This is a genomic window from Pseudomonas kielensis, from assembly GCF_030505375.1.
GTDB lineage: Bacteria > Pseudomonadota > Gammaproteobacteria > Pseudomonadales > Pseudomonadaceae > Aquipseudomonas > Aquipseudomonas kielensis.
This window is the reverse complement of the sequence record NZ_CP130043.1, coordinates 1,123,194-1,178,252: the sequence shown is the minus strand read 5'-3', so window position 1 is coordinate 1,178,252 and position 55,059 is coordinate 1,123,194. Positions and strand designations below refer to the sequence as shown.

Genomic DNA, 55,059 nt, shown 5'->3' with positions numbered 1-55,059 from the left:
CGCCCATGGTCACGTCCATGGCGAAGGTGGTCATCACCACTGATTTCTGCGCTAAGCTCAGGTATCTGGAGAGGCGCCTTTGGGCGCCTTTTTAGTCGGCGCCGGTTAAAGGGCGCCGGGCGAGAGTGCGGTTGAAGGGCGTTTCGAGAAAAACACGGGATATCTGGAGTTCATCATGAGTGCTTTTCACGACCTTACTTTAAAAGCGTTGGACGGCCAGGCGCTTCCGCTGGCGCCTTTCAAAGGGCGTGTCGTACTGGTGGTCAACGTGGCCTCCAAGTGTGGTTTGACCCCACAGTATGCCGCCCTGGAAAACCTCTACCAGCAGTACAAAGACCAGGGCTTCAGCGTGCTGGGGTTGCCTTGCAACCAGTTTGCTGGCCAGGAGCCGGGCACTGCCGACGAGATCAAGGCATTTTGCAGCCTCAACTACGGCGTGAGCTTTCCGTTGTCCAGCAAGCTGGAAGTCAACGGCCATGAGCGTCATCAGTTGTACCGTCTGTTGGCGGGCGAGGGTGCGGAGTTTCCTGGCGACATCACCTGGAACTTCGAAAAATTCCTGCTGGGCAAGGACGGTCGTGTGCTGGCGCGTTTCTCGCCGCGTACGGCACCGGATGATCCTGCGGTCGTCCAGGCTATCGAAAAAGCGCTGAGCTGATATCTCCCCCCTGTAGGAGCGAGTGCCCGCTTGCGGCTTGCTCGCGATGGTCGTCAACGATAACGCTGCGAGCCTGATACGGCGCGGCGTTCTCCAGTCCATCGCGAGCGAGCTCGCTCCTACAATATTTCCTATCTTTTGGTGCTTAATCACTGCAATCAATAGTGCTGTTCAACACGATGCTCACTCCATATTATCCCCGTCATAAACCTCGCATCCCTGTGGAGTGCCGCATGCCTGTACAAGCCTTGTTCAAACCGTTCCAGCTCGGCACCCTTGAACTGCCGACCCGCGTGGTCATGGCCCCAATGACCCGTTCGTTTTCCCCAGGCGGTGTGCCTAACTCCAAAGTCATCGAGTACTACCGCCGTCGCGCGGCGGCGGGCGTGGGCCTGATCATCACCGAGGGCACCACGGTAGGCCACAAGGCGGCCAACGGTTACCCGAACGTTCCGCAGTTCTATGGTGAAGCGGCCTTGGCCGGTTGGAAAAAGGTCGTGGACGCGGTGCATGCCGAAGGCGGCAAGATCGTTCCGCAGTTGTGGCACGTGGGTAGCGTGCGGCGCATCGGCACCGAGCCGGACGTCAGTGTTCCGGGCTATGGTCCATCGGAAAAACTCAAGGACGGCCAGGTCGTGGTGCACGGCATGACCGAGCAGGATATCCAGGAAGTGATCGCCGCCTTCGCCCAGGCCGCCAAGGACGCGCAGAGCATTGGCATGGACGGCGTGGAAATCCACGGCGCCCACGGCTACCTGGTGGACCAGTTCTTCTGGGAGACCAGCAACCAGCGTACCGATCAGTACGGCGGTAGCCTGGCCAATCGCTCGCGGTTTGCCATTGAGTTGATCCAGGCAGTGCGGGCAGCGGTCGGCGAAGGTTTCCCGATCATCTTCCGTTTCTCCCAGTGGAAGCAGCAGGATTACACCGCACGCCTGGTGCAGACGCCCGAGGCGCTGGGGGCGTTCCTCAAGCCGTTGTCTGACGCGGGTGTGGACATTTTCCATTGCTCGACACGACGTTTCTGGGAGCCGGAGTTTGACGGTTCCGACCTCAACCTGGCCGGCTGGACTCGCGTGCTGACCGGCAAACCGACCATCACCGTGGGCAGCGTGGGCCTGGACGGTGAGTTCCTGCAATTTATGGTCAACACCGACAAAGTGGCGCAGCCGGCCAGCCTGGAAAACCTGCTGGAACGCCTGAACAACGATGAATTCGATCTGGTGGCGGTGGGGCGTGCGTTGCTGGTCGACCCGGACTGGGCGCAGAAAGTCCGGGATGGCCGTGAAGGCGAGATCCTGCCGTTCAGTCGCGAAGCATTGATGACGCTGGTTTAAGCGCCACCGCAACCTTCTCTGACGCGGGGACCTGACAGGCCCCGCGCAATTGCTCTTCAAACTGCTCGATGATCGCCGCCCAGCCCTGGCGGCTGGCGTGCTGCCGCGCATTCAGACGCACGCAGCGCAGGGTTTCATCTTCCTCCAGCAACCACGCTGCCGCATCGCAGAACGCCTCTTCATCGCCTGGCATCGCCAACACTCCGTTGTAACCATGGCGAATATGCTGCGCCGCCGCGGCCTGGTCATAGGCCACTACGCCCAGCCCAGAGGCCAGGGCTTCCAGCACCACATTGCCGAAGGTTTCGGTCAGGCTCGGAAACACAAACACATCACCGCACGCATAGTGCGCGGCCAAGGCCTCACCGCGCTGTGATCCACAGAAAATCGCCTGCGGCAGATCCTTTTCCAGTGCCGCGCGTTGCGGCCCGTCGCCGACCACGATCAGTTTCAGATTGCGCTGTGGATAAGTGCTGCACAGCTGTTCGAAACAGCGTTTGAGCAGGCCAAGGTTTTTCTCGGGTGCGAGCCGACCGACGTGAATGACCGCAATGTCCCCCTCGGCCAGGCCCCATTGCTCACGCAAGGCATTGAGCCGCTTGGTCGGGTGAAACAACTGGCTGTCGACCCCCCGGGACAACAGCGCCAGACGCTCGAAATGCCGGCGCTCCAACTCCAGTTGCTGGCTGACGCTCGGCACCAGTGTCAGCGCCGAACGGTTGTGAAACCAGCGCAGGTAATGCGTCAGCATCCGGGTCAGCAAACCGAGGCCGTACTGACTGGTGTATTGCTGGAAATTGGTATGAAAACCGCTCACTACCGAGATCCCCAGGCGCCGTGCCGCGCGCAGGGCCGACAGGCCCAGCGGGCCTTCGGTGGCGATGTACAGCACGTCCGGGCGCTGGCGTTTCCAGCGCCTGAGCAATTTGTGCATCGACGACTGACCCCACTGCAACCCCGGATACCCCGGCAGCGGCCAGCCCCGGCAGAGCAGCAGGGCGTCGTCGCTGGCCAGGGCCTGATCGCCATCCTGGCGCGGGCGCACCAGCTCGACCTGATGCCCACGGGCGCGCAGGCCATCACACAGGCGGCCCAGGGTATTGGCCACGCCGTTGATTTCCGGAGGGAAGGTTTCGGTGATCAGGGTGATGTGCAGAGTTGTCGTCATGACCCCAGTGTCAGTGGGGGTCATGTCGTCATTGTGTCAGGGTGATGATGAATTGATGACCGGCTCAGCCCTGGCGAGTGACCAGGTTTTCCGCGCCGCGCTCACGGACCCAGAACAGGGTCGCCCCTGCCACCGCGGCCGGCATCATCAGGATGTTCACCACCGGAATCAGCAGCGCCAGATAGACGATCCCGCCGAAACTCATGCTCTGCCAGCGTTTTTCCCGCAGCCAGGCGAGCATCTCGTTCCAGCCCAGCTTGTGGTTGTCCGCCGGGTAGTCGATGTACTGGATCGCCATCATCCACACCCCGAAGATCAACCACAGCGGTGCGGCGATCAGGTTGACCACCGGAATGAACGACAGGATGAACAGTGCCAGCGCCCGGGGCAGGAAGTACCCCAGCTTGCGCATTTCCCGGGCCAGGGTCCGTGGGACCATGGCCATCAACTCGCCCCAACTGAAGGCCGGGAAGTCGTCGGTACCGCGGACCACCACTTCGACTTTCTCGGCAAGGAAGCCATTGAAGGGTGCTGCGATCACGTTGGCCAGCAGGGTGAAGGAGAAAAACACCATCAGCGCCACCAACACCACGAACATCGGCCAGAGCACATAACTGAGGAAGCTCAGCCAGTCGGGCAGCGACGGCATCAGGGTGTCGACCCACAGGCTGAATTGGTGGCCAGCCAGGTAGATCAAGCCGACGAACAGCACCAGGTTGATGGCCAGCGGCAGCAGCACGAACAAACGCAGGCTGGGACTCAAGACCAGCTTCAGGCCTTCGCGCAGGTATTGCGGGCCGGACAGAACGGGGGCGGGCATAAGGTGCTCCGAGCAAGGGGGAAAACGCGCCGACCTTACCGGCTTTGCCCCACAGGCGAAAGCGTGGCAAGCGGATCGACATTAACTGTAACAAAGGCGCCGTTAAATCGGCCGCTTGGAGATAGAGACCGCCTATGAGCTGGATTGTTAAACGGTATTTCCTTAATCTTCGCCTCCTCGATACGCTGCACCCATTATTTTTCAGGGCTGTCCCGCGATGCACTTCCCCAAGTGCTGGCACGGTCCTTTTTTATTCCAGCCGGCAATCCGGCACCCGCGCCAGGTCATACCGGCCGGTCGATAGGAGTGAGTCATGTCTGATGTACGTCATTCGCGAGTGATTATTCTCGGTTCCGGCCCTGCCGGTTACAGCGCCGCGGTCTATGCCGCCCGTGCCAACCTCAAGCCGCTGCTGATCACCGGCATGCAGGCTGGCGGTCAACTGACCACCACCACCGAAGTCGACAACTGGCCAGGCGACGTTCATGGCCTGACCGGCCCGGCGCTGATGGAGCGTATGAAAGAGCACGCCGAGCGTTTCGAGACCGAAATCGTGTTCGACCACATCAATGCCGTCGACTTCGCTGCCAAGCCTTACACCCTGACGGGCGACAGCGGCACTTACACCTGTGACGCGCTGATCATCGCCACCGGCGCCAGTGCGCGTTACCTGGGCCTGCCGTCGGAAGAGGCATTCATGGGCAAGGGCGTTTCGGCCTGTGCCACCTGCGATGGTTTCTTCTATCGCAACAAGCCGGTCGCAGTGGTTGGCGGCGGTAACACCGCTGTGGAAGAAGCCCTGTACCTGGCCAACATCGCCAGCACCGTCACCCTGGTTCACCGTCGCGAGACCTTCCGCGCCGAGAAGATCCTGATCGACAAGCTGAACGCCCGTGTGGCCGAAGGCAAGATCATCCTCAAGTTGAACGCCAACCTGGACGAAGTGCTGGGTGACAACATGGGCGTGACCGGTGCGCGCCTGAAGAACAACGACGGCAGCTTCGACGAGTTGAAAGTCGACGGCGTGTTCATCGCCATCGGCCACACCCCGAACACCTCGCTGTTCGAAGGCCAGTTGACCCTCAAGGATGGCTACCTAGTCGTGCAGGGCGGCCGTGACGGCAACGCTACTGCCACCAGCATCGAAGGTATCTTTGCCGCCGGTGACGTGGCCGACCACGTCTACCGCCAGGCCATCACCTCCGCCGGTGCCGGCTGCATGGCCGCACTGGACGCAGAGCGTTACCTGGACAACCTGAAGAACGCTTGATTCTTCGGGCATGAAAAAACCGGCTTCGGCCGGTTTTTTTGTAGCGCTGAAAAAGCTCCAGCGCTGCCGTCAGCGCCGAGTCAGCGGCTGTGCTGAAAGCTCAACTCCCGCCAAACCATGCACCATCAGCGCACGGATGTTGCCGTGGTCACTGCCTTCAGGGGTGTTCAGCACGGCACGGTAATGCTCACCGAATGCCAGCAGGGCTTCTTCATCGCTCAAGCCTTCCAGCAAGGCCAGGCCCAGGGTCTTGCACGAGCCTTCGTTCTGCCCGGCGGCGTTTTTCACGCCGCCGTTGTTGAAGGCTTGCGGCTGGTAGTCGTAGTTCGCGCCGATGAAGGCCAGGGTGTCGGCAAATGCATGTTCACCGCTCTTGAGGCTGGCGCGCAGGGTGTTCAGGTCAGTCATGGGTTTTTCCTTTGGCGAACGCCGCTTGCTGCTCGGCGCTGGCTTCTTGCTGATAGTGGGCTTTCCATTCGGCATACGGCATGCCGTAGACCACTTCGCGGGCGTCATCGAGGCTGACGTCGATCTGGCGTTCGTCGGCCGCGGCCTTGTACCACTTGGACAGGCAGTTACGGCAGAAGCCCGAGAGGTTCATCAGGTCGATGTTCTGCACGTCTTTGCGGCTGTCCAGGTGGGCAACCAGCCGGCGAAAGGCGGCGGCTTCGAGTTCCAGGCGTTGTTGTTCGGTCATGGCGGTCTCTGCGAGACAGCTTCAAGCGGCACGCTTCAAGCTGCAAGTTGGATGGCGGTGGCTGCCAGTTTACAGCGTGGCGCCGGGTGCTTGTAGCGACTACGCAGTCGCCCGACTGGCTGCGAGCGTAATCGACACCGACTCGGCGAACCGCAGGGCGTGGGGTTTGTCGACTTCGACCTCGGCGTACAGCACGCTCTGGTTGGCCATCACCAGGTCCAGCAATTCCTGGGTCATGCGTTCGAGCAGAGCAAAACGATTGCCCTCCACGTGCGCGATGATCGCCTTGGTAATGGTGCGATAGTTGAGCGCGTGATCGATGTCGTTATCGCGCACCGCTTCCTGCGCGGCGTAGAGGATCGTCAGGTTGATCAGCACGTCCTGCTTGTTGAGGATTTCGTCTTCATTGATGCCGATGAAGGTCCGCAGGCACAGGTCCTTGACCCGGATGCGGGCCATTCCTGGTTGAAGTTGTGGCATTGCTACTTGCTCCGTCCAATCAATTGCAGGAACTCCTGGCGGGTGTTGCTCGAGTCGCGGAAGGCGCCGAGCATGACCGAGGTGTTCATGGTCGAATTCTGTTTTTCCACGCCGCGCATCATCATGCACATGTGCCGGGCCTCGATCACCACCGCAACGCCGGCAGCCCCCGTCACGCGCTGCACAGCGTCGGCGATCTGCCGGGTGAGGCTCTCCTGGATCTGCAGGCGCCGGGCAAACATGTCGACGATCCTGGCGATCTTCGACAGGCCCAGCACCTTGCCGGTAGGAATATAAGCCACATGTGCCTTGCCGATGAAGGGCAGCAGGTGATGTTCGCAGAGTGAGTACAGTTCGATGTTGTCGACGATCACCATTTCATCGTTGTCAGAGGCAAACAAGGCGCCGTTGACGATCTCCTCGACGCTTTGCGCGTAACCATGACACAGGTACTGCATGGCCTTGGCCGCGCGGGCCGGGGTATCGAGCAGGCCTTCGCGGTCGGGGTCTTCGCCCAGGCCGATGAGGATCTCGCGGTAATTCTGGGGCAGGGACAATGGCATGGTACATCCTCGCGGGGGGGCCTATTTGACGTGCCGTCCGCCGTTGACGGTCAGGGTCGTACCGGTGACATAGGGGTTGTCCAGCAAATAGCGCAGGCTCTGGTAGACCACTTCGCTGCCGGGTTCGATGCCCAGCGCCGACTTGGCCAGGGCCTTGGCGCGGTACGCCGCGTCGTCGTCGGGGTTGAACAGTAGCAGGGCAGGGGCAATGCCGTTGACCTTGATGTGTGGCGCGTACTTGGCGGCGAACGACAGGGTCAGGCTATCGAGCCCGGCTTTGCTGGCGCAGTAGGCGATGTGCTGGCTGCTGCCCTTGCGTGTGACGTCGTCGCTGATGTGCACGATATCGGCGGGGCTCGAGCGCCTTAGCAGCTCGGCACACTGCAGGTTGATCAGGTAAGGCGCAAGCATGTGCACGTTGACCATCTGGGTGAAGGCCGCGACTTCGTTATCGGGCGTTTCCGCAGTCCATGCCGAGGCGTTGTGCACGATGGCCCGCAATTGTTGGGTGTGCCCCTTGAGCTCGGCGATGAAGGCGAGGATTCCGTCCTGCGTGGAGAAGTCGGCAAACAACGCAATTGCCCCCAGGTCGCGCAGGGTTTGCACGCCCGGGCGTTCGCTGCGGTAGCTGATGATCACCGGCTGTCCGGCTTCCAGCAACCGCAGCGCGCAATGCAGGCCAACGCGCTGGCTGGCGCCGGTGATGAGGATCGGGGCAGGGGAAGAGGTCATGAATGGCTCGCATCGCGGGTATGGCAAAACTATACCAGCGACTGGACGAGCCATGCCCCTTTTAGCGGTTCTGCGCAGTCGCCTCGGCTGGCAACGACGGTGCCGGCGTGCTGCTCAGCCAGTTGGCCAGCAGGCGGGTCGACAGTGGGATGAAGAAGTAGACCATCAACGGGGTCAGGGCCAGGGTGCTGATGAACACCCGGGGCAGCATGTCGAGGTCGCTGAGCAATGGGCCCAGGACAAAGTTGAACAGCAGCGAGACCGGAAAAAATGCCAGCCAGATGGCGACGGCCTGTTTCCAGCGCGGTGGACGCTGGCCGGCGGCGCCGAACCAGCCATCGATGCCACTGACCCGATGCTCCGAAGGGTGGGCGAACAGCTCGCTGCCACGCCCCAGCCAGGCCGTGCGCGAGGCGGAATGCTCCCAGGCGTGCAGGGTCTTTTCGTCGGCGAAGCGGAAAATGATCTGGAATTCGTCATCACCAGGCGGCGGGGCGAGCACACCGGAGCCCAGGTAGCCGGGAAAGTCGGTGGCCAGTTGTTCGCCTTCGCGCAGCCAGGCGATCAGTTCCTGATAGCGCCCGCTGGCAACGCGGCGCGCTACCATCAGGGTAACGGGTGAGGTAGACATTATGTATCTCCATAAAGCGGGGCGCGATTCCGGGTAGGAGGCGCGCCGAACACAGCCCGGGGTGGAGGGCTGAGTTACAACAAGCAAGGATTATTCCTGATTCTACGAATTACACCAGCGACCTTCGACGATCAGGCACCACTTGAATGTCGCCCATGGTTGCGCGATAGAATGGGATCCAATACGCAATGGATATCTACACGCCGATGCCCGTCATCACTGAGTCTCCCGAGCCGTTGCAGGCTGTTGATGCCATCAGTCAGGAACAAATGTTCCCGATTCGTGAAGTGGCGCGCCTGACTGGCGTGAATCCAGTGACGTTGCGTGCCTGGGAGCGACGCTACGGCTTGATCCAGCCAACGCGCACCGAAAGCGGGCATCGGCTGTATTCCCTGACCGATATCGAGCAGATTCGCAGCATTCTGAGCTGGATCGCACGGGGGGTGGCGGTCAGCAAGATCGGCCAGCTTCTGGCCAGGAGCCAGGCCGCGCAGGTGTTGTCGAGCATTGTTCCGGACTCGTTGGTCCAGGCCGATTATGCCCAGTGGCAGGGCCAGGTCCGCACGGCATTGAGCAATTATGATGACCTGGAACTGGCGCGGATCTACGGCCAGGTGTTCTCCACCTATTCATTGAATGTGGTGTTCCAGGACATCTTTATGCCGGTGTGGATGCAGGCGCTGCAGCAAAAGGAGATCTTCGGGCAAACCAGTGAATGGGTCATGCTCGACGCCTTCCTGCGCTCACGGGTGCAACAGCGACTGAACCTGTTGCGCGGCTCACTGCCGGCTCGGGTTGCGGTGGCGGCAATCGACGGGCATTGCCATGAACTGGAGTTGCTGCTGAGCGCATTGTTCCTGAGCGGTGGCGAGGTGGGCGTCCGGGTGCTGGCGCTGGGCAAGCCTTTCGAGGAGCTGACCCTGGTCTGTGAAAAAATCCGGCCCCAGGCGCTGGTGCTGGTGTCCAATCGGGCCCCGGCAGCTGACTTTACCCGGCGACTGAATCGGCTGGCGATGACCCTGCAGTGTCGCCTGTTGTTGTGCGGCGATGCTTCGCAGCTGGCGCAGGAGAGCCTGGCCGGTTCGTCTATCGGCTGCCTGGGTAATGACGGGGGCTTGATGCGTCAGCGTCTGCAGCTATTTCTTGGCGGAACGCTGGATACCTGAAATTCAGACGTGCAGGGTGGGGTGGGTCAGGCGATGTTGCTGCAGGATGTATTGGCGCAAGCGCTCGGTTTCCACCGTGTTGCCTTGGTTGAGCTGATAGGCGTAGTAACCCTGCTCGTTCTGCCGCTCGAAGGTGCCGCGCAAGGCAATGCGCTCGTAACCTGAAGGGCTGAACCACAGCGCGAAACTCTTCGGTGGTTTGGTGCGGTTGCGCACTTCCAGCAAAATGCCTTTGAACGACACTTCGTGGACCCACAGGGTGCCCGGCTGGCCTTTGGCATTCTCCAGGGCGACCGGTTCTTCCAGGGTCAGGCGCCAAGGACGCACCGTCTTGGGCCCGCCTTCATAAATGCTCGGTACCCCCAGGCGCAAATGCAGCGCATGGAACTCATCTTCCACCAGGTGCAGCGGAAAGGTCATCTGCTGGTTCTCGAACTGTGCCTGGATAGTCACCTGTTCGTTGGCCGCCAGGCGCGTCAGCAGATCGCGGATTTGCGAGCCCCCATTGACCAGCAGGCTCGACGTCGCATCACGCATGTTGAGCTGCGGGTTATGTTGCATGGTCTGGATGAAATCCAGCTCATCCTGGGTGAGGAGGGCATCGTGCTGCATGGCTAGCTCGAAAGATATAGTTACAAAGTTAGTGGTGATTGTAGTTAGTGACCGTTAATTCGCCTGCAGGTTCTGACCGTTGGTCGTTTTCATTGCCTGCAACTCAGCCTGAGTGGTCGCCAATTGCGCCTCCAGGTGTGCCACACGCTGCAAGGCCTTGACCTGGACGGTGACATCTTTTTGCACTCCGACAATGTAGGTCTGTTTGTCGCTCTCATTAAAAACAGTTGAAAGTGACAGTTCATTCCAGAATGGAGTGCCATCCTTGCGATAGTTTTTCAGGACCTCACAGCAAGATCCTCCATTTTCAAGGGTTTCGCGAATCCGTGCCAAGGCGGCCTGGTCTCGATCGCCAGACTGGAGAAAACGACAGTCCTGGTACAGGATTTCATCAGCGCTGTAGCCGGTGAGCTTTTCGAAGGCCGGGTTCACGTAAATCAGAATGTTATCTTCGCCTTCCCTTTCAGCAATCACGATTCCATCGTTCGAAGCATTGATCACCAGTTGCAGCAATTGTGCATTGATCATCGGATCGGGTCCTTTGCAGGCTACAGAGTGGTTGTCATTCTAAGGCAAGGCTGTCCACTTGCCATCGTGCCAAATGGGAGTCAATCGCGATTTATTTCCGGCAACTGGTAAGATCCCGGTCTTTGACTCAGTTGCAGGATCAGATTGATGAAAGTCGCCATCATTTCCGGCTCGGTGTACGGCACGGCAGAAGAAGTTGCCCGGCACGCGTCGAAACTCCTCGAGACAGCAGGTTTCCAGACGTGGCATAACCCACGCGCCACCCTCGCCGATATTCAGACGTTTGGCCCCGAAGCCTTTCTGGCCGTGACCTCGACCACCGGCATGGGTGAGTTGCCGGACAACCTGCAGCCGCTGTATTCGATGATTCGTGATCAATTGCCAGGCGCCTGGCGTGGCTTGCCTGGGGCGGTGATCGGCCTCGGCGATGCCAGCTACGGCGATACTTTCTGTGGCGGCGGTGAACAACTGCGTGAGCTGTTCGGTGAACTGGGCGTGCGCGAAGTGCTGCCAATGCTGCGCCTGGACGCCAGCGAGAGCGTGACCCCGGAAAGCGATGCCGAGCCCTGGCTGGCGGAGTTGATCACGGCTCTGCGCGGCTGACCGGAAACTCGCGCAACAACGCGAGCCAAGCCTGGGCGGCTTTCGACAGATAGGCGTCCTGACGCCAGATAAACGCGATGTCCCAGCGCAGTTCACGGGGCGCCTGCAACTTCAGGCGCACCACCCCCGGACGAACCAGGCCACGCGCGACCACCCGCGGCAACAGCACTACGCCTTGTCCCGCCGCCACCAGGGCCACGAGAAAATCCGCCTGCCCGCTTCGCCCGCCCTCCCTGGGTGTAAAGCCCACTTGCTGGCACGCCTGCAGCAGGCGTTCATTGAGCACAAAGCTGCGCTGGTACAGCAGGAACGGGGTATCCGCCAACTCTTCCAGGCGTACGCTGGCCTTGCCGGCCAATGGATGGTCCGCCGCCAGCAGCGCATCCAGGGGTTCGTCGCAGAACGGCTGCCAGGCGAACTGCGGGTCCTGAGGCAGCAGGCTGCCACCCAGTTCCAGTTCTCCGCTGAGCACGGCCTGCTCAATGTTCAGGCTGCCGCCTTCCAGCAACTGCACGCTGATGTTCGGATAACGCCGGCGGTACTCGGCGAACAAGCCGGCGAACAGCGCATCGCTGCCCAGCAGCGGCAGGCCCAGGCGCAATTCGCCACGGCGCAGGTCACTCAGGTCGTCGAGTTCGCTCAGCAGTTCATTGCGCAAGCGCAACATGCCCTCGGCGCGTTGCAGGACGACCGTGCCGGCCGCCGTCAACCGCACCTGTGACCCTAGTCGCTCCAGCAACAGCACGCCCAGGCTGTGCTCCAGCTGTGCCACTTGTTTGCTCACCGCCGATTGGCTGATGTGCAAGGTCTTGGCGGCCTGGGTAAAGCCACCCTGATGGACGACTTCAATGAAACTGCGCAGCTGTTTGAATTCCATTGTCGGATTCCGTTTTGGAATAGTCTTGAGTCTAACAATTCGCTTCGGTGATGACAGCCCGCTCTTTAAAATGGCTTCCTGTGAGGAGCCAACCGATGAACGTAACACGCGTCAAAAAACTCGCCCGCCTGCTCGCTGAACTGGTGGTGTTGGCGGCTATTTATCTGCTCGGATGCCAGTTGGCCCTATGGCTGGCCTGGCCGATTCCGGGCGGGGTGCTGGGCCTGGCGCTGTTGCTGCTGGTATTTGCCCTGGGGTGGGTCAAGCCGGCGGCGCTGCAGAGGGGGGCCGGGCTGTTGATGGCCGAGATGTTGCTGTTCTTCATTCCGGCCCTGATGAGCCTGCTCGACTACGGTGGCCTGCTGCGCCATGAGGGTTGGCGGATCCTCGTGGTGATCGCGGTCAGTACCCTGCTGGTCATGCTGGTAACGGCATTCACGGTCGAATGGGTCTGTCGTTGGAGGCTGGCTCATGAGAAGTGAGTGGATGCCGCTGTTCTGGCTGGTCTTTACCCTGGCCGCCTATGTCTTGAGTCGCTGGCTGTATCGACGCAGCGGACGTTACCTGGTGTCGCCGCTGATTCTGGTGCCCGTGCTGTTGCTGGTGGTGGCAGTGCCGCTGCACACGGCCTATAGCGAGTATGCACAAAATACCCACTGGCTGATGGCGTTGCTGGGACCGGTCACCGTGGCGTTCGCGGTGCCGATCTGGCAGCAGCGCCAGTTGCTGGCGCGGCATTGGTCAGCGTTGTTGGTGGGGATGCTGGCCGGCAGCGTCGCATCGATTGGTAGTTCGTTTGGCCTGGCCCGGCTCCTGGCGCTGGACAGTTCGATAACCCTGTCGCTGCTGCCGCGCTCGATCACCACGCCATTCGCCATGCCGCTGGCCCACGACCTGGGTGGCGTACCGGAGCTGACGGCGGTGTTCGTCATGTTCACCGGGGTGTTTGGCGCCATGCTCGGCGGGATCCTGCTCAAGTGGTTGCCACTGCGCAGCGCCTTGGCCCGTGGTGCATTGTTCGGGGTCGGGGCCCATGGCGCTGGCGTCAGTCGAGCCCATGAGGTGGGCGGGGAAGAAGGTTCGGTGGCGGGATTGGTGATGGTCCTGACGGGGTTGTTGAACCTGTTCGCGGCGCCATTGCTGATGCACATACTGTGATCCACTGCACAGTGGATCTTGCTTGAAAGCCAACTGACTCGTTGGGTCAGTAAGCTGGCTGCCAATGCAACTACCCGAATCCCGACAGCTGACTAGACTGCGTTCACACCCACAAAATAATAAAAAACCCGAGGTCCTTGCCGTGAGCGTAGCCCCCGTCCAGTCAAGCCTGAGCGTAAAAGATCAGGTCAGCCCCACCGAGTGGCAGGCCCGAGTCGACCTGGCGGCCTGTTATCGCCTGGTGGCCGCCCATGGCTGGGATGACTTGATCTTCACGCACATCTCGGCCAAGGTCCCCGGTACCGAAGATTTCCTGATCAATCCGTTTGGCATGATGTTCCACGAAATCACCGCGTCGAGCCTGGTCAAGGTCGACCAGGCCGGCAACAAGCTGATGGACAGCCCCTACGAGATCAACCCCGCCGGCTACACCATCCACAGCGCCGTGCACGAAGTGCGTCACGACGTGGTCTGTGTCCTGCATACCCATACCGCCGCGGGCGTGGCCGTTTCGGCGCAAAAACAAGGGGTGCTGCCGATCAGCCAGCAATCCTTGTTTGTCCTTTCCAGCCTGGGTTATCACGCCTACGAAGGGGTGGCGCTCAATCACGAAGAAAAGGCTCGATTGCAGGCCGACCTGGGTGACAAGCATTTTCTGATGCTGCACAACCATGGGCTGTTGACCTGTGGCAGCACCATCGCCGATACCTTTCTGATGATGTTTACCTTCCAGCGGGCCTGCGATATCCAGGTGCTGGCGCAGAACGGTGGCGCTGAGCTGATAGCCATCGAGCCGCAGATCCTCGCGGGGGCCAAGGCGATGATTGCCGGCGTGACCAAAAGTGCTCAAGGAATGGGGGGCGCGCTGGCCTGGCCGGCGCTGCTGCGTAAACTCGATAAACAAGACCCGGGTTATAAACTCTAATGGCACTCGCCGAGATTCCACTGTGCGTCTGGCGCAAACGCAGCCAGAGCTTTGTATTCCGGGGTCAGACCATTCGTTATTGGGTGGCCGGGCAGGGTGAGCCCTTACTGCTTATCCACGGTTTTCCTACCGCCAGTTGGGATTGGCACTACCTATGGCAGCCCCTGGCCCAGCGCTATCGAGTCATTGCCTGCGACATGCTGGGCTTCGGCGATTCGGCCAAACCCATGGGCCATGAGTACTGCCTGTTGGAGCAGGCCGACTTGCAACAGGCGTTGCTGGCGCACCTGGGCATCGATCAGCCAGTGCACCTGCTGGCCCATGACTACGGCGACAGCGTCGCCCAGGAATTGCTCGCCAGGCACCAGGAGGCGCGCAGCAATATCGCCAGCTGTGTGTTCCTCAATGGCGGCCTTTTCCCCGAGACCCATCGCCCGGTACTGATGCAAAAGCTGTTGCTCAGCCCCTTGGGCTGGATGATCGGTCGTGCCTTCACCCGCGATGCCCTGGTCAAGAGCTTCCGGCAGATCTTCGGTCCGCAGACTCGGCCCAGCGAAAGCGAGCTGGACGATTTCTGGAGCCTGATCGACAACAACCGCGGGACGCGGATCATGCACAAGCTGATCCAGTACGTGCCCCAGCGCCGTGTACACCGCGATCGCTGGCTCACGGCGATGCAATCGGGTGAAGTGCCGTTGCGCGTGATCGACGGCGAAGTCGACCCGGTTTCCGGTGCCCACATGGTCGAGCGTTATCGGCAATTGATTGCCGATGCCGACACCGTGCTATTGCCCGGGATTGGTCATTACCCACAAATCGAAGCCCCGGTGCAGGTGCTCAAGCACTACCTGGCGTTTCGTGAAGAGCTGGACTCTCCCGCCTTGAAGATCGCCTGCTCCTGAGGTGTTCGTCGGCCAACCTGACCCTGCCACCCGATGAGCGCCTGCCGCGCAATCATCCCCGTGCCTTATCGCGCACCATTCAGCCCCAGCCCAGTTGATTGTGAGCCCGGCCCCCGTGCCTGACACTCGGTTCCACTGTCCTTGGCCTGCTGGAGTTGGGTAATGAATGAGTCTGTGCGTTTCGAAGATAAAGTCGTGATCGTCACCGGTGCGGGCGGCGGCCTGGGACGGGCCCATGCACTGTTGTTCGCCAGGCAGGGCGCCCGGGTGGTGGTCAACGACTTGGGTGGCTCCGCGCAAGGCGAGGGTGCCAACGCCTCCGCCGCCGACCGTGTGGTGGCAGAGATCCGGGAGGCGGGCGGCAGTGCCGTGGCCAACCATGACTCGGTGACCGACGGCGAAAAAATCGTCCAGCACGCCCTCGATGCCTTTGGCCGTGTCGATGTGGTGGTCAACAACGCCGGGATCCTGCGGGACAAGACCTTCCATAAAATGGACGACAGCGACTGGGACCTGGTGTACCGGGTTCATGTCGAAGGTGCCTACAAAGTCACCCGCGCCGCCTGGCCGCACATGCGTGAACAAAACTACGGTCGGGTGATCTTCACCGCTTCCACCTCGGGTATCTACGGCAACTTCGGCCAGTCCAACTACGGCATGGCCAAGCTCGGTCTCTATGGCCTGACCCGGACCCTGGCCATCGAAGGGCGCAAGAACAACATCCTGGTCAACGCCATCGCCCCCACCGGGGGCACCCGCATGACCGAAGGCCTGATCCCGCCGCAAGTGTTCGAACAACTGAAGCCGGAACTGGTCAGCCCGCTGGTGGTGTACCTGGCCAGCGAAAACTGCCAGGAAACCTCGGGCCTGTTTGAAGTCGGCGGCGGCTGGATGGGCAAGGTTCGCTGGGAGCGCAGCCTCGGCGCCGGCTTTGATCCGCGCCAGGGCTTTTCCCCGGAAGACGTGGCAGCCCATTGGCAGCAGATCTGCGACTTCGAAGGTGCGGCGCATCCGAAGGACAACATTGAAGCGCTGAAGGAAATGATGGGGAATCTGCAGAAGTATTCGTTGTAAGGGGGCAGGGGGCGAGCGCAAGCCTGGCTGCTTGTGCTCGGACTGGAAGGATTGCTCAAGGCGCGTACTTACGCACCAGCGCCGCCAGATTGGCCGCGGTCTGCACATCCATTACCCCGTCGTAGTTCTCGGCACGAAAGTGCAACTGAAACGCCCTCACCAGTTGCTGGAATCCCGACTCGTTGGTGGCTTGCGACGTGTTGTAGCCATACCGCTTGAACTGCTCCAGCAGCGTCGCGCGGTTCGGTATTCCCCCCTCCCTGTATTGGCGCAGAAAAGCGTCGCGCTGTGGCTCATCGAACCAGGCCCCCACACCTTTCAAGTACAGCGCGTGCCAGGGGAATGCCGCACCGGGGTCGCTTTTGCGGCCGATGGAAATGTCGGAGTGACCCAGCACGTTACGCGGGGTGATGTCCGGGTAGCGCTTGAGTATGTCTTTTGCCAGTTGCTCGATGGCGGCTATTTGCTGGTGGTGATACGGCGGGAAGGTGAACTTGCCCTGGTCATCGGTGGCCTGGTTGACCACCTCGATGCCGATGGCCGTGTCGTTGAGGTTACTGCGGTCAGCCCACTGGCTGACACCCGCATGCCAGGCCCGATGGTTTTCATCGACCAGGCTGAAGATCTGCTGGTCGGTGAAACCGGCCTTGATATAGGTAGGGTCGCTGATGTCAGGAATGAGGTAATGGGCGCTGACATTGGGTCCGGTCAGTGCGCCAATCGAACTGGAAAAGTTGGCGGCGGTGTAATGCAGGATCAAGAAGCGGATGCGGTTGTTGAAAGCCTTGGCTCGATAGCTGGTGTTTATCGGAGACATGATTTAACTACCCTGTTGTGTGAATCGGCGTTGATCTTCAATCGTCCATTCGCAGCAAGGTAGCAGTACCTGTAGGGAGATTCGGTAGTGGTTTTCTCGTTGTTCTGTAGCCGCTTTCAGCAATCTGCCAGGTAAAAAATTCCCCATAAAAAAAGCCGCTGCAAAGGCAGCGGCCAAAGTAAGACGTTAGATCAAGGAGCTACAAATCAACGTCAGTGAACACAGGGTGATGAACTGAATGATGGGCATTCGGAGCATCTGAAAAGTTCGCCGCTCAAGTGGACAACCCACACTCGGCTGGCGGGGCTTCGGGGCTGTTGCCGTCGAAGCCCGATTAGAATAAGTCCTTCTTGGTAAAGGAAAAATAGCGTTTCGGGACATGCACTGTTACGCCGTCGGCAACAGTTGCCCGGATCATCGGTTTGATTGATAACCCCTCATCCAGCCGGCCCATGCCGAGCGCAAAGCCTTGCCCTGTGCGGGCATTCATCCTTTGGAGCGACACCGCGAATACCTCCTTGGTGCGCTTATCGCTCCTGGCGGGCAGCAGTAGGGTGGGGCCTCAAGTCACTCACCGGGGAAGACGCATGACAAAAACAACAATGCGCGCCATCTTCACGCCGCAGACGCTGGCCGTCGCGGTTGCCTTGGGCTGCTGCGCCCAGGCACAGGCGGTTGAATTCAACCTTGGCGAAATCGAGGGTACGTTCGATTCGTCGCTGTCGATTGGTGCGAGCTGGGGCATGCGCGATGCCGATGATGCGTTGGTGGGCACGGTCAACGGAGGCTCCGGACAGTCATCGACCGGCGACGATGGGCGCTTGAACTTCAGCAAGGGCGAGACCTTTTCGAAGATCTTCAAGGGTATCCACGACCTGGAGTCTGAAATACGGTGATACCGGGGTATTTGTCCGTGGCAAATACTGGTACGACTTCGAGCTCAAGGACGAAAGCCGTCCGTTCAAGGACATCAGCGACACCAATCGCAAGGAAGGCGCCAAATCCTCCGGCGGGCAGATCCTCGATGCCTTCGTCTACCACAACTACTCCATCGCCGATCTGCCCGGCACCGTGCGCGCCGGCAAACAGGTGGTCAGTTGGGGCGAAAGCACCTTCATCGGCAACTCGATCAACAGCATCAACCCGCTCGACGTCTCGGCATTTCGGCGCCCGGGTGCCGAAATCAAAGAGGGCCTGATCCCGGTCAACATGCTGTTTGCTACCCAAAGCCTCACCGACCAATTGACGGTGGAAGGTTTTTATCAACTGGAGTGGGACCAGACGGTTGTGGATAACTGCGGGACCTTCTTTGGCAACGATGTGGTGGCCGATGGCTGCGTGAATAACTACACGGTGGGCAGCCCGGCAATCGCTCCGTTGCAGCCGGTTGCCGCGGCATTTGGCCAAGGCTTCGAAGTGACTCGCGAAGGGGTGGTGGTGCCCCGGGGGGGCGACCGGGATGCCCGTGATTCCGGGCAGTGGGGCACCGCGTTGCGCTGGCTGGGCGATGACACCGAGTACGGCCTGTATTTCATGAACTACCACAGCCGCACGCCCACGGTCGGCACCGTCACGGCGGGCCTTTCGACCCTGTCGGCATTGCCGGGCATCGTCGGCACCGCCAACGCCATCGCGCCCGGCACCGGTTCGGGGCTGGCGCAAAGCGTGATGCTCGGTCGCGGCCAGTACTACCTCGACTACCCCGAAGACATCCGCCTGTACGGCGCCAGTTTCTCCACCACCTTGCCCACCGGCACGGCCTGGACCGGGGAAATCAGCTATCGGCCCAACGCACCGGTCCAGGTCAGTACCAACGACCTGACCCTGGCCTTGCTCAACCCGATTGCCGGCGGCGCGTTGTCGCCGATCAGCACCACCCCAGGTGCCGACAACAAAGGCTATCGGCGCAAGGAAGTCACCCAGGTGCAGAGCACCCTGACCCACTTCTTTGACCAGGTCCTCGGTGCCCAGCGCCTGACCCTCGTCGGCGAGGCCGCGGTGGTGCGGGTCGGCGGCCTGGAGTCACGCAGCACCTTGCGTTACGGCCGGGACTCGGTCTACGGCCAGTACGGGTTTGGCGGCGATACCGAAGGTTTTGTCACCTCCACCTCCTGGGGTTACCGCACACGGGCCATCCTCGACTACGCCAACGTGATCGGCGGGATCAACCTCAAGCCCAACCTGTCCTGGTCCCACGACGTTGCCGGCTATGGCCCCAACGGATTGTTCAACGAGGGCGCCAAGGCGGTCAGCGTCGGGGTCGATGCCGACTATCGCAACACCTACACCGCGAGCCTGAGCTACACCGACTTTTTCGGGGGCGACTACAACACCCTCGAAGACCGCGACTTCCTGGCCCTGAGCTTCGGCGTGAACTTCTGATCTGGCTGAAAAGGATGACCTTATGCGCAAGATGATTCTGCAATGCGGTGCCCTGGCCCTGAGCCTGCTGGCGGCCAACGTGATGGCGGCGGTGTCGCCGCAGGAAGCCGACAAACTCGGTACGACCCTCACCCCGCTGGGCGCGGAAAAGGCCGGCAACGCTGACGGCTCGATCCCGGCCTGGACCGGTGGCATTCCCAAGAATGCCGGTGCGGTCGACAGCAAGGGCTTCCTGGCCGACCCGTTCGCCAGTGAAAAACCGCTGTTCACCATCACCGCGGCCAATGTCGACAAGTACAAGGCCAAGCTTTCCGATGGCCAGGTGGCAATGTTCAAACGCTACCCCGAGACCTACCGGATTCCGGTCTACCCGACCCACCGCACCGTGGCCGTGCCCCCGGAAATCTACGAGTCGGCCAAGCGCAGCGCGCTGAACGTGACCAGCATCAACGACGGCAACGGCCTGGCCAACTTTACCGGCAATCGCTACTACGCCTTCCCGATTCCGAAGAGCGGGGTCGAGGTGTTGTGGAACCACATCACCCGTTACCACGGCGGCAACCTCAAACGCATCATCACCCAGGTGACACCGCAGACCAACGGTGCCTACACGCCGATTCGCTTTGAAGAAGAAATCGCCGTACCCCAGTTGATGAAAGACCTGGACCCGGAAAAAGCCGCCAACGTGTTGACCTTCTTCAAGCAGTCGGTGACCGCGCCGGCGCGCCTGGCGGGGAACGTGCTGCTGGTCCATGAAACCCTCGACCAGGTCAAGGAGCCGCGCCTGGCCTGGATCTACAACGCCGGCCAGCGTCGCGTGCGTCGCGCACCGCAAGTGGCCTACGACGGGCCGGGTACGGCCGCTGATGGCCTGCGCACCTCGGACAACTTCGACATGTTCTCCGGCGCGCCGGATCGTTATGACTGGAAGCTGATCGGCAAGAAGGAAATGTACATCCCCTACAACAGCTACAAGCTCGACTCGCCGAGCCTGAAGTACGACGACGTGATCAAGGCCGGGCACATCAACCAGGACCTGACGCGTTATGAGCTGCACCGGGTCTGGGAAGTGGTCGGCACGGTCAAGCCCAGCGAGCGGCATATCTACGCCAAGCGCCACATGTACATCGATGAAGACAGCTGGCAGGTGGCGCTGGTCGACCACTACGACGGTCGTGGCCAACTGTGGCGCGTGGCCGAAGGACATGCCCAGTACTACTACGATCACCAGACCCAGGCGTACACCCTGGAAGCGCTGTACGACCTCATCGCCGGCCGCTACATCGCCCTGGGCATGAAAAACGAAGAGAAGCACAGCTTCGTCTTTGGCTTCGACGCCAAGGCGGCGGACTACACGCCGGCGGCATTGCGCGCAGAGGGCGTGCGCTAAGGAATTGACCGGCCCCTGTACCCAGGGCGACCCACGGATTGATGCCTCGGCATTGATCCGTGGGTCGTCTTTTTTATGCCTGGCAATCAGCCTTCTGAATGTTTCTCAACAAGGCCGCGGGAGAGGGCTAGGGTAGGCTCACAATGATAAAAAGGCCCGCTGCAATGACCGCCATGACGCACTGTCTGGATCGCCCGGGAATGGTGCCCCGCTTGTCTTCCCTGCACGTGCGCCGCGAGCGCCTGACGCAGCCGTTGCTGGCCTCGCCCGCCCGGGTAAGGTTGCTCTGCGCGCCGGCCGGCAGCGGCAAGAGCGCGTTGTTCGCCGAGTGCCTGCTGCAGGCCCCGCCGACCTGCACCGTGCACTGGCTGGCGTTGAATGGGCTCGTCTCGAGTCCTGAGGAGTTTTCTCGGGCCGTGGCCCAGGCCCTCGGGTTGGTGGTAGACAGCGAAGCGCAGTTGCTGGCCTGCCTGGCTCGCTGGCAGACACCCACCTGGTTGTTTCTGGATGACTACTGCCGGGTGCCCGCCCCGCAGCTCGATGCCTTGCTCGATCGCCTGTTGACCCTGAGCAGTCCGGCCCTGACCTGGTGGCTGGGTGGGCGCCGGCGGCCGCACTGCAACTGGCCACGCCTGTTGCTCAACGACGACCTGTACGAGAGCGCCGGCCCCGAACTGGCGTTCAGTCGTGGCGAAATCCAGCAACTGATCGCCCAGCTACCCCATTCGCTGTGCGCCAATGCCTGCGAACGGATCTTCCAGCGCAGCGGTGGCTGGTGCGCCAGCGTGCGGGTGGCTTTGCAAGATGGTAACGGCCGCAGTGCCAGCGAGCTCAAGGAGGGGCGCTCGGCGATCATGCTCGATTACCTGCAGCATGAGCTGTTCAACGGCTTGGCGCCGGAACTGGCCGAAGCCTGGCGCGTGCTGGCCCACCTGCCGCGATTCAATCTGGGGTTGTGTGAGCACCTGTTCGGCGCGGGCGAGGGTGGGCACTGGATGCGCACTCTGCAGGAGCTGGGGTGTTTCATCGAACCCTGGGAAGACTCGCCGGACTGGCTGCAAGTCTTTGCACCGGTGGCGCAACTGGTGCGCGACGAGGCCTGGGAGGCCGGTCGCTCATGGCATCGGCGTGCGTGCCAGTGGTTCGTCGCCGAGCAAGACTGGCAGGCGGCGTTTGAACAGGCCCTGTTGGCCGATGAAAACGAAATGGCCATCAGCCTGTTGCAGCACTTTGGCTTCGAGCACTTGTTCCAGCAGCACAACGTGGTGTTGTTGCTGCGTCTGTATGAACAGCAAGGCGCCGACTTGCTGCTGTGCAGTGCGCAGTTGGTCGGGTTGATCACGGCGGCCTTGTTGTTTGCCGGGCGCTTTGAAGAGGCCGGCCTGTGCATCGAGCACATGGCGCGTTTTGCCCCGCAACCGTGCGCTGCCCAGCAGCGCGAACTGGTGGCGCGTTGGCAGGCGCAACAGGGCTGGTTGCTGCACCTGCAGGGGTGGATGGCGCCGGCACGCGGGCATTTTCTCGAAGCCCTGGTCGACCTGCCGGCCAGCGCCTGGCCCGCCCGCCTGCTGTGTTTATCCGGGCTGACCCAGCAGGCCTTGCTACGCGGCGAACTGGATGTCGCGCAGGCGCTCAATCGCGAGGCGTTGTGCCTGGCGCGAGCCCAGGGGGCGTTGCTGTTCGAGGGCCTGCTGGAGCTCGATCACGCGCAGTTGCTCGAGCAACGCGGTGCGCCCCATCGCGCGGAAAGTCTGTTGAGCGGCATTCACCAGTTGTTGTGCCAGCACGCCAGGTTCGCCACCCCGTTGCTGGGGCGCATTGCCCTGCGGCGCGGTCGGTTGGCGTTGTGCCAGGGGCAGGAGGCACGGGCCAGCGAGTTTTTCGAGTCCGGGCTCGAGGCCTGTTTGCGCAGTTACGACAAGCGTGTGCTGTATGGGTACCTGGGCCTGGCGCACGTGGCCGCCAACCAGGGGGATTTTGCCCAGGCGTTCCTCCATTTACGCGACGCCGAGCGCATGATGCAGCGCCGGCAGATCCCCGACACGGTGTACCGCGGGGTCCTGCTGCACGTCAGCAGTCACTTCTGGTTGCAACAGGGACGCCCGCAACTGGCTCACGAAGCCCTGACCCGGGTGCTGCGCCATTACCACGGCCCGCAGGCCCGACAGGCCCCGCCGGCAACCCTGGAATTGATTCCGCGCCTGGAATACCTGTTGGTCGTCACCCAGGTGTATCTGCACCAGGCCTCGCGGCCGTTGGAGCAGCTCAATGCCCAACTGCTGCGGGCACGCCAATGCGGCATGCTGGGGCTGGAAACAGTGCTGCAACTGAGCGTGGCGCAGGTGGCGTGGCTGTTGGGCCAGCCCGTCGAGGCCAGGGCGGCGCTGCAGGCTGCGCAGGCACTGGTCGAGCGCTGCAACCTGCGCCAGGCGCTGGCAGAATTGCAACTTAGCCTGCCGTCATTGTTTGTTGCGCCGCCGCCCCAGGTTGCAACGCCGCAGCCGACACCGGCGTGCGGTCGCGACAATCCCCTGAGTCAGCGCGAAATAGAAGTGCTCAGCCTGATCGCCCAGGGCAACTCCAACCTGCAAATCGCCGAGCAGTTGTTCATTTCCCTGCACACGGTCAAGACCCACGCCCGGCGAATCAACGGCAAGCTGGCGGTCGAGCGGCGCACCCAGGCCGTGGCGAAAGCCAAGGCACTGGGTTTTTTCGCCTGAGCTCAGGCCTGGGGCGCGCCGCCGTCATGCCCCATGCGCCAGCTCACCGCCCGGGTCGCGGCCAGCAGACGCTGGGCGGCCGGGCCGTTTTCGTCGGCATGGAACAATGAAGTCGGGCCGACGATGGTCAGCACCGCGGCGATCTGCCCGACAGCGTTGAACACCGGTGCCGAAAGCGCATCCACCCCCGGCATCAGCAAACCGTGCACATGGTGCAGGCCGCGTCCGCGAATCTGCTCGCACACACTGGCGTAGGCCTGTTCACTGGCCAGCGGATGGGACTGGACTGCGCCGACTTCCTGCTCGCGCAACTCGGCGGTTTCGCGGTGGGGCAGGTAGGCGCTGAACACCAGGCCAGTGGACGAACTCAGTAGCGGCAGGACCGAGCCGAGCTGGGTCACCACGGTGACGGCCCGGACCGCCGGCTCGATATGCACCACGGTCGCACCCTGATTGCCCCAGACCGCGAGGAAGCAGGTCTCGTTCAGTTCGTCGCGCAGCTCCGACAGGGGCAGGGCGGCGACTTTCAGCACGTCCATACTGTTCAGGGCCGCCAGGCCGACGCGCAGGGCTTCGCGTCCCAGGCCGTAGTGATTGGTGGCGGCGTTCTGCTCGGCAAAACCGCTGGCAATCAGCGCCTGCAGGTAACGGTGCACCTTGCTCGCCGGCATCTGCACATGTTCGGCCAGGCGCGACAGCGAGGTCGAGGGCGACAACTCGGCGAGGGCCTTGAGGATGTCGGTGCCCACCTCGGCCGAGCGGACTTTCTGTTTACCGTTGCTGTCGCTCGTGGCGCGCGGCTTTTCCATGGTTGAGTCGTATCTGGAGATGAATGGGCGTCTTTATAGCTTGACGGTCAATACCAATCAAATTACGTTATGCGTAATCGAATTACGATAAAAATAACCAGGACGTGCCAAAACTCTGAAGCGGAGCCATGGCCACGGCCCACTCCCTGTTCAGGAGGCTCCATGAACCTCGATTCAACGGCGCCAGCGCTGGCTTACCAGTCAGGCTTCGGCAACGAATTTTGCAGTGAGGCCCTGCCCGGTGCCTTGCCCGTCGGCCAGAACTCGCCACAAAAAGCCCCTTACGGTCTCTACACCGAATTGTTCTCCGGCACCGCGTTCACCATGGTGCGCAGCGAAGCGCGGCGGACCTGGATGTACCGTATCCAGCCCTCGGCCAATCACCCGGCCTTCGTCAAGCTGGAGCGGCAGTTGGCCGGTGGCCCGCTGGGCGAGGTCACGCCCAACCGCCTGCGCTGGAACCCCTTGGCCATTCCAACCGAACCGACCGACTTCATTGACGGCCTGGTGAGCATGGCGGCCAACTCGGGAGCGGAGAAACCGGGCGGCATCAGCATCTATCACTACGGCGCCAATCGCTCGATGGAGCGGGTGTTCTTCAACGCCGATGGCGAGTGGTTGCTGGTGCCGCAGGCGGGGCGTTTGCGCATCGCCACCGAGCTGGGTGTGCTGGAGCTTGCGCCGTTGGAAATCGCCGTGCTGCCGCGCGGCCTGAAATTCCGCATCGAGCTGCTCGATCCGCAAGCCCGTGGCTACCTGGCGGAAAACCATGGCGCGCCTCTGCGCCTGCCGGACCTGGGGCCGATTGGCAGCAATGGCCTGGCCAATCCACGGGACTTCCTGACCCCGGTCGCGCACTACGAAGACCTCCAGCAACCGACCACCCTGGTGCAGAAATTCCTCGGCGAGTTGTGGGCCTGCGAGCTCGATCATTCGCCGCTGAACGTGGTGGCCTGGCACGGCAATAACGTGCCGTACAAATACGACCTGCGACGCTTCAACACCATCGGCACGGTCAGCTTCGATCACCCGGACCCGTCGATCTTCACCGTGTTGACCTCGCCGACCAGCGTCCACGGCCTGGCCAACCTCGACTTCGTGATCTTCCCGCCGCGCTGGATGGTGGCCGAGAACACCTTCCGTCCACCGTGGTTCCACCGCAACCTGATGAACGAATTCATGGGCCTGATCCAGGGCGAATACGACGCCAAGGCCGAAGGCTTCCTGCCCGGCGGCGCGTCCTTGCACAGCTGCATGAGCGCCCATGGCCCGGACGGCGAAACCTGCACCAAGGCGATCAACGCCGAACTGGCGCCGAGCAAGATCGACAACACCATGGCCTTCATGTTCGAGACCAGCCAGGTGCTGCGCCCCAGTCGTTTCGCCCTGGATTGCCCGCAACTGCAAAACACCTACGATGCTTGCTGGGCCTCGCTGCCCGCCACTTTCAACCCGAACCGGAGATAACCCATGACCCAGACCACCCCCACTCGTAGCTGGGTTGCCTGTGCCAACGGCCACGCGGATTTCCCGCTGCAGAACCTGCCCCTGGGCGTGTTCAGCACCCAGGGTTCGGCGCCGCGCAGCGGTGTGGCGATCGGCGAGCAGATTTTCGACCTCGAGGCGGCACTCGACGCCGGCCTGTTTGACGGTGTGGCCCGCACGGCGGTGCAAGCCACCCGTGGCGGTCAGTTGAACGCCTTCTTCGAACTCGGTCGGGGCCCCCGTGTGGCGCTGCGCGAACGCTTGCTGGAGCTGTTGGCCGAGGGCAGTCCCCTGCGCGGCAAGATCGAAGCCCAGGGCGCCCAGTTGCTGCATCTGGCCGCTGACTGCCAGATGCACCTGCCGGCCCGCATCAACGACTACACCGACTTCTACGTGGGCATCGAGCACGCGCAGAATGTCGGCAAACTGTTCCGTCCAGATAACCCGCTGCTGCCGAACTACAAGTACGTGCCGATTGGCTACCACGGCCGCGCGTCGACCATTCGTCCGTCCGGCACCGACGTGCGTCGCCCCAAAGGCCAGACCCTGCCAGCCGGCCAGAGCGAGCCGACTTTCGGCCCGTGCGCACGCCTGGACTACGAGCTGGAACTGGGGATCTGGATCGGCCAGGGCAATGCCATGGGTGACTCGATTGCCATCGGCGACGCCGCCGAGCACATCGCCGGTTTCTGCCTGCTCAACGACTGGTCGGCACGGGATATCCAGGCCTGGGAATACCAGCCACTGGGGCCGTTCCTGTCGAAAAGCTTCATCACCAGCATTTCGCCCTGGGTCGTCACCGCCGAGGCCCTGGAGCCATTCCGGCGTGCCCAGCCGGCGCGTCCGCAAGGCGATCCGCAACCGCTGCCGTACCTGTTTGACACGCGTGACCAGGCCGCTGGCGCCTTTGATATCGAGCTGGAAGTACTGCTGCTGACCGAAGCCATGCGCGAGCAGAATCTGCCGGCGCACCGCCTGACCCTGAGCAACACCCAGCACATGTACTGGACCGTGGCGCAGATGGTTGCGCACCACAGCGTCAACGGCTGCCAGTTGCAGGCCGGCGACCTGTTCGGTTCGGGCACCCTGTCGGGGCCTGAGAGCGGTCAGTTCGGCAGCCTGCTGGAAATCACCGAGGGCGGTAAAAAGCCCATTGAGCTGGCATCAGGCGAAGTGCGCAAGTTCCTTGAGGACGGCGACGAAATCATCCTGCGCGCGCGTTGCAGCCGTGACGGTTTTGCGTCCATCGGCTTCGGCGAATGCCGGGGCAAGATCCTGCCAGCGCGCTGAGAGGTTCGGCCCATGGAGCTCTATACCTACTACCGCTCGACCTCGTCGTTCCGGGTGCGCATTGCCCTGGCGCTCAAGGGCCTGGATTACCAGGCGCTGGCGGTCAACCTGATCGCCGCGCAAGGCGGTGAACACCGGCAGCCGGCCTACTTGCAGCTCAACCCACAGGGTCGGGTACCGGCTTTGCGCACCGATCAAGGCGAGTTGCTGATCCAGTCACCGGCGATCATCGAGTACCTGGAAGAAGCTTATCCACAGGTGCCGCTGCTGTCCGGCAACCTCGCCCAGCGTGCGCACGAGCGTGCGGTGGCGGCGTTGATTGGCTGCGACATTCATCCACTGCACAACGTCAGCGTGCTCAACAAGCTGCGTCAGTGGGGGCACGACGAGCCACAGGTGGTGGAGTGGATCAGCCACTGGATCAGCCAGGGGCTGGCGGCCGTCGAGCAGTTGATCGGCGACGCGGGGTACTGCTTTGGCAGCGCACCGGGTGTGGCGGACGTGTACCTGATCCCGCAGCTGTATGCGGCCGAGCGTTTCAACATCAGCCTTGATGCCTATCCACGGATTCGCCGGGTCGCCGCGCTGGCAGCGCAACACCCGGCGTTCATCAAGGCTCATCCCGCCAATCAGCCGGATACCCCGTAACGGCGGCTACCCGTATTCAACACCGGCGGGGGTGTGCCTGGATCAGGCGCAATCCCCAGCCGGTCGCGAAGGTGCCGTCGGCTTGTGGCAGATGCTCGATTGCGGTTTTGAAGCGCTCCTGCAATTGCACGCGGGCGGCGGGTGTCAGCCGGTCGACGTCGTAGGTGGCGCTGAGTGATTGCCAAAGCTCGGCAAAGTCTGGCTGCCAAGCCACATCAATGTCCTGCACCGTCACCTGCTCGAAGTCGGTGCCGAGCAGCGCTCGCCAACCCTCCTCGGTGCGCATGCGTGGATCACCCATCGGCAAATGCGCCAAGGCATCTTGCTGCGCCACCTGGCGAAACACCTGCAGATACGCGTCACCCACCGCGCCCAGCAGAAACCCCCGGCCAACGATCGTGGCGAGCTTGCCGTCCTTGCGCAGCACGCGGCGGATTTCGCGCAGGACTTGCTCGATGTCGTCCATCAACATCAGTGCCAGATGCGACACCACCACGTCGACGCTGGCCGTGCCGAGCGAGAGCGCCTGTGCCCGCTCCTTGAGCAGGCTCACCCTGGCGGGTAACCGCGTGCGGGCTTCGTCCAGTTCGGCCTGACTGAGGTCGACGCCGATCAACCGCAATCGCTGTGGATGACGTTGCTCGAGCAGTTGCAGCAGATAACCGTTGCCACAGGCCAGGTCCAGAACACTCAGGCTGGCGGACGAATCCGGCAGGGTGGCTGCCAGCGCTGCGTAGGACGATTCCTGGCGTTCGCTGCACAAGTGGGCAAACGCCGCGCTGGTGGTGCCGGGTCGGCGCTGGTGAAAGCCTTCAAGGAAACGTTCCGCAGGGGAAGGGAAGTGCATGACAGCCTCATCCGTGGTGGCGCAAAAAATTCCAGGACGCCAGTGGAGCATCCATCGCTTCAATGCACAATCGAGTTGGGGGGCAGATGACTCAGGCGTTCGGTCAGGCGCAGGCGCTGGATCGGGTCGTCGCTGAGCAGCAGGGCGTGTTCCAGGTCGAAACGTTCGGCGTTGGGACAGTCCAGGCGCTGATAGAGGCTGGCGCGGGCCAGGTAGTCACTGGCGTTGGCGTTACCCAGCTCCAGTACCCGCTCGGCATCGATCAGCGCGCCGATGTAGTCGTCGTTGGCCAAGTGCAGCTGGCGCAGGTTGCGTGACAGGCGCTGGAGCATCTGCAGCGGTTCGCTGGTGAGCAGATGCTCGGCATTCAGGGCCATGTTCGGACCGTATTGGCGCTGCAGCAGCTCCCGGCAATCGTTGGGGTACAAGCGTCGACCGCCGCAGGGGTCGAGCAGGTGATCGGCGCCGGGCACCCGCAGCAGGAAGTGGCCGGGGAAGTTGACCCCGACCATGGGGATCTCCAGGCGACGTGCCAGTTCCAGGGTGATCAGCCCCAACGCCAGCGGCTGCCCACGGCGCCGTTCCAGGACTTTGTTGAGCAGGGCAGCCTGGGGACGCAACGGGGTGGCTTCGTCCTGCTGGTAGCCCAGGTCGTTGAGCAGGCGCAGCAGCGGTTGCCCCAACTCGCTGACCGGCAGCATCGGCAGGCGACTGCTGACCCGCTGCACCAGGTCCTTGAACTGCTCCAGCACGACCTGCGGTTGCACCTCGGCATCATGTTCGACGGCGATCCACAACGCCGCTTCAAAAAGCGCCGGGGGTGAGCGTTGCAGGCAGGCGAAAAAGGCGTGGCGCGGGTTCATTGAAATCTCCGGCGAATGCCCCGTTTTAGCCCCGTCGCAAGCATTCGTCCAGTGCCGCGCGCGAGGGCGTGCAAGTTATGCCGCAAAGCCTTGGCGCGGGCCTTCGCTTATTCCGGTGCGCTCCAGCAATTTTTGCCCGCGCGCCTATACTGGCGACTACTGAAAGTGATTCGGGAGCCCTACGATGTTCGCTCTCATGCAAAGCACTCGCCTTGAATCGCTGCACCTGAGCGTCGACCCGGCCACCGGGTTGAAGGCCGTGATCGCCATTCATTGCAGCCGCCTGGGACCTGCCCTGGGTGGGTGCCGTTACCTTGCCTACCCCGACGATGAAAGCGCCGTGACGGATGCCGTGCGCCTGGCCCAGGGCATGAGCTACAAAGCGGCCCTGGCCGGCCTGCCCCAAGGTGGTGGAGTCGCGGTGATCATCCGCCCGCCCCATGTGGAAAACCGCGCGGCGCTGTTCGAGGCTTTCGGGCGCTGTGTCGAGCAACTCGACGGTCGCTACATCACCGCCATCGACAGCGGCACCTCGGTGGTCGACATGGACTGCATCGCCCAGCAAACCCAGCACGTCACCAGCACCACTGCCGCGGGCGACCCATCGCCCCATGCGGCCATGGGCGTGTTCACCGGTATTCGTGCCACCGCCATGGCGCGCCTGGGCAGCGATAACCTGGAGGGCTTGCGCATCGCGATCCAGGGCCTGGGCAATGTCGGTTTCGCCCTGGCCGAGCAACTGCATGCCGCGGGGGCCGAGCTGCTGGTGAGCGACATCGACCCGGGCAAGGTGCAACTGGCAATGGAGCAGTTGGGTGCCCATCCGATTGCCAACGAGGCCCTGCTCAGCACCCCCTGCGACATCCTGGCGCCCTGCGGCCTGGGCGGGGTGCTCAATAGCCACAGCGTGGCGCAGTTACGGTGTGCGGCGGTGGCCGGGTCTGCCAACAATCAATTGACCAACCTCAGCGTCGCCGACCAACTGGAAGGCCGTGGCATCCTCTATGCGCCCGATTATGTGATCAATTCCGGTGGGCTGATCTACGTGGTGCTCAAGCACCGCGGCGATGAGCTGTCGAGCATTACCGGGCACCTGTCGAAAATCAGTTCGCGCCTGACCGAAGTCTTCGCCCACGCCCAGGCGGAAAAACGCTCGCCGGCGCGGGTGGCGGACGAATTGGCAGAGCGCCTGCTTTATCGCTGAGGAACCATCTCCCGCCCTTCGGGCTCAGGCGCTGGCCGAGTCGCTGATGGCGATGCCCGAAACCCGCTTCGCCTTCTCATCCCACAGGCATGAAAAAGGCCCTGGATCAGTGATTCAGGGCCTGTTCAATTCTGCCGGGCGTTACTTCGCGGCTTTGACAGCCTTGGCCGGTTTGGCCGCCTTGGCGGGTTCGCCTGGCTCGACGTCTGCGGCGGGTTCAGCAGGTTCGACCGCTGCTACAGCTGGGGCAGGGGCGCTGAGCAATTCGGTCAGGGCGTCCGGCTGGCTCTTGAATGCCTTGGCGAACACATCGCGATTCTTCGCCATGTAGATCCCGGCTTCTTCCACTTGCTGTTCGGTCAGGGACGGAACGGCTTTTTGCAGCACTTCTGCCAGCAACTCGGCGAGTTCGAGCATTTTGTCATGACGGTCAGCTTCGGCTTTATCCATGAACAAGCGCTCCAGATCTCGGCTGCTGCGGTATACCACTTCGACGGCCATTTACCACCTCACATGCCTTCACATTAGTTGTCTATTGCGACTACTGTATTTATATACAGCGAAAGGATAAGCCAATCCCGGTCCTTTGGGTAGTCGCTTTTTAATCTAGACCGGTTTCACGGTTTGTCAGGTGGCGCTATGCCATGATCCGCGCTGTGGTTAGACACACAAAGTGTCCCATCTCGGTCCACCGTCATCTCATCTGACAGCTGCTGGCCTTTTTTCTGCATGCAGAACAACAGTCATGTCGAACCCGCATCATCCGGTCCAACCGACCTAAGGAAGAATCACCGTGAAAATCAACTGGGCGGAGCGACTTCGCCAGAACGTGCATGAGCTGGCTGAAACCCTGGGCAATCTGTTCGTCGAAACCTTCCACTACCTGGCGCTGTTCGCCATTGGCGCGGTCACGGCGTGGGCGGCGATCATGGAGTTTCTCGGCATGATCGAAGAGGGGCACATCAAGATCGACGACATCTTGCTGCTGTTCATCTACCTGGAACTGGGGGCGATGGTCGGGATTTACTTCAAGACCAACCACATGCCCGTGCGGTTTCTGATCTACGTGGCGATCACCGCCTTGACCCGCCTGCTGATCTCCAACGTGTCGCACCACAACCCGCCGGACCTGGGCATCATCTACCTGTGCGGCGGGATTCTGCTGTTGGCGTTTGCGATCCTGGTGGTGCGTTATGCCTCTTCGCAGTTCCCTTCGGTGAAGATCCAGCACCCGCAACGCAAGGTGGGAGCCGGCTCCAGTGAGCACCCGGAAGTCGAGAAGGGCGAGCTTTAAGGTCGGGCTGACAGGGGCAGGGAGGACCTGCTCAACGGCGGCGGCAACTTGAGGTTGTCGCTGTCGGTCATGGCTTCGAGAATGGCCACGGCACTGTGCCCTTGCTCGATGGCGATGCCGAACTGAATGCTTTGCACCAGCCGTTTCATACGCTGCGGATCGTTGCGCTGGGCGAGGCTGATCATCCGCTTGGCGACAATGCGCCCGGCGTTGGACAGGGTCAGCATGATCCCGCCGTCCAGCCCCTGAATGCTCAGGTTGATCTGATAATCGTCGGCAAAGGTGTCGGTAATCAGTTGGAAGGGGTTGTCCATAATGCGTCACCGCTTGATTGGATCGTGCAGTCATTGACCGGCTGTGCCCAAAATTGTTCGCAGTTCCGGACCGTCGGCAGATAGCAGGGACGTAGCAAGGGGCATGCCGTAGGCGTGATCACCTTCAGATCAGCGAGCCTCACCCCACCCTGTGGGAGCGGGCTTGCCCGCGATAGAGCCGGCGCACCCCCCATCGGCGGCGCCTGATACTCCGCGATCGCTGGCAAGCCAGCCCACATGAGTCAGCTGAGCGGCATTCACCGCTCAGCCTCCGGCGGTCCGTTTCAGGGCAGAACGGAGTAGATGATCGCAGACAGTGCAATCAGGCCGATCAAAACCACGAACACGTTCGACACCTGGCCCGAATACTGGCGCAGAGAGGGCACGCGCCGGATCGCATACATCGGCATCAGGAACAGCAGGCACGCGATGACCGGCCCGCCAAGGGTTTCGATCATGCCCAGGATGCTCGGGTTGAAGGTCGCCACGGCCCAGCAGCTCGAGGATCATGAACAGTGCGGTGGCACGGTTCAGCCAGTTGGCCGACATCACCCGGCCACGACCGCGCAGGCTCTTGACGATCAGGCCCTGGAAACCTTCACTGGCGCCGATGTAGTGGCCCAGGAAGGATTTGGTGATCGCCACCAGCGCAATCAACGGCGCGGCGTAGGCGATGACTGGGGTCTGGAAGTGGTTGGCCAGGTACGACAGGATCGAGATGTTCTGCGCCTTGGCAGCCGCCAGGTCAGCGGGGGACAGGGCCAGCACGCAACTGAAGCAGAAGAACATCACCGTCAGCACCATCATGCTGTGGGCGACCGCGAGAATGCCGCTGCTTTTCGCCTCGGCCTGGGCACCGTAGCGGCGCTTCTGGTCGACGGCGAAGGCCGAGATGATCGGTGAGTGGTTGAACGAGAACACCATCACCGGGATCGCCAGCCACAGGGTCTTGAAGAACTCCGGCAGCGGCATGCCTTCACCGGCGGAGGCGAAGAACGCACCGTTCCAGTTCGGGATCAGGCTCAGGGCCAGCAACAGCAGCGCGGCGACAAACGGGTACACCAGCACGCTCATGGCCTTGACGATCACGCCCTGGCCGCACCGCACGATCGCCATCAGGCCGAGAATCAGCACCAGCGACAACACCGCCCGTGGTGGTGGGGTGATCTGCAATTGGTGTTCCATGAAGCTGCCCAGGGTGTTGGTCAACGCCACGCTGTAGACCAGCAGGATCGGGAAGATAGCGAAGAAGTACAGCAGGGTGATCAGCTTGCCGGCACCGACGCCGAAGTGTTCTTCCACCACCTCGGTGATGTCACCGGAGCGCCCGGACAGGACAAAGCGGGTCAGGCCTCGGTGGGCGAAGAAGGTCATCGGGAAAGCCAGCACCGCCAGTACCAGCAACGGCCAGAAACCGCCGACGCCGGCATTGATCGGCAGGAACAGGGTGCCCGCACCGATGGCCGTGCCGTACAGGCCGAGCATCCAGGTGCTGTCGTGTTTGCTCCAGCCTTTGTCGGCCGTTTGCGTTGTGTGGGTCAGATCTACAGCGGGGTTTTCGGCAGCAGGTGTACGTACATCGGTCATCGTTTTGGCCTCGTTATTATTTTTGCTCGGGCTCACGTGTTACGGGCGGCAGGGAATGCTCCTCAGCATTCCACCCAGCTGACAGCCAGGCCGCCCCGTGAAGTCTCTTTGTATTTGTCATGCATGTCGGCGCCGGTATCGCGCATGGTGCGGATCACCCGGTCGAGGGAGATGAAGTGTTTCCCGTCGCCGCGCAGGGCCATTTGGGTCGCGTTGATCGCCTTCACCGCCGCAATGGCATTGCGCTCGATGCACGGCACCTGGACCAGCCCGCCGACCGGGTCGCAGGTCAGGCCCAGGTTGTGCTCCAGGCCGATCTCGGCGGCGTTCTCCAATTGCTCGGGCGTGGCGCCCAGCACATCGGCCAGGCCGGCAGCGGCCATCGCGCAGGCGGAGCCGACTTCACCCTGACAGCCGACTTCGGCACCGGAGATCGAGGCGTTCTTCTTGCACAGGATGCCCACGGCCGCGGCGGCGAGGAAAAACGCCACCACATCGTCATCCGACGCCTCGGGGTTGAACTTCATGTAGTAATGCAGCACCGCCGGAATGATCCCGGCCGCGCCGTTGGTCGGTGCGGTGACCATGCGCCCGCCGGCGGCGTTCTCTTCGTTGACGGCGAGGGCGAACAGGTTCACCCATTCCATCGCCGAAAGGGTCGAACTGATGACGTTCGGTTTGCCGATTTCCAGCAGGCTGCGGTGCAGTTTCGCCGCGCGTCGTGGCACATCCAGGCCGCCGGGCAAGATGCCTTCGTGGCGCAAGCCCTGCTCGACGCATTCGCGCATGACCGACCAGATGTGCAGCAGCCCCTGGCGAATTTCCGCATCGCTGCGCCAGGCCCGTTCATTGGCCATCATCAGCTCGGAAACCCGCAGGCCGTGCTGATTGCACAGCGACAACAGTTCGGCGGCGCTGGAAAAATCGTACGGCAACTGCACGTCATCGCCTGCCAGTGTGCCGGACTCGACCTCGGCCGCCTCGACGATAAAACCACCGCCCACCGAGTAATAGGTGTGCTCCAACAGCAGGCCGTTCTCGCCAAAGGCGCTCAACGCCATGGCGTTAGGGTGGTAGGGCAGGCTCTCATCGAGCAGCAGCAGGTCGCGCTGCCAGTCGAAAGCAATGTTCAGGCGGCCGCCAAGCAGCAGTTCGCCACTGTCGCGCAGCTGTTGGATACGTGGGCCGATACGGGTGGGGTCGATGCTGTCTGGCCATTCGCCCATCAGGCCCATGACGCAGGCGCGGTCGGTGGCGTGGCCGACGCCGGTGGCGGAAAGCGAGCCATACAGGCGGACTTCAACCCGCCAGACCTGGCCCAGCAGGCCTTGGTCGAACAGCGCCTGGACGAAGGTGGCAGCGGCGCGCATCGGGCCGACGGTGTGGGAGCTGGACGGGCCGATGCCGACCTTGAATAGATCAAAAACACTGATAGCCATGCTAAAGCCTTACAAGCAATGGAGTAGGAATCGCCGCCATTTTTTGTAGGCCAAGCGCAATGTCGGCGATACTGCCTACCTCGGTCCAGGGTGACCAACGAAACTTCCTAAGACAGGCTTTAGCAGGACTAAACGATGAGTCGTCAATTTCACGCCCAGACGTATGTCTGGCTGCATGTGTTTTCCTGTGCGGCGCGGCACCTGTCGTTTACCCGCTGTGCCGAAGAGCTGCACATCACCCCCGGGGCGGTCAGCCAGCAGATCCGCCAGTTGGAAGAGCGCCTGGGTTTCCGCCTGTTCCATCGGCGCGCCCGAGGCGTCGAATTGAGTGCCGAAGGCCAGCGCCTGGCGATCACCGTCGGCGAAGCCTATGGCAGCATCGACGCGGAATTGCGCCGACTGGACGCCGGTATGATCAGTGGCATCCTGCGGTTGCGTTCGATCCCGTCTTTCCTCGGCAAATGGCTGACCCCGCGCCTGCCGCGCTTGCAGCAGCGTTACCCGGACATCCAGTTGCGCCTGGTGGCCGAGGACAGCAGCGTGGCCCTGCACGAAGGTGATTTCGACCTGGCGATCGACCTGAACGACGGCAGCTACCCGGGACTGTTATCCACAGCCCTGCTCGATGAGCAGATTTTTCCGGTCTGCGCGCCCAGCCTGTTGCGCGGGCGTCCCCCGCTGCACGGGCCGGCGGATCTGGTGCATTTTCCGTTGTTGCACGACATCACCGCCTGGCGTGGCAGCTATGAATACGCGGAATGGGAGTTCTACCTCAATGCCATCGGCTTCGACGGAGCCGATGTGCGCCGGGGGCATACGTTCAATCGCAACCACCTGACCATCGAGGCGGCGATTGCCGGCATGGGCGTGGCCATTGCCCGGCGCACGCTGCTCAATGATGAGCTGGAGCGTGGCACCCTGATCGTGCCCTTCGGCGTCGCGGTGCCCAACTACAAACGTTACGTGCTGCTCTATGCGCCGGGTGCGCTGAGCCATCCGGGCGTTCGCGCGGTGCATGACTGGCTGGTGGAAGAGGCGCAGATCTTTCGCGGCATGCACCCTTTGGGCGAGGGCAACTGTGAGTAATTGTTGCAGTGTTACCAGGCGACCCAACTCCCGACCTTAACAGCGCTTTTGCCCGTTGTCCGACTTTTTCAGCAATGAAAATTTATCTTTTTTTAGGGGTTGAATTGTTTCTCCGTCTGCCCAACTCTGTAAGTAAGAGGTCACGGTCATTCAAGAATCAACGCTACACCGGACCTCTCGCGAGCTAGCTGAAATAAGGGATGAACTATGCAAATCCAAGTCAACAGCGATAACCATATTCAAAGCAGCATCCGACTGGAGGAGTGGGTACGTACTACCATTGAGAGCACGCTCGAACGTTATGACGAAGACCTGACACGCATCGAGGTCCACCTGCGGGATGAGAACGGCGATAAACCCGGTCCACACGATATGCGCTGCCAGCTTGAAGCGCGGCCAAAAGGCCATCAACCGGTATCCGTGACTCATAAAGCCGACACACTGGAACAGGCAATCGAAGGGGCGGCCACCAAGCTTGAACACGCGCTGGAGCATCTGTTTGGCAAACTGCGCGGAAAACGCGCAACGGTGACCCCAATCCAATCGGGAGCCCACGCCGACGCGCTGCTGGAAGAAGAATTTCTCGAGAACGAGCAGGCCGCGCTCAATAGCTGATGCCTGATACACCTTTACCACCCCAATGAAAACGGGCCTGCAGATGCAGGCCCGTTTTGTTTTGGGGCCTGTGTGTCGCCGCTGCGTCGCGTCCTGCGCCAGCCGCTACAACGTGTAGAACACCACCGAGGTCGGCAGAGGGGGCCATCAAGCACTCAACGCTGACCGGGGGTGCCAAGGCTTTTTCATCAGAGTCTTTTGCACATGAGAATATTTATCATTACTATTGGCCTCCGTTGACCCTGCGTTGGCATGGACCGCGCGCAGATTTCTCTTCGTTTCAAGGTCGAAACATGAAAAGCCTCCCCGTTTCCTATCGTCTGGCCGTCACCTCGCGGGTGCTGGCCGCGCTGTTTGGCGGATACCTCCTCGCAACACTGGCCAGTATCTGCATGAGCCTGTGGCTGCCCATGGCCCGCGCCGAAGCCGTGGTCAGCGGCATGATGACCTCCTTCCTGGTGTACCTGGTGGCCGTGCTCTGGTGTTTTGCCAGTCGTAGCGCCTGGCAGGCGTGGTTTGGTCTGTTGCTGCCCGGCGTGGTGCTGGCGGCGTTCGGTGGCCTGGGTTACTGGTTGGGGCAATCATGAAAGAGGGCTTGCGTCAGGCCATGGCCTGGTTGCACACCTGGACCGGATTGATCTTCGGCTGGATGCTGTTCGCGATCTTCCTCACCGGCACCCTGTCGTACTTCAACGACGAGATCAGCCACTGGATGCGGCCGGAAGTGCCGGTGCGTCAGGTCAGCAGCGAAGCCAGCCTGACACTGGCGCAGCACTACCTGCAGCAGCACGCCGCCGGTGCCGGGCGTTGGGTCATCAGCCTGCCGAGCGCGCGTGACCCCGGCCTGTCGGTGTCCTGGCAGATGCCGGGTAACGAGGGCCGACGCGGCCCGCGTGAGCAACGCCAACTCGACCCGCTCAGTGGCGAGGTGCTGCAGGTGCGCGATACCCGCGGCGGCGACTTCTTCTATCGCTTCCATTTCCAGTTGCAGATGCCCCATCCCTGGGGGCGCTGGTTATCCACCAGTGCAGCGATGCTGATGCTGGTGGCGTTGATCACCGGGATCATCACCCACAAGAAAATCTTCAAGGACTTCTTCACCTTCCGTCCGCGCAAGGGCCAGCGCTCCTGGCTCGACGGGCACAACGCGGTGGGGGTACTGGTGCTGCCGTTTCACCTGATGATCACCTACAGCAGCCTGGTGATCTTCATGTACATGGTGATGCCGGCGAGCATCCTGGTGGCTTACCAGGGCGATACCGACGGCTTCTTCAGCGAGCTGTTCCCCGCGTCCGAGTCGCCCAAGGCCCAGGGCCAGCCCGGGCAATTGCTGGCGTTGGCGCCCTTTGTCGAGCGCGCTCGCGAGCAGTGGGGCGGCGGTCAGGTGAGTCTGGTGACGGTGAGCCATCCGGGCGATATCAAGGCCACGGTGAATGTGATGCGCAGCAGCGCTGACCGGGTGATGCATGAGTTCGGCAGTGCCGTGGCGTTCGACGGGGTCAGCGGCGCGTTTCTCACGGCCGATCCGGCACGCCCGGCGCCGATGGTCATTGCGGGTGGTTTCTACGGGTTGCACCTGGGGCATTTTGCCGGGCCGACCCTGCGCTGGCTGTACTTCATCTGTGGCTTGGCCGGTACCGCGATGATCGGCACCGGGCTGGTGATCTGGCTGGGCAAGCGCCAGTTGAAACATGCCAGGAGCGGGGTGATGCCGTTCGAGTTGCGGCTGGTGGAGGTGCTCAACATCGCCAGCATGTCGGGGCTGCTGATCGCGGTGGCGGTGTTCTTCTGCGCCAACCGCCTGTTGCCGGTGAGCCTGGCCGGGCGTGGCGAGTGGGAGGTGAACTGCTTTTTCATCGCCTGGGGCTTGAGCCTGGTCCATGCCCTGGTGCGCCGTGGTCGCGCCGCCTGGGTCGAGCAACTGGCCCTGGCCGCCGGGTTGTTCTGTGTCGTGCCGCTGCTGGACGCCCTGAGCAGCGAGCAGTCGTTGCGCGTGCTGCTGGCGCAAGGCGACTGGACTCGCCTGGGCTTTGACCTGACGTGCCTTTGCAGTGGTGTGTTTCTCGCCTGGGCGGCGTGGAAGATGCAGCGTGCCGGCCAGCTCAGCGGCAAAACCCCGGCGCGTGCGGTGCGTGCGCCGAGTGTGGCATCCAACGTCGAGGTGAACTGAATGCTGCTGCCCGTATTGCTGAGCTACAGCGGATTTACCGCATTGTGCCTGTCGATGGACCGCCATCATCGCGACCTGCTCGCCCGCACCCCGACGGCGCGTGTGCGGCGGCTGTTGCAGCTGTGCGGCTGGTCGCTGTTGGGGCTGTCATTGGCGGCGGCCGTCCTGGCCACCGGCTGGAGCCTGGGCCTGGTGCAGTGGTGCGCGGCCCTGATGGCCAGCGCCCTGCTGCTGGTCTGGTTGCTGCCCTATCGGCCGCGCCTGGTGATGCTCATGGCGGCCCTCGGGCTGCTGTTCAGCCCGCTGGTCGCGTTGGCGCTGGGGTAGGCGAGTCGAGCCGGATGATCAGCATGCCCCCTGAACCACAGGAAGCCGACGGCAGTGACAGCCCGAGCGGCCGCGCACATTTTCTCCAGGTGTTCTTGTCCCAGCGCTCGCAGATGGAGGCCTTGGTCAGTCGACGGGTGGGGTGTCGGGCGACGGCGGCCGACCTGGTGCAGGACCTGTTCCTGCGGTTCTGGCGGCGGCCGTTGGTGCAGGTCGAGGAACTCAGCACGTATTTGCTGCGCTGCGCCGGCAACATCGCCATCGATCACCTGCGCAGCGAAGACGCCCGGGGCCGGCTGAGCGAAGGCTGGCTGCCGGAACAACAAGACACGCTTGGCGTGGAGCCCCAAGCGGCACTCGAAGCCGGCAATGACTTGCGCCATGTCGAGGCTGCGCTGCGCAGTTTGCCCGAGCGCACCCGGCAGATCTTTTTGCTCAACCGCATCCACGGCCGCAAGTACGCCGACATTGCCAAGGTCATGGGCTTGTCCCAGAGTGCCGTGGAAAAACATATGATGCGCGCGCTCCAAGCCTGCAAGGACAGTCTGCGGGACCCCGAATCACGTCCGCCAGGGAAAGCCCCGTGAACCACGACACTCGCGTCCTGCCGACGCCCGCTCAGGAACAGGCCGCGCTGGCCTGGCTGAGCCTGCTGCACGATCAGCCGAGCAGTGGCGATCAAGCAACCTTCAGCCATTGGCTGCAGGCCGACCCTGCCCACGCCGAGGCCTATGCCCAGGCCCAGGTGATCTGGGAGCTCAGCGAAGTGCCCGCCCGAACCCTGGCCGATGAAGATGCCTTGGCCTTGCAGGGCTACTTGAATGCAATGAACCGCGCGCGGCGTTCCAGCGTGCGGCGCTGGTCGGGTGGGCTGGCGCTGGCCGCCAGCCTGCTGCTGATGGTGTCGATGGGCGCGGGCTGGCAGCCGTCGCGCTGGTTCGATGACCTGGGCGCCGACTATGTCTCGGCGCCGGGGCAAGTGCGCAGCGTGACCCTGGCCGATCAATCGGTGATTACCCTGGATGCCGACAGCGCCATTGCCGTGGATTTCAGCGGAGGTGAGCGGCACGTCGAGGTACGCCGGGGGGCGGCGTTTTTCAGCGTGAGCCACACCGGCGAACCCTTTGTGGTCGATGCCAACCGAGGCGAGGCGCGGGTCCTGGGCACTCAGTTCGAAGTGCGCCTGCAACCCATGGGCGCGCAGGTCAGCGTGCTCTCGGGACGGGTCGGCGTCACCCCGGCCAAAGGTGCCGAGCAGCAGGTGCTGGGCGCCGACCAGCAAGTGGCCTACAGCGCCGGCCATGCCCGTGCCCTGCAAGCGATCGATGCGCAGGCGCAACTGGCCTGGCGCCAGGGCTGGCTGAATTACTACAAGGCGCCTTTGGCGGATGTGGTGCAGGACCTGCGGCGTTATTACCCGGGGCGAATCCTCCTGCTCAACGATGAGCTGGGCGCGCGTCGCATCAGTGGCAGCTTTCCCAGCCACGACCCGCAAGCCGTCCTGGCGTCGTTGCAAGGGGTGCTGGGTTTTCAGCAGAACCACCTGGGCAACCTGATCATCCTGCGCTGAAGGCCCAAACGATTTCCGTAGCCGTCCGTAGCAGAGGGCGGGGTATGCAAATATTTTTGCGGATCAGGTGAGGTAAACCCGAGCGCCATCCGTGTAGTGATGAAAGTGCGAATTGTTCGCATCGGTTGCGTTACTACACATGGGTCCAAGCAATGAAGTCCAGGGCAAGTTCGGTGGCAGGCGGTTCGGTCAAACAGTGGTTCGCAGGCTCGGTCCTGGCGGTGGTGGCAGTGTCAGCGCTGAACGTGGCCCAGGCCGCGCAGCCCAGTGAGCAGCACACAGGCCAGTTTCGCTTCGATATCGCCGCCAAACCCTTGCCTCAGGCCCTGAGCGATTTCAGCCGGGTGACCGGCATCAGCGTGGTCTACACCGATGAAGCGCCCTACGGCGTGACGGCGCCGGCCATCAGTGGGCAGATGAGTGCCGAGCAAGCCATGCAGCGGCTGTTGAGCGGGTCGGCAATGACGTTCCGCCAGACCGATGGTCATACCCTGGTCCTGGAACCCATGCCCAGTGCTGGCGTCTTGAACCTGGGGGCGACCACCATCACCTCGGTGCAGGACGCCTCGCTGAGCTACCAGCCGCCGGCGACCACCTCGATTGCGCGCTCCTCGGCCACGCTGCAGGAAATCCCCCAGACCATCAACGTGGTCGCGGCCCAGGTCCTGCGTGACCAGGCGCCGCGTAACCTCGACGATGCCCTGGCCAATGTCAGCGGCATCACCCAGGGCAATACCCTGGGCAGCACCCAGGACTCGGTGATGACCCGCGGGTTTGGTGACAACCGCAACGGTTCGATCATGCGCGATGGCATGCCGATCGTGCAGGGCCGTGGTTTGAATGCTTCGGTGGATCGGGTCGAGGTGCTGAAGGGACCAGCCTCCTTGCTGTACGGAATCCAGGACCCGGGCGGCGTGGTGAACATGGTCAGCAAGCAACCCCAGGTGCAGGCCTACAACGCCCTGACCGCGCGCGGCTCAAGCTACGGCGCCGGCAAGAACGGCAGCGGCGCCAGCCTGGACAGCACCGGCGCACTGGGGGAGTCCGGCCTGGCCTATCGGTTGGTGCTGGACCACGAAGACGAAGATTACTGGCGCAATTTCGGCACCCACCGCGAGAGCCTGATCGCGCCGTCCCTGGCCTGGTACGGCGACAGCACCACGTTGAAATTCGCCTACGAGCACCGCGAATTCCTCTCGCCATTCGATCGTGGCACGGCCATCGACCCACTGACCAATCACCCGCTGGACATTCCGGCACAGCGCCGTCTCGACGAGCCGTTCAATCACATGGAGGGGCGCTCGGACCTCTATCGCGTTGAAGCCGATCACCAGCTCAACGACAACTGGAGCGCCCACTTCGGCTACAGCTGGAACCGTGAAACCTACGACGCCAGCCAGGTCCGCATCACCGCGATCGACCCGGCGAAGGGCACGCTGACCCGCAACATGGACGGCACCCAGGGCGCCCTCAGCACCGACCGCTTCACCACCGTCAGCCTGCAGGGCCAGGTCGAGCTGGCCGGCATGCAACATGACCTGGTGCTGGGGGTGGATGACGAGTACCGCAAGATCTACCGCGCCGACCTGATCCGACAGAAAAGCCAGGCCCCGTCGTTCAGCTACCTCGACCCGGTCTATGGCCGTGAAGTGGCGGGTACCACCGTCAGCGCCGCGGACAGCGCGCAGACCGACCTGCTGCGCAGCGACTCGGTGTTCCTGCAGGACTCGATTCACCTCAACGAACAGTGGATCCTCGTCGCCGGGGGGCGCTTCCAGGAGTACGACCAGTACGCCGGCAAGGGGCGTCCGTTCAAGGCCAACACCGACACCAACGGCCAGAAGTGGGTACCCCGCGCCGGCCTGGTGTATCGCTACAGCGATGCGCTGTCGTTCTACGGCAGCTACACCGAATCCTTCAAACCCAACTCCACCATTGCCCCGCTCAGTGGCAGCAGCACAGTGCTTGATGGCAGCGTGGCGCCGGAAGAGGCCAAGTCCTGGGAGCTGGGGGCCAAGCTCGTTCTGCCGGGGCTCATCACCGGCAATATCGCGCTGTTCGACATCAAGAAGCGCAACGTGCTGGTGGCCAACGCCGAGGGGCCGGTGACGATTTACAGTGCGGCGGGCGAGGTTCGCTCCCGGGGACTGGAAATGGACCTGAGCGGGCAGTTGAGCGAGCACTGGAGCCTGATCGGCAGCTATGCCTACACCGATGCCGAGGTCATCGAAGACCCGACCTACCAGGGCAAAAAATTGCAGAATGTGGCCCGCAACAGCGGATCACTGTCGGCGGTCTACGACTTCGGCAGCCTGATCGGTGGCGATCAACTGCGCGTCGGCGCTGGCGCGCGCTATGTCGGCGAACGGGCGGGTAATGCGGTGAACGACTTTGACCTGCCGGGCTACACCGTGGCGGACGCCTTCGCCACCTACGACACCCGGCTCGACGGGCAGAAGGTCAAGTTCCAGCTCAACGTGAAGAACCTCTTCGACCGCACCTACTACACCTCGGCGGCCAGCCGCTTTTTTGTCTCGATGGGTGATTCGCGCCAGGTGTCGTTGTCCAGCACGCTCGAATTCTGAGTGATGCGCTAAGCCTGGAACGCCTGGCGGTAGTCGCCGGGCGTGCCGTGCATGGCCTGGCGGAAGCGGTTGGTGAAGTGGCTGGCGCTGGCAAAACCGCAGGCCAGGGCAATCTCGCCCAAGGGGTGCCGGGTGCTGCGCAGCAGATACCGGGCCTGGGCCAGGCGGCGGGCCAGCAGGTATTGATGGGGTGGCAGGCCGAAGCTTTCACGGAACATCCGGGCGAAGTGGTACTCCGACAGCGCACACAGGGCCGCCAGTTGGCCAAGGCTGATGGACTGCTCCAGATGACTGTCGATGTACTCCACCAGCAGGCGTCGCTGATAGGCGGCCAGACCGCCCTTGAGTCGCAGCCCCTGACGCAGGCCAACTTGGTTGAGCAGGGTGTGGCTGAGCATTTCGTGGGCCAGGCTGCTGGTCAGCAGGCGCTCGCCGGGTTCATCCCAGTTCAAGGCGATCAGTTGGTGAAAGCGTCGGGCCTGCAACGGGTCGTCGAGAAAGGTGCCTTCGCGCAGGTGCAGCGCACGGGGTTCGCGGTCGAGCAGGGTGACGCAGCCGAGGGCGAACTGCTCTTGGCTGAAATACAGGTGGGCCAGGCGGATTTCACCGTTGATCACCCAGGCTGACTGATGTTCGGCGGGCAGCACGCAGAGTTTGTTCGGGCCGCCGGTGGTGCCGGGCTGTTCGCGGCGGAAGGTCCCGGTACCACCGGCCAGGTAGCAGGACAGGGTGTGATGCCCCGGGGCCTGGTAATCCTGGGCGTCGTGGTAGTTGCTCCACAGGGCTGCAGCCATGCCGTCACCGAGCTCGGCGCTGTGCTCGAGACGAGCATGGGGCGAGCGGTTGAGGGCTTGAAAGACTTGCAGGGTTTCCAGTGCGGGCATGATCGTTTCTCCAACGCCTTGCATCCTACTCCGTCGGCCTGTGCGTGCCAGCCCGGCACCGGACAAAAGCGCAAGTTTATGCAAGCGCGCCATGCGACGGCGGCACAGACTGGAGGCCATCTTCAGGAGTTGCCGTCATGAACCTCTCGCTATACCTGCTGACTGTGCTGATCTGGGGCACCACCTGGATTGCCTTGAAACTGCAATTGGGGGTCGTGGCCATACCGGTGTCGATTGTCTATCGTTTTGGCCTGGCCGCCCTGGTGTTGTTTGTGATTCTGCTGCTCAGTCGCAAGCTGCAGGTGATGAGCCGGCGCGGGCACCTGATCTGCGTGGCCCAGGGCCTGTGCCTGTTCTGCATCAACTTCATGTGCTTCCTCTATGCCAGCCAGTGGATCCCCAGCGGCCTGGTCGCCGTGGTGTTCTCCACGGCGACGCTATGGAATGCCTTGAATGCACGGGTGTTCTTCGGCCAGAAAATCGCCCGCAACGTACTGATGGGCGGGGCGCTGGGCCTGGGCGGGTTGGGGCTGCTGTTCTGGCCGGAACTGGCAGGTCACACTGCCAGCCCGCAGACGCTGCTGGGGCTGGGCCTGGCGTTGCTTGGCACGCTGTGTTTTTCGGCGGGCAACATGCTCTCCAGCCTGCAACAGAAAGCCGGCCTCAAGCCCCTGACCACCAACGCCTGGGGCATGGCCTATGGGGCGGCAATGCTGTCGCTGTACTGCCTGGTCCAGGGCATTCCCTTCGACATGGAATGGAATAGCCGCTACATCGGGTCGCTGCTGTACCTGGTCATTCCGGGTTCGGTGATCGGCTTCACCGCTTACCTGACGCTGGTCGGGCGCATGGGACCGGAGCGTGCCGCTTACTGCACCGTGTTGTTTCCGGTGGTGGCGTTGAACGTCTCGGCGTTCGTCGAAGGTTATCAGTGGACCGCGCCGGCCCTGGCCGGGTTGGTGTTGGTCATGCTGGGCAACCTGCTGGTGTTTCGCAAACCCGCTGCGCGTATTAACCCGGCCAAAGCGGGTCTGGCGTGAGGAGGGCAGAGTGTTAGTTCTCATTCTCCAGCGTCAGGTAGATTAACGCGGGGAACATATACTCGAGGTTACTACGGGCCCAATCGAAAGCGTTTCGGTTAGTGGAGTATTCCATGTCGAACCATTCGTTGAGAATGATGATGTACATGACGTAGTAAACAGTAATGGCCGTGGTCAATCCGACGACGGCCATCTTTTTTGCTCCGCGGAACTCCTTATGGCTGGCAGTGAGTTTTCGGTAAAGTTGGTAGGTTCCGACCAGGCAACATAACGTAAAGATGGTTTCCAGGGTGATGATCGTCCAGTAGAAACGATGATGGAATAACTTTGACTTTACCGCCCTGTAGCGTCGTGATTCGTTGCCTTCGGTGGTGCTCATGCTGAGGATGTCGCCAATGTATTCATAGTAGGCCGTATAGTCGGTGTAGTTATTGACAAGGGTAAATATCCCGAATACGCCGGCCATTAGTACAACGAGTACTTTGCTGCGCCGAATCGCACAAGTGGTGGTGAGTTTTATCATGCGCGCTATCTCCGAGTGTGAGCCGCGTTTAATGCGCTGTTTTGTATTGATCGAAGTTTATAACGCGCGCGCGAAAGTTTGTCGCGAGCCGAAGTTGCAACTTTTGTCGCTTGATGTTGTATGGCAGTCAGTTAGTTGTAGTGGCGGATCTAACTCATCCGCGTATTGCCCATGAAGTGGGCGGCACGTGCCCAGTGGCGTGCCGCCAGTCCATCATCCTTGCCACACCTGCGGGTTGACCAGGTCTTGCGGCCGTTCGCCCAGCAAGGCGCTGCGCAAATTGGCCAGGGCGCGGTTGGCCATGGCCTCGCGGGTTTCGTGAGTGGCGGAGCCGATGTGCGGCAAGGTCACCGCGTTTTTCAGGGCAAACAGAGGCGACTGCGCCAGCGGTTCCTTTTCATAGACGTCCAGCCCCGCACCGCGGATCCGGTTGTCCTGCAGGGCCTCGATCAGTGCGGCCTCATCGACCACCGGGCCGCGGGAAATATTCACCAGAATCGCGCTGGACTTCATCAGGCCCAGTTCGCGATGGCTGATCAAATGTCGGGTCTTGTCGCTGAGCGGCACCACCAGGCAGACGAAGTCGGCTTCGGCCAGCAATTGGTCGAGGCTGCGAAACTGCGCGCCCAGCACCTGTTCCAGCGCGTTCTTGCGGCTGTTGCCGCTGTACAGGATCGGCATGTTGAAGCCCAGGCGACCGCGCCGGGCGATGGCCGCGCCGATGTTGCCCATGCCGACAATGCCCAGGGTCTTGCCGTGTACATCACAACCGAACAGCGGTGCGCCGACAGTGGCCTGCCATTGTCCGGCCTTGGTCCAGGCGTCCAGTTCGGCTACCCGCCGAGCGCTGCTCATCAGCAGGGCAAAGGCCAGGTCGGCGGTGCTTTCGGTCAGCACATCCGGGGTGTTGGTGAGCATGATCCCGCGTTCGTTGAAGTAGTCCAGGTCATAGTTGTCGTAGCCCACCGACACACTGGAGACCACTTGCAACTGCCCGGCGTTTTCCAGTTGCGCCCGACCCAGCTTGCGCCCGACGCCGATCAGGCCGTGGGCGTGGGGCAGGGCTTCGTTGAATTGGGCGCTGATATCACCCTGCTTGGGGTTGGGCACGATCACGTTGAAGTCTTGTTGCAGGGACTCGACCATGGCAGGCGAGACACGGCTGAAGGCAAGGACAGTCTTTTTCATCGCAGGAAGGCTCGTCAGGCGGGGGAGAATGCCAAGCAAGCTATCATTCTTGCCGGGGTCTAGGCGAGCCCCGAGCAGCGCTGCGCCTGCTCGCGTCATCAGGTGCTGAGCCGCGCCCCACCCAGACTGCCACTGAGCTCATACGCCGTCAGTTCCGCCTGGTGGGCCGCGAGGATTTCCGGCAGCGAGCCCCGCAGGTATTCCACCCAGGTCTTGATCTTGGCGTCCAGGTACTGGCGCGACGGGTAGATGGCGTACAGGTTCAGCTCCTGGGAGCGGTAGTTGGGCATCACTCGCACCAGCGTGCCGTTGCGCAACCCTTCAATCGCCGCGTACACCGGCAGCACGCCCACCCCCATGCCGCTGGTGATCGCGGTTTTCATCGCGTCGGCGGAGTTCACCAGGAACGGCGAGCTGTTGATGGTGACCATTTCCTGGCCTTCAGGGCCGTCGAACAGCCATTTTTCCAGGGGAATCACCGGGCTCACCAGGCGCAGGCAGGCGTGGTTCAGCAGGTCGCTGGGCTTGTGGGCGCAGCCGTTGGCTTTGACGTAGGCCGGTGACGCACAGACGATGCTGTAGGTGATGCCCAGGCGCTGGGAGACGAAACCGGAGTCTGGCAATTCGCTGGCGAGCACGATGGACACGTCGTAGCCCTCGTCCAGCAGGTCCGGCACGCGGTTGGCCAGGGTCAGGTCGAAGGTCACGTCGGGATGGGTCTTGCGGTAGCGCGCAATGGCGTCGATCACGAAGTGCTGGCCGATCCCGGTCATGGTGTGCACTTTCAGTTGCCCGGCCGGCCGCGCATGAGCGTCGCTGGCTTCGGCCTCGGCTTCTTCGACATAAGCCAGGATCTGCTCGCAGCGCAGCAAATAGCGTTTGCCGGCTTCGGTCAGGGCAATGCGCCGGGTGGTGCGGTTGAGCAGGCGGGTTTGCAGGTGGGCCTCAAGGTTGGAGACCGCGCGCGAGACATTGGCTGTAGTGGTATCAAGCTGCACAGCGGCGGCGGTGAAACTGCCGGCCTCGGCGACACAGCTGAAGGCGCGCATGTTTTGCAAAGTGTCCATGGGGTGCTCTCAAGGGAGATGGCAAATTGTGACACGAAGTTACAAGGTTCAGGCATTCAACCAAGGGATTATCTCGCTAACGGTAACAAAGATTCACAAGATTCCCAGCTTATCGCCGCCCAGGCCCAGCCCTAGAATTGCGCCGATTGGAAATCACCCCCTCCTCAGGAATTTGCAGCAGTGCCGCGTCGCATCAACAGAGAGTTGAAGACTCTCAGTGTCTGGGCTTTATCGTTAGCAATCAGCGGCTGCATCGGAACCGGAGGTATTGCCCCACAAGGCAAGGCACTCGATGCCAATACATTGGCCACAGACGTCGCCATCCAGAGCGCGACCCAGAATGCGCACTGGCCCAGCGCCAAGTGGTGGCAGGCCTATGGCGATCCGCAGCTCAATGCCTGGGTCGATCTCGCCCTGCAGGGTAGCCCGAGCATGGCCATGGCCGCGGCGCGAGTGCGCCAGGCCCGGGCCATGGCCGGGGTGGTGGAATCCGCCGAGTCGTTGCAGGTCAACGCCGACAGCACCCTCAAGCGCCACAACTGGCCCACCGATCAGTTCTACGGCCCGGGCGAATTGGCCAACACCACCACCTGGGACAACAACGCCGCACTGGGCTTCAGCTACGCGCTGGACCTGTGGGGGCGCGAAAGCAATGCCAGCGAGCGAGCCGTCGACCTGGCCCACATGAGCGCCGCCGAAGCGCGCATGGCCCAGCTCGAACTGCAGAACAACGTGGTGCGGGCCTACATCCAGCTGTCCCTGCATTACGCCCAGCGCGACATCATTGCGGCGACCCTGGCCCAGCAACAACAGATTGTCGATCTGGCGCAAAAGCGCCTGGACGGCGGCATCGGCACCCATTTTGAAGTCAGCCAGGCGCAGACCCCGTTGCCCGAGACCCATCGCCAACTGGACGCCCTGGACGAAAGCATCGCCCTGAGCCGCAACCAGCTCGCGGCCTTGGCCGGCAAGGGCCCGGGGGAGGGCGCGCGTCTGCAGCGTCCGACCCTGGCCCTGGGGACGGCGTTGAAACTGCCGTCGGCGCTGCCGGCGCAATTGCTCGGACAACGTCCGGACGTGGTGGCCAGCCGCTGGCAGGTGGCGGCCCAGGCGCGCGGCATTGAAGTAGCGCACGCCGGTTTCTACCCCAACGTCGACCTGGTCGGCAGCCTCGGCTACATGGCCACCGGCGGTGGGGCGCTGGAGTTCCTGACCGGCAAGAAACTCAACTACAGCGTGGGCCCGGCGATCTCCCTGCCGATCTTTGACGGTGGGCGCCTGCGGGCGGAGCTGGGCGAGGCCGCGGCCGGCTATGACCTGGCCGTGGCCAAGTACAACCAGACCCTGGTCAATGCCCTCAAGGGCATTTCCGATCAGTTGATCCGTCGGGAGTCCATGGACAAGCAGCAAGCCTTCGCTACCGAGTCGGTGGCGGCCGCGCAGAAAACCTACGACATCGCGATGATCGCCTACCAGCGCGGCCTGACCGACTACCTCAACGTGCTCAACGCGCAAACCCTGCTGTTGCGCCAGCAACAGGTGCAGCAGCAGGTCCAGGCCGCGCGCCTGAGTGCCCACGCCGAACTGGTCACCGCCCTGGGGGGCGGCCTCGGTGCCGGCGCCGACAGGCCCGCCGAGCACCAGCTGCAGGCACCGCCCACCCCGGCCATTCTTTCTGCCCTCGACCACTGACAGGACACCATGACTCCCTTGCCTGCACCGCTGCGCTGGCTGTATGCCCTTGACTGGCGCCGTGGTTTTTTCGACTGGGCACGCAGCGACGGCGTGACCTGGGTGTACATCTTCAAAGTGTTGATCGCCGCGTTCCTGACCCTGTGGCTGGCCATGCGCCTGGAGTTGCCGCAACCGCGCACGGCGATGATCACCGTGTTCATTGTCATGCAACCGCAGAGCGGCCAGGTGTTCGCCAAGAGCTTCTACCGCTTCCTCGGGACCCTGGCGGGTTCGGCAGTGATGGTCGCGTTGATCGCCTTGTTCGCGCAGAACACCGAGCTGTTTCTCGGCGCTCTGGCGATCTGGGTCGGGATCTGTTCGGCGGGTGCGGCGCGTTATCGCAACTTCCGCGCCTACGGGTTTGTGCTCGCCGGCTACACCGCGGCGATGGTCGGCCTGCCTGCCCTGGCGCACCCCGAAGGGGCGTTCATGGCGGCGGTGTGGCGGGTGCTGGAAATCTCCCTGGGCATTCTCTGCGCGACCCTGGTCAGCGCCGCGATCCTCCCGCAAACCGCCAGCGCGGCGATGCGCAATGCCTTGTACCAGCGTTTCGGGGTGTTCGCCCTGTTCGTCACCGATGGCCTGCGCGGGCGCAGTCAGGCCGACAGTTTTGAGCGGCGCAACGTTGGCTTTATCGCCGAAGCCGTGGGCCTGGAAGGACTGCGCAGCGTCACGGTGTTCGAAGACCCGCACATGCGTCGGCGCAACGGCCGGCTCAGCCGCCTGAACAGCGAGTTCATGGGCATCACCACCCGCTTCAATGCCCTGCACCAGTTGCTCGAACGCCTGCGCGGCAGTGGCGCCGACCAGGTGATCGCGGCGATCAAGCCTGGCTTGCTGGACCTGGCCGAACTGCTCGACGGCTTCTCTGGCCGGGCCCTGACCCATGCCGACGCGGCACGCCTGGCGATGCACCTGGCGGACTACAAGGACGGCCTGAGGGCGCGGGTACGCAGCCTGCGCGCCAGCTTCCAGGAAAGCGCGCCAAGCGACGCCGACCAACTGGATTTTCACACCGCCTATGAGCTGCTCTATCGCTTTGTCGATGAGTTGCACAGTTACGCCCAGACCCACGCCTCGCTGGCCGATCACCGCCACGAACGCGAGCAATGGGATGAGCCCTACACCCCGAAAACCAACTGGCTGGCCTCGGCGGCCTCGGGGATCCGGGCCGCGTTCATTCTGTTGGTGCTGGGCAGCTACTGGGTCGCCACGGCCTGGCCGAGCGGCGCCACCATGACCTTGATCGCGGCCGCCACGGTGGGTCTTTCCGCCGCGACGCCGAACCCCAAGCGCATGGCCTTCCAGATGGCCTGCGGCACGTTGCTGGGGGCGTTGATCGGCTTCGTCGAAATGTTTTTCATCTTCCCCTGGATCGACGGTTTCCCCCTGCTGTGCGTGATGCTGGCGCCGGTGATCGTGCTCGGTTCGTTCCTCTCTTCACGCCCGCAATACGCCGGGGTTGGCCTGGGCTTGCTGATCTTCTTCAGCACCGGCTCGGTGCCGGACAACCTGACGATCTACAACCCCTACACCTTCATCAACGACTACATCGCCATGGTCATGGGCATGCTGGTGTGCGCGGCCGCCGGGGCGATCATTCTGCCGCCCAACAGCCGCTGGTTGTGGCGCCGCCTGGAGCAGGACCTGCGCGGGCAAGTGGTGTATGCCATCAGCGGCAAGCTCAAGGGCCTGGCGTCGAGTTTCGAAAGCAGCACCCGGGATTTGCTGCACCAGGCATACGGCCTGGCGGTCGGGCAGCCCCAGGTGCAACGGAATCTGCTGCGCTGGATGTTCGTGGTGCTGGAAGTCGGCCACGCGATCATCGAATTGCGCAAGGAGCAGGCGATCCTGCCGGTGCACCCGGCCTATGCCGAAGCGCAACCCTGGCGCCAGGCGATCCGGGTCATGGGGCGCGCCCTGGTGCGGCTGTTCCTGCAACCGGGGCAGAGCAACCTGGAGCGCGCGCTGGTGGCCGTCGACCATGCCATCAGCCGGGTCCAGGCCAGCGACGAACCCTTCGCCCCGCACTTCGATACCTCGCCCCTGCGCCGGGTGAAGAGCTACCTGCATTTCATCCGCACTTCGCTGCTCGACCCGCAATCGCCGCTGGCCGCCCTGCAAGGACCTGACCATGCCCCGTGAAATCGCTTTCCATGGCGTCTACATGCCGACCATGACCCTGATGTTTTTCATCGCCGCGGCACTGGCCTGGGCGCTGGACCGGTTTCTGTCCGGGTTCGACCTGTACCGTTTTTTCTGGCATCCGGCGCTGCTGCGCCTGAGCCTGTTCATTTGCTTGTTCGGCGCCCTGGCGCTGACTGTCTACCAGTGAGACCGCTTCGATGAAAAAGCTCTTCAGCCTGCTCGCTACCCTGTTGGTGCTGGCCCTTGCGATGTGGATCGGCCGGACCCTCTGGGTGCATTACATGAACACCCCCTGGACCCGCGATGGCCGGGTGCGTGCCGACATCATCAACGTCGCCGCCGACGTCAGCGGTGAAGTGGTGGACGTACCGGTGCGCGACAACCAGTTGGTGAAAAGGGGGGACCTGCTGATGCAGATCGACCCCGAGCACTACCTGATCGCGGTCAAGCAGGCGCAAGCGCAGGTGGCCTCGCGCAAGGCCACCTGGGAGATGCGCAAGGTCAATGCCCACCGGCGCGCCGACCTCGACAACCTGGTGATCTCCCGCGAGAACCGTGACGACGCCAGCAACATCGCTGACTCGGCACTGGCAGACTACCAGCACGCCCAGGCGCAGCTGGAAGCGGCGCAACTGAACCTCAAACGCACCAAAGTGCTGGCGGCGGTGGACGGTTATGTCACCAACCTCAACGTGCATCGCGGCGACTACGCGCGTATCGGCGAGCCGAAAATGGCGGTGGTCGACATGAACTCATTCTGGGTCTACGGCTTCTTCGAAGAAACCAAACTGCCCCGGGTGCGCGTCGGCGATCAGGCCGACATGCAGTTGATGAGCGGAGAAGTGCTCAAGGGGCATGTGGAAAGCATTTCCCGCGGCATCTACGACCGCGACAACCCCGAAAGCCGTGAACTGATCGCCGACGTCAACCCGACCTTCAACTGGGTGCGCCTGGCACAACGGGTGCCGGTACGGATTCACATCGACGAAGTCCCGGACGGGGCGCTGCTGGCGGCGGGGATTACCTGCACCGTGGTGGTCAAGCAGACGCCGTGAGGTTGCTGGCTTGCGATATCGCGGCGTAGGTATCTACACAACTGTGGTGCGACGTTGTACCTGTGGGCCTCTGGGGTGTTGGATTCGACCGGGTACATATCCATTTCTGCGGTAACGGCCACCTATGGTTCCGCTCTTACAGCGGCTCACTTTTGAGAGCCGGAATGCCGGCCCAGCCAAAAGTAAGCAAAACGCTCTTACCCCACCACTCGGTGCCTCGCTTAGGCTCGGCATGCCCGTACTCCGACATTGATTTGGGGGGCCGCCGCAATGGGCCATCCCTGGCCCAGTGCGGCTAAACCGGCGTCCTGCCGGTTTACCCCCCAAATCAATATCGGATTCCGGCCAGCGTGGTTAACGGGGCGCCCAGGATCAAAAACAAAGCGAGGCGGCCTTAGAGCCGACCTGATCGCAGGGGCATGCGCGGTGTAGCTTCTACTTCCTAAGACGCTGACGAAGTCAGCCATCTTTTGATCTGGCTTTTGCTTTTGCTTTTGCTTTCGCTTTAGCTCTGGCTCTGGCTTTTGATCCTGGGCGCCCCGTTAACCACGCTGGCCGAACGCAGGCTTGAAGCCGTGGGTAACCCGGCAGGACGCCGGGTTAGCCGCCCCGCGCCATGGATGGCGCGTGGCGGCGGCCCACGGATTCAAGCCGGAGTGAGGGAACACCGAGCCCAAGCGAGGTGCCGAGTGGTGGGGCAAGAGCGTTTTGCTTACTTTTGCCTGGGCCGGCATTCCGGCTTGTCAAAAGTGAGCCGCTGTAAAAGCGGAACCATAGGTGGCCGTTCCCGCAGAAATGGATATGTACTCGGTCTAATCCAACACGCCAGAAGCCCAGGGGCCGCCACGGTAGCAAGCTCCTCCCTCGCCACAGGCCGCTACAAAGTTGGGTAGATACCTATGGATATCGCGGGCTCGACAGCGGCTACGGGCACCCCGTCATTGGCAGAAGGTTTCGTGCAAATGCCGCCACCGCAGTTGGCCTGACGGCAGTTTCTCGATCACCGCCGTGGCCCGGCGATCATTGAGGACCCCGCTGGCATCCGACTGCAACTCGCGGTAGCTGAGGGTGGCGCCGTGGGCATGCTGGTCGAGCCCGTGCATTTCGCTTAACTCGATGCGCATTCCCGCACGCGCACCGCCCAGGGTTTCGAACAGTTGCTGCAAGGCCCCAAAGTCCAGGCTGTTGCCGTTGGGAGCAATCATCGAGAACTGCGGGGAGAAGCGCGCCAGCAGGCGGTCCAGTACGCCCCGATCGGGGGTGCCGGCGAACCATTGCTCAATGTCGATCAGGGTCTGGGTGACTTCAGTAACGTAATCGCGATAGTCGTTCATCAGCTTTTTTCCAGGAGTGGGTGGGCGGTGACGAGCGCTTTCACGCCCGATGAATCAAAGCGCAGCACGGCCCACAGCGGTACCTGCGAGAGCAGTGCGGCAGCCAGAAAACAGCGCTCGAAGGCATGCGCCGAGTGCGGGCCGAGGACGCTGAGCAATCCACTCAGCACGGCGCCGCCGAGGCAGAAACTCAGTTGCCGATTGATGTTCCACAGGGCGCTGGCGTGGTTCATACGGGCAGGAAGAATGTCGATAAAGGCCAGGGTCTGCGCGCAACTGCTGCACAGGCTGCCGCCCAGGCCCATCAGGGCATAGGCCAGCACCGGCAGCCAGCCTTGCGGTTGCTCGATCAGCACCAGCAGGCCAATGCCCAGGCTTTGCAGCAGGGCGCCAACCACCAGCAACGGCTTGGGGCCCCAGCGGTTGAACCCGCGTTTGCCGAC

At 62.5% G+C, this 55,059-nt stretch carries 54 protein-coding genes and 3 pseudogenes (2 of these 57 running past the window's edge); 32 read left to right on the top strand and 25 right to left on the bottom strand.

Annotation, left to right across the window (positions count from 1 at the left end; all coding sequences use genetic code 11):
- From Q1W70_RS05825 to Q1W70_RS05815, 3 genes are all read left to right on the top strand, one after another.
- Nucleotides 1-43, top strand: partial view of an FKBP-type peptidyl-prolyl cis-trans isomerase gene (locus Q1W70_RS05825; RefSeq protein WP_166588744.1) — the end only. It extends 443 nt beyond the left edge of the window; the window shows 43 of its 486 coding nt (coding positions 444-486); its start codon lies off the left edge, out of view; the stop codon is at nt 41-43.
- Between the two features lie 132 nt (nt 44-175).
- The gene (locus Q1W70_RS05820; protein ID WP_166588743.1) at nt 176-658 is read left to right on the top strand and encodes a glutathione peroxidase; all 483 of its coding nucleotides are present in this window, start codon (nt 176-178) and stop codon (nt 656-658) included.
- A gap of 233 nt (nt 659-891) precedes the next feature.
- Nucleotides 892-1,995, top strand: coding sequence for an NADH:flavin oxidoreductase (locus Q1W70_RS05815; RefSeq protein WP_302098677.1), 1,104 nt, complete (start codon nt 892-894; stop codon nt 1,993-1,995).
- On the opposite strand, the gene Q1W70_RS05810 is transcribed toward Q1W70_RS05815, so the two are convergent.
- Together Q1W70_RS05810 and cysZ are read right to left on the bottom strand one after the other, a co-directional pair.
- Entirely contained in the window at nt 1,964-3,187 is a 1,224-nt protein-coding gene (locus Q1W70_RS05810) for a glycosyltransferase family 4 protein (RefSeq protein WP_166588741.1), read from the bottom strand. The genes Q1W70_RS05815 and Q1W70_RS05810 overlap by 32 nt on opposite strands.
- A 40-nt stretch (nt 3,188-3,227) precedes the next feature.
- The gene (gene cysZ / locus Q1W70_RS05805) at nt 3,228-3,983 is read right to left on the bottom strand and encodes a sulfate transporter CysZ (RefSeq protein WP_166588740.1); all 756 of its coding nucleotides are present in this window, start codon (nt 3,981-3,983) and stop codon (nt 3,228-3,230) included.
- A gap of 313 nt (nt 3,984-4,296) precedes the next feature.
- On the opposite strand from cysZ, the gene trxB reads away from it, so the two are divergent.
- Entirely contained in the window at nt 4,297-5,253 is a 957-nt protein-coding gene (trxB, locus tag Q1W70_RS05800) for a thioredoxin-disulfide reductase (RefSeq protein WP_027618551.1), read from the top strand.
- Between the two features lie 69 nt (nt 5,254-5,322).
- Here trxB and Q1W70_RS05795 read toward each other — a convergent pair whose 3' ends face one another.
- The 6 genes from Q1W70_RS05795 to Q1W70_RS05770 form a co-directional block, all read right to left on the bottom strand.
- Nucleotides 5,323-5,661 carry a HopJ type III effector protein gene (locus tag Q1W70_RS05795; protein ID WP_166588739.1) on the bottom strand — a complete coding sequence of 113 codons (339 nt, stop codon included), beginning with the start codon at nt 5,659-5,661 and terminating at the stop codon, nt 5,323-5,325.
- Nucleotides 5,654-5,950: a DUF1244 domain-containing protein gene (locus Q1W70_RS05790; protein WP_166588738.1), complete on the bottom strand. Its 297-nt coding sequence runs from the start codon at nt 5,948-5,950 to the stop codon at nt 5,654-5,656. Before Q1W70_RS05790 ends, Q1W70_RS05795 begins: the two co-directional genes overlap by 8 nt.
- A 99-nt stretch (nt 5,951-6,049) precedes the next feature.
- Nucleotides 6,050-6,430 (bottom strand): dihydroneopterin triphosphate 2'-epimerase, encoded by a 381-nt coding sequence (folX, locus tag Q1W70_RS05785; RefSeq protein WP_166588737.1) that lies wholly within the window; start codon nt 6,428-6,430, stop codon nt 6,050-6,052.
- A gap of 2 nt (nt 6,431-6,432) precedes the next feature.
- Entirely contained in the window at nt 6,433-6,993 is a 561-nt protein-coding gene (gene folE / locus Q1W70_RS05780) for a GTP cyclohydrolase I FolE (protein ID WP_166588736.1), read from the bottom strand.
- Between the two features lie 21 nt (nt 6,994-7,014).
- Complete coding sequence (gene folM, locus Q1W70_RS05775; RefSeq protein ID WP_166588735.1) at nt 7,015-7,725, bottom strand: dihydromonapterin reductase; 711 nt, start codon at nt 7,723-7,725, stop codon at nt 7,015-7,017.
- A gap of 61 nt (nt 7,726-7,786) precedes the next feature.
- Nucleotides 7,787-8,356, bottom strand: a complete 570-nt coding sequence (locus tag Q1W70_RS05770; protein WP_166588734.1) for an antibiotic biosynthesis monooxygenase — start codon at nt 8,354-8,356, stop codon at nt 7,787-7,789.
- Between the two features lie 206 nt (nt 8,357-8,562).
- Between Q1W70_RS05770 and Q1W70_RS05765 the strand changes: the two genes are divergently transcribed.
- Nucleotides 8,563-9,522 carry a MerR family transcriptional regulator gene (locus Q1W70_RS05765; RefSeq protein ID WP_166588799.1) on the top strand — a complete coding sequence of 320 codons (960 nt, stop codon included), beginning with the start codon at nt 8,563-8,565 and terminating at the stop codon, nt 9,520-9,522.
- Nucleotides 9,523-9,525: 3 nt separating this feature from the next.
- Here the strand turns inward: Q1W70_RS05765 and Q1W70_RS05760 are convergent, their stop codons facing one another.
- Both Q1W70_RS05760 and Q1W70_RS05755 read right to left on the bottom strand, forming a co-directional pair.
- Entirely contained in the window at nt 9,526-10,134 is a 609-nt protein-coding gene (locus tag Q1W70_RS05760) for a hypothetical protein (protein ID WP_166588733.1), read from the bottom strand.
- Nucleotides 10,135-10,188: 54 nt separating this feature from the next.
- Complete coding sequence (locus Q1W70_RS05755) at nt 10,189-10,662, bottom strand: PAS domain-containing protein (RefSeq protein ID WP_166588732.1); 474 nt, start codon at nt 10,660-10,662, stop codon at nt 10,189-10,191.
- Nucleotides 10,663-10,809: 147 nt separating this feature from the next.
- On the opposite strand from Q1W70_RS05755, the gene Q1W70_RS05750 reads away from it, so the two are divergent.
- Nucleotides 10,810-11,265, top strand: coding sequence for a flavodoxin (locus tag Q1W70_RS05750; protein ID WP_166588731.1), 456 nt, complete (start codon nt 10,810-10,812; stop codon nt 11,263-11,265).
- On the opposite strand, the gene Q1W70_RS05745 is transcribed toward Q1W70_RS05750, so the two are convergent.
- The gene (locus Q1W70_RS05745; RefSeq protein WP_182343546.1) at nt 11,246-12,142 is read right to left on the bottom strand and encodes a LysR family transcriptional regulator; all 897 of its coding nucleotides are present in this window, start codon (nt 12,140-12,142) and stop codon (nt 11,246-11,248) included. The genes Q1W70_RS05750 and Q1W70_RS05745 overlap by 20 nt on opposite strands.
- A gap of 95 nt (nt 12,143-12,237) precedes the next feature.
- Here Q1W70_RS05745 and Q1W70_RS05740 point away from each other — a divergent pair, with 95 nt between their 5' ends.
- The 5 genes from Q1W70_RS05740 to Q1W70_RS05720 all read left to right on the top strand — a co-directional run bounded on the left by Q1W70_RS05740 (nt 12,238) and on the right by Q1W70_RS05720 (nt 16,201).
- Nucleotides 12,238-12,624: a CidA/LrgA family protein gene (locus Q1W70_RS05740; protein WP_166588729.1), complete on the top strand. Its 387-nt coding sequence runs from the start codon at nt 12,238-12,240 to the stop codon at nt 12,622-12,624.
- Entirely contained in the window at nt 12,614-13,300 is a 687-nt protein-coding gene (locus Q1W70_RS05735) for an LrgB family protein (RefSeq protein ID WP_166588728.1), read from the top strand. Before Q1W70_RS05740 ends, Q1W70_RS05735 begins: the two co-directional genes overlap by 11 nt.
- Before the next feature lie 142 nt (nt 13,301-13,442).
- Entirely contained in the window at nt 13,443-14,225 is a 783-nt protein-coding gene (locus Q1W70_RS05730) for a class II aldolase/adducin family protein (RefSeq protein WP_166588727.1), read from the top strand.
- On the top strand, nt 14,225-15,127 hold the full coding sequence (locus tag Q1W70_RS05725; RefSeq protein ID WP_166588726.1) for an alpha/beta fold hydrolase: 903 nt from the start codon (nt 14,225-14,227) through the stop codon (nt 15,125-15,127). Before Q1W70_RS05730 ends, Q1W70_RS05725 begins: the two co-directional genes overlap by 1 nt.
- 162 nt (nt 15,128-15,289) lie before the next feature.
- On the top strand, nt 15,290-16,201 hold the full coding sequence (locus Q1W70_RS05720) for an SDR family oxidoreductase (protein ID WP_166588725.1): 912 nt from the start codon (nt 15,290-15,292) through the stop codon (nt 16,199-16,201).
- Nucleotides 16,202-16,256: 55 nt separating this feature from the next.
- Here the strand turns inward: Q1W70_RS05720 and Q1W70_RS05715 are convergent, their stop codons facing one another.
- Entirely contained in the window at nt 16,257-17,018 is a 762-nt protein-coding gene (locus Q1W70_RS05715) for an N-acetylmuramoyl-L-alanine amidase (protein ID WP_166588724.1), read from the bottom strand.
- A gap of 587 nt (nt 17,019-17,605) precedes the next feature.
- On the opposite strand from Q1W70_RS05715, the pseudogene Q1W70_RS05710 reads away from it, so the two are divergent.
- From Q1W70_RS05710 to Q1W70_RS05700, 3 genes and pseudogenes are all read left to right on the top strand, one after another.
- Nucleotides 17,606-19,400, top strand: a pseudogene (locus Q1W70_RS05710) (DUF1302 domain-containing protein).
- Nucleotides 19,401-19,422: 22 nt separating this feature from the next.
- Nucleotides 19,423-20,790, top strand: coding sequence for a DUF1329 domain-containing protein (locus Q1W70_RS05705; RefSeq protein ID WP_166588722.1), 1,368 nt, complete (start codon nt 19,423-19,425; stop codon nt 20,788-20,790).
- Nucleotides 20,791-20,954: 164 nt separating this feature from the next.
- Nucleotides 20,955-23,510 (top strand): LuxR C-terminal-related transcriptional regulator, encoded by a 2,556-nt coding sequence (locus Q1W70_RS05700; RefSeq protein ID WP_166588721.1) that lies wholly within the window; start codon nt 20,955-20,957, stop codon nt 23,508-23,510.
- Between the two features lie 2 nt (nt 23,511-23,512).
- On the opposite strand, the gene Q1W70_RS05695 is transcribed toward Q1W70_RS05700, so the two are convergent.
- The gene (locus Q1W70_RS05695) at nt 23,513-24,319 is read right to left on the bottom strand and encodes an IclR family transcriptional regulator (protein WP_166588720.1); all 807 of its coding nucleotides are present in this window, start codon (nt 24,317-24,319) and stop codon (nt 23,513-23,515) included.
- A 162-nt stretch (nt 24,320-24,481) separates the two neighbouring features.
- On the opposite strand from Q1W70_RS05695, the gene hmgA reads away from it, so the two are divergent.
- From hmgA to maiA, 3 genes are read left to right on the top strand one after another with little or no spacing between them, the layout of a single operon-like run.
- On the top strand, nt 24,482-25,786 hold the full coding sequence (gene hmgA / locus Q1W70_RS05690; RefSeq protein WP_166588719.1) for a homogentisate 1,2-dioxygenase: 1,305 nt from the start codon (nt 24,482-24,484) through the stop codon (nt 25,784-25,786).
- A gap of 3 nt (nt 25,787-25,789) precedes the next feature.
- Nucleotides 25,790-27,094, top strand: a complete 1,305-nt coding sequence (fahA, locus tag Q1W70_RS05685; protein WP_166588718.1) for a fumarylacetoacetase — start codon at nt 25,790-25,792, stop codon at nt 27,092-27,094.
- Nucleotides 27,095-27,106: 12 nt separating this feature from the next.
- Entirely contained in the window at nt 27,107-27,742 is a 636-nt protein-coding gene (gene maiA, locus Q1W70_RS05680; protein ID WP_166588717.1) for a maleylacetoacetate isomerase, read from the top strand.
- Nucleotides 27,743-27,758: 16 nt separating this feature from the next.
- Here the strand turns inward: maiA and Q1W70_RS05675 are convergent, their stop codons facing one another.
- Entirely contained in the window at nt 27,759-28,589 is an 831-nt protein-coding gene (locus tag Q1W70_RS05675) for a class I SAM-dependent methyltransferase (protein ID WP_166588716.1), read from the bottom strand.
- 59 nt (nt 28,590-28,648) lie between these two features.
- Complete coding sequence (locus Q1W70_RS05670; protein WP_166588715.1) at nt 28,649-29,452, bottom strand: SirB1 family protein; 804 nt, start codon at nt 29,450-29,452, stop codon at nt 28,649-28,651.
- Between the two features lie 184 nt (nt 29,453-29,636).
- Here Q1W70_RS05670 and Q1W70_RS05665 point away from each other — a divergent pair, with 184 nt between their 5' ends.
- Entirely contained in the window at nt 29,637-30,656 is a 1,020-nt protein-coding gene (locus Q1W70_RS05665; RefSeq protein WP_166588714.1) for a Leu/Phe/Val dehydrogenase, read from the top strand.
- A 246-nt stretch (nt 30,657-30,902) separates the two neighbouring features.
- Here the strand turns inward: Q1W70_RS05665 and Q1W70_RS05660 are convergent.
- A pseudogene (locus Q1W70_RS05660) lies at nt 30,903-31,157 on the bottom strand (YebG family protein); the annotation flags it as partial.
- A 292-nt stretch (nt 31,158-31,449) separates the two neighbouring features.
- Here Q1W70_RS05660 and Q1W70_RS05655 point away from each other — a divergent pair.
- Nucleotides 31,450-31,950 carry a phosphate-starvation-inducible protein PsiE gene (locus Q1W70_RS05655; RefSeq protein WP_166588712.1) on the top strand — a complete coding sequence of 167 codons (501 nt, stop codon included), beginning with the start codon at nt 31,450-31,452 and terminating at the stop codon, nt 31,948-31,950.
- Here the strand turns inward: Q1W70_RS05655 and Q1W70_RS05650 are convergent.
- The 3 genes and pseudogenes from Q1W70_RS05650 to Q1W70_RS05640 all read right to left on the bottom strand — a co-directional run bounded on the left by Q1W70_RS05650 (nt 31,947) and on the right by Q1W70_RS05640 (nt 35,290).
- Nucleotides 31,947-32,264 (bottom strand): DUF3509 domain-containing protein, encoded by a 318-nt coding sequence (locus Q1W70_RS05650; protein WP_166588711.1) that lies wholly within the window; start codon nt 32,262-32,264, stop codon nt 31,947-31,949. The genes Q1W70_RS05655 and Q1W70_RS05650 overlap by 4 nt on opposite strands.
- A gap of 284 nt (nt 32,265-32,548) precedes the next feature.
- Nucleotides 32,549-33,851: pseudogene (locus Q1W70_RS05645) on the bottom strand (serine/threonine transporter).
- A gap of 62 nt (nt 33,852-33,913) precedes the next feature.
- The gene (locus tag Q1W70_RS05640) at nt 33,914-35,290 is read right to left on the bottom strand and encodes an L-serine ammonia-lyase (protein WP_166588709.1); all 1,377 of its coding nucleotides are present in this window, start codon (nt 35,288-35,290) and stop codon (nt 33,914-33,916) included.
- Between the two features lie 135 nt (nt 35,291-35,425).
- On the opposite strand from Q1W70_RS05640, the gene Q1W70_RS05635 reads away from it, so the two are divergent.
- The 8 genes from Q1W70_RS05635 (at nt 35,426) to Q1W70_RS05600 (ending at nt 43,643) form a co-directional block, all read left to right on the top strand.
- Nucleotides 35,426-36,376: a LysR substrate-binding domain-containing protein gene (locus Q1W70_RS05635; protein WP_166588708.1), complete on the top strand. Its 951-nt coding sequence runs from the start codon at nt 35,426-35,428 to the stop codon at nt 36,374-36,376.
- 207 nt (nt 36,377-36,583) lie between these two features.
- Nucleotides 36,584-36,991, top strand: a complete 408-nt coding sequence (locus Q1W70_RS05630; RefSeq protein WP_166588707.1) for an HPF/RaiA family ribosome-associated protein — start codon at nt 36,584-36,586, stop codon at nt 36,989-36,991.
- 293 nt (nt 36,992-37,284) lie between these two features.
- The gene (locus tag Q1W70_RS05625) at nt 37,285-37,578 is read left to right on the top strand and encodes a DUF3649 domain-containing protein (protein WP_166588706.1); all 294 of its coding nucleotides are present in this window, start codon (nt 37,285-37,287) and stop codon (nt 37,576-37,578) included.
- A complete protein-coding gene (locus tag Q1W70_RS05620) occupies nt 37,575-39,161 on the top strand; it encodes a PepSY-associated TM helix domain-containing protein (protein WP_166588705.1) in 1,587 nt (528 codons plus the stop codon). Before Q1W70_RS05625 ends, Q1W70_RS05620 begins: the two co-directional genes overlap by 4 nt.
- On the top strand, nt 39,162-39,488 hold the full coding sequence (locus tag Q1W70_RS05615) for a DUF3325 domain-containing protein (protein ID WP_166588704.1): 327 nt from the start codon (nt 39,162-39,164) through the stop codon (nt 39,486-39,488). It abuts the gene before it with no gap.
- A 14-nt stretch (nt 39,489-39,502) separates the two neighbouring features.
- Nucleotides 39,503-40,075, top strand: coding sequence for an RNA polymerase sigma factor (locus tag Q1W70_RS05610; protein ID WP_166588703.1), 573 nt, complete (start codon nt 39,503-39,505; stop codon nt 40,073-40,075).
- Nucleotides 40,072-41,058 carry a FecR family protein gene (locus Q1W70_RS05605; protein ID WP_166588702.1) on the top strand — a complete coding sequence of 329 codons (987 nt, stop codon included), beginning with the start codon at nt 40,072-40,074 and terminating at the stop codon, nt 41,056-41,058. Before Q1W70_RS05610 ends, Q1W70_RS05605 begins: the two co-directional genes overlap by 4 nt.
- Nucleotides 41,059-41,210: 152 nt before the next feature.
- Entirely contained in the window at nt 41,211-43,643 is a 2,433-nt protein-coding gene (locus Q1W70_RS05600) for a TonB-dependent siderophore receptor (RefSeq protein WP_302098676.1), read from the top strand.
- 8 nt (nt 43,644-43,651) lie between these two features.
- Here Q1W70_RS05600 and Q1W70_RS05595 read toward each other — a convergent pair whose 3' ends face one another.
- Nucleotides 43,652-44,527: an AraC family transcriptional regulator gene (locus Q1W70_RS05595; protein WP_265537190.1), complete on the bottom strand. Its 876-nt coding sequence runs from the start codon at nt 44,525-44,527 to the stop codon at nt 43,652-43,654.
- A gap of 137 nt (nt 44,528-44,664) precedes the next feature.
- Between Q1W70_RS05595 and Q1W70_RS05590 the strand changes: the two genes are divergently transcribed.
- Entirely contained in the window at nt 44,665-45,567 is a 903-nt protein-coding gene (locus tag Q1W70_RS05590) for a DMT family transporter (RefSeq protein WP_302098675.1), read from the top strand.
- A gap of 13 nt (nt 45,568-45,580) precedes the next feature.
- Here the strand turns inward: Q1W70_RS05590 and Q1W70_RS05585 are convergent, their stop codons facing one another.
- The 3 genes from Q1W70_RS05585 to Q1W70_RS05575 all read right to left on the bottom strand — a co-directional run bounded on the left by Q1W70_RS05585 (nt 45,581) and on the right by Q1W70_RS05575 (nt 48,345).
- On the bottom strand, nt 45,581-46,090 hold the full coding sequence (locus tag Q1W70_RS05585) for a DUF2165 domain-containing protein (protein ID WP_166588698.1): 510 nt from the start codon (nt 46,088-46,090) through the stop codon (nt 45,581-45,583).
- Nucleotides 46,091-46,303: 213 nt separating this feature from the next.
- Entirely contained in the window at nt 46,304-47,278 is a 975-nt protein-coding gene (locus tag Q1W70_RS05580) for a 2-hydroxyacid dehydrogenase (RefSeq protein ID WP_185818572.1), read from the bottom strand.
- A 98-nt stretch (nt 47,279-47,376) separates the two neighbouring features.
- Nucleotides 47,377-48,345: a LysR family transcriptional regulator gene (locus Q1W70_RS05575; protein ID WP_166588696.1), complete on the bottom strand. Its 969-nt coding sequence runs from the start codon at nt 48,343-48,345 to the stop codon at nt 47,377-47,379.
- A gap of 180 nt (nt 48,346-48,525) precedes the next feature.
- On the opposite strand from Q1W70_RS05575, the gene Q1W70_RS05570 reads away from it, so the two are divergent.
- The 4 genes from Q1W70_RS05570 to Q1W70_RS05555 are packed head-to-tail and all read left to right on the top strand — an operon-like array spanning nt 48,526 to nt 53,282.
- Nucleotides 48,526-50,037, top strand: coding sequence for an efflux transporter outer membrane subunit (locus Q1W70_RS05570; RefSeq protein WP_302098674.1), 1,512 nt, complete (start codon nt 48,526-48,528; stop codon nt 50,035-50,037).
- A 9-nt stretch (nt 50,038-50,046) separates the two neighbouring features.
- Nucleotides 50,047-52,224, top strand: coding sequence for an FUSC family protein (locus Q1W70_RS05565; protein ID WP_302098673.1), 2,178 nt, complete (start codon nt 50,047-50,049; stop codon nt 52,222-52,224).
- Nucleotides 52,214-52,414: a DUF1656 domain-containing protein gene (locus Q1W70_RS05560; protein ID WP_095077709.1), complete on the top strand. Its 201-nt coding sequence runs from the start codon at nt 52,214-52,216 to the stop codon at nt 52,412-52,414. Before Q1W70_RS05565 ends, Q1W70_RS05560 begins: the two co-directional genes overlap by 11 nt.
- Before the next feature lie 10 nt (nt 52,415-52,424).
- A complete protein-coding gene (locus Q1W70_RS05555; RefSeq protein ID WP_302098672.1) occupies nt 52,425-53,282 on the top strand; it encodes an efflux RND transporter periplasmic adaptor subunit in 858 nt (285 codons plus the stop codon).
- 938 nt (nt 53,283-54,220) lie between these two features.
- On the opposite strand, the gene Q1W70_RS05550 is transcribed toward Q1W70_RS05555, so the two are convergent.
- Together Q1W70_RS05550 and Q1W70_RS05545 are read right to left on the bottom strand one after the other, a co-directional pair.
- Nucleotides 54,221-54,616 carry a DUF4440 domain-containing protein gene (locus tag Q1W70_RS05550; protein ID WP_302098671.1) on the bottom strand — a complete coding sequence of 132 codons (396 nt, stop codon included), beginning with the start codon at nt 54,614-54,616 and terminating at the stop codon, nt 54,221-54,223.
- Nucleotides 54,616-55,059, bottom strand: the 3' end of a protein-coding gene (locus Q1W70_RS05545; RefSeq protein WP_302098670.1) for an MFS transporter. 792 nt of this gene lie beyond the right edge of the window; only the last 444 of its 1,236 coding nucleotides appear in the window; its start codon lies off the right edge, out of view; it ends in the stop codon at nt 54,616-54,618. The genes Q1W70_RS05550 and Q1W70_RS05545 overlap by 1 nt, the downstream gene beginning before the upstream one ends.

What these genes read in the sequence shown, in the direction of transcription:
- folM (WP_166588735.1), bottom strand. Translation starts at nt 7,725, where the DNA reads ATGACCTCTTCCCCTGCCCCGATCCTCATCACCGGCGCCAGCCAGCGC.
- folE (WP_166588736.1), bottom strand. Translation starts at nt 6,993, where the DNA reads ATGCCATTGTCCCTGCCCCAGAATTACCGCGAGATCCTCATCGGCCTG.
- Q1W70_RS05725 (WP_166588726.1), top strand. Translation starts at nt 14,225, where the DNA reads ATGGCACTCGCCGAGATTCCACTGTGCGTCTGGCGCAAACGCAGCCAG.
- Q1W70_RS05640 (WP_166588709.1), bottom strand. Translation starts at nt 35,290, where the DNA reads ATGGCTATCAGTGTTTTTGATCTATTCAAGGTCGGCATCGGCCCGTCC.
- Q1W70_RS05750 (WP_166588731.1), top strand. Translation starts at nt 10,810, where the DNA reads ATGAAAGTCGCCATCATTTCCGGCTCGGTGTACGGCACGGCAGAAGAA.
- Q1W70_RS05625 (WP_166588706.1), top strand. Translation starts at nt 37,285, where the DNA reads ATGAAAAGCCTCCCCGTTTCCTATCGTCTGGCCGTCACCTCGCGGGTG.
- Q1W70_RS05610 (WP_166588703.1), top strand. Translation starts at nt 39,503, where the DNA reads ATGATCAGCATGCCCCCTGAACCACAGGAAGCCGACGGCAGTGACAGC.
- Q1W70_RS05760 (WP_166588733.1), bottom strand. Translation starts at nt 10,134, where the DNA reads ATGCAGCACGATGCCCTCCTCACCCAGGATGAGCTGGATTTCATCCAG.
- Q1W70_RS05600 (WP_302098676.1), top strand. Translation starts at nt 41,211, where the DNA reads ATGAAGTCCAGGGCAAGTTCGGTGGCAGGCGGTTCGGTCAAACAGTGG.
- Q1W70_RS05650 (WP_166588711.1), bottom strand. Translation starts at nt 32,264, where the DNA reads ATGGACAACCCCTTCCAACTGATTACCGACACCTTTGCCGACGATTAT.
- Q1W70_RS05790 (WP_166588738.1), bottom strand. Translation starts at nt 5,950, where the DNA reads ATGACCGAACAACAACGCCTGGAACTCGAAGCCGCCGCCTTTCGCCGG.
- Q1W70_RS05590 (WP_302098675.1), top strand. Translation starts at nt 44,665, where the DNA reads ATGAACCTCTCGCTATACCTGCTGACTGTGCTGATCTGGGGCACCACC.
- Q1W70_RS05555 (WP_302098672.1), top strand. Translation starts at nt 52,425, where the DNA reads ATGAAAAAGCTCTTCAGCCTGCTCGCTACCCTGTTGGTGCTGGCCCTT.
- Q1W70_RS05755 (WP_166588732.1), bottom strand. Translation starts at nt 10,662, where the DNA reads ATGATCAATGCACAATTGCTGCAACTGGTGATCAATGCTTCGAACGAT.
- hmgA (WP_166588719.1), top strand. Translation starts at nt 24,482, where the DNA reads ATGAACCTCGATTCAACGGCGCCAGCGCTGGCTTACCAGTCAGGCTTC.
- Q1W70_RS05575 (WP_166588696.1), bottom strand. Translation starts at nt 48,345, where the DNA reads ATGGACACTTTGCAAAACATGCGCGCCTTCAGCTGTGTCGCCGAGGCC.
- Q1W70_RS05620 (WP_166588705.1), top strand. Translation starts at nt 37,575, where the DNA reads ATGAAAGAGGGCTTGCGTCAGGCCATGGCCTGGTTGCACACCTGGACC.
- folX (WP_166588737.1), bottom strand. Translation starts at nt 6,430, where the DNA reads ATGCCACAACTTCAACCAGGAATGGCCCGCATCCGGGTCAAGGACCTG.
- Q1W70_RS05705 (WP_166588722.1), top strand. Translation starts at nt 19,423, where the DNA reads ATGCGCAAGATGATTCTGCAATGCGGTGCCCTGGCCCTGAGCCTGCTG.
- Q1W70_RS05630 (WP_166588707.1), top strand. Translation starts at nt 36,584, where the DNA reads ATGCAAATCCAAGTCAACAGCGATAACCATATTCAAAGCAGCATCCGA.
- Q1W70_RS05560 (WP_095077709.1), top strand. Translation starts at nt 52,214, where the DNA reads ATGCCCCGTGAAATCGCTTTCCATGGCGTCTACATGCCGACCATGACC.
- Q1W70_RS05595 (WP_265537190.1), bottom strand. Translation starts at nt 44,527, where the DNA reads ATGCCCGCACTGGAAACCCTGCAAGTCTTTCAAGCCCTCAACCGCTCG.
- Q1W70_RS05665 (WP_166588714.1), top strand. Translation starts at nt 29,637, where the DNA reads ATGTTCGCTCTCATGCAAAGCACTCGCCTTGAATCGCTGCACCTGAGC.
- maiA (WP_166588717.1), top strand. Translation starts at nt 27,107, where the DNA reads ATGGAGCTCTATACCTACTACCGCTCGACCTCGTCGTTCCGGGTGCGC.
- Q1W70_RS05820 (WP_166588743.1), top strand. Translation starts at nt 176, where the DNA reads ATGAGTGCTTTTCACGACCTTACTTTAAAAGCGTTGGACGGCCAGGCG.
- Q1W70_RS05810 (WP_166588741.1), bottom strand. Translation starts at nt 3,187, where the DNA reads ATGACCCCCACTGACACTGGGGTCATGACGACAACTCTGCACATCACC.
- Q1W70_RS05670 (WP_166588715.1), bottom strand. Translation starts at nt 29,452, where the DNA reads ATGAACCCGCGCCACGCCTTTTTCGCCTGCCTGCAACGCTCACCCCCG.
- Q1W70_RS05765 (WP_166588799.1), top strand. Translation starts at nt 8,563, where the DNA reads ATGCCCGTCATCACTGAGTCTCCCGAGCCGTTGCAGGCTGTTGATGCC.
- Q1W70_RS05735 (WP_166588728.1), top strand. Translation starts at nt 12,614, where the DNA reads ATGAGAAGTGAGTGGATGCCGCTGTTCTGGCTGGTCTTTACCCTGGCC.
- cysZ (WP_166588740.1), bottom strand. Translation starts at nt 3,983, where the DNA reads ATGCCCGCCCCCGTTCTGTCCGGCCCGCAATACCTGCGCGAAGGCCTG.
- Q1W70_RS05675 (WP_166588716.1), bottom strand. Translation starts at nt 28,589, where the DNA reads ATGCACTTCCCTTCCCCTGCGGAACGTTTCCTTGAAGGCTTTCACCAG.
- Q1W70_RS05770 (WP_166588734.1), bottom strand. Translation starts at nt 8,356, where the DNA reads ATGTCTACCTCACCCGTTACCCTGATGGTAGCGCGCCGCGTTGCCAGC.
- Q1W70_RS05815 (WP_302098677.1), top strand. Translation starts at nt 892, where the DNA reads ATGCCTGTACAAGCCTTGTTCAAACCGTTCCAGCTCGGCACCCTTGAA.
- fahA (WP_166588718.1), top strand. Translation starts at nt 25,790, where the DNA reads ATGACCCAGACCACCCCCACTCGTAGCTGGGTTGCCTGTGCCAACGGC.
- Q1W70_RS05700 (WP_166588721.1), top strand. Translation starts at nt 20,955, where the DNA reads ATGACCGCCATGACGCACTGTCTGGATCGCCCGGGAATGGTGCCCCGC.
- Q1W70_RS05715 (WP_166588724.1), bottom strand. Translation starts at nt 17,018, where the DNA reads ATGTCTCCGATAAACACCAGCTATCGAGCCAAGGCTTTCAACAACCGC.
- Q1W70_RS05635 (WP_166588708.1), top strand. Translation starts at nt 35,426, where the DNA reads ATGAGTCGTCAATTTCACGCCCAGACGTATGTCTGGCTGCATGTGTTT.
- trxB (WP_027618551.1), top strand. Translation starts at nt 4,297, where the DNA reads ATGTCTGATGTACGTCATTCGCGAGTGATTATTCTCGGTTCCGGCCCT.
- Q1W70_RS05695 (WP_166588720.1), bottom strand. Translation starts at nt 24,319, where the DNA reads ATGGAAAAGCCGCGCGCCACGAGCGACAGCAACGGTAAACAGAAAGTC.
- Q1W70_RS05615 (WP_166588704.1), top strand. Translation starts at nt 39,162, where the DNA reads ATGCTGCTGCCCGTATTGCTGAGCTACAGCGGATTTACCGCATTGTGC.
- Q1W70_RS05795 (WP_166588739.1), bottom strand. Translation starts at nt 5,661, where the DNA reads ATGACTGACCTGAACACCCTGCGCGCCAGCCTCAAGAGCGGTGAACAT.
- Q1W70_RS05740 (WP_166588729.1), top strand. Translation starts at nt 12,238, where the DNA reads ATGAACGTAACACGCGTCAAAAAACTCGCCCGCCTGCTCGCTGAACTG.
- Q1W70_RS05565 (WP_302098673.1), top strand. Translation starts at nt 50,047, where the DNA reads ATGACTCCCTTGCCTGCACCGCTGCGCTGGCTGTATGCCCTTGACTGG.
- Q1W70_RS05720 (WP_166588725.1), top strand. Translation starts at nt 15,290, where the DNA reads ATGAATGAGTCTGTGCGTTTCGAAGATAAAGTCGTGATCGTCACCGGT.
- Q1W70_RS05550 (WP_302098671.1), bottom strand. Translation starts at nt 54,616, where the DNA reads ATGAACGACTATCGCGATTACGTTACTGAAGTCACCCAGACCCTGATC.
- Q1W70_RS05580 (WP_185818572.1), bottom strand. Translation starts at nt 47,278, where the DNA reads ATGAAAAAGACTGTCCTTGCCTTCAGCCGTGTCTCGCCTGCCATGGTC.
- Q1W70_RS05585 (WP_166588698.1), bottom strand. Translation starts at nt 46,090, where the DNA reads ATGATAAAACTCACCACCACTTGTGCGATTCGGCGCAGCAAAGTACTC.
- Q1W70_RS05745 (WP_182343546.1), bottom strand. Translation starts at nt 12,142, where the DNA reads ATGGAATTCAAACAGCTGCGCAGTTTCATTGAAGTCGTCCATCAGGGT.